49 protein-coding genes, 12 tRNA genes and 1 pseudogene (1 of these 62 cut by a window edge) are annotated in these 56,674 nt (G+C 63.9%); 9 read left to right on the plus strand and 53 right to left on the minus strand.

The annotated features are described in order from the left end of the window. Nucleotides 1–234: 234 nt before the first annotated feature. From ACFPK0_RS14450 to ACFPK0_RS14520, 15 genes are all read right to left on the minus strand, one after another. A complete protein-coding gene (locus ACFPK0_RS14450) occupies nt 235–585 on the minus strand; it encodes a MazG-like family protein (RefSeq protein WP_377341758.1) in 351 nt (116 codons plus the stop codon). Next, nucleotides 582–1,496 (minus strand): HNH endonuclease, encoded by a 915-nt coding sequence (locus ACFPK0_RS14455; protein WP_377341760.1) that lies wholly within the window; start codon nt 1,494–1,496, stop codon nt 582–584. The genes ACFPK0_RS14450 and ACFPK0_RS14455 overlap by 4 nt, the downstream gene beginning before the upstream one ends. Nucleotides 1,497–1,726: 230 nt before the next feature. Next, nucleotides 1,727–2,017 (minus strand): helix-turn-helix domain-containing protein, encoded by a 291-nt coding sequence (locus ACFPK0_RS14460; RefSeq protein ID WP_200945316.1) that lies wholly within the window; start codon nt 2,015–2,017, stop codon nt 1,727–1,729. A gap of 2 nt (nt 2,018–2,019) precedes the next feature. After that, nucleotides 2,020–2,277 carry a type II toxin-antitoxin system RelE/ParE family toxin gene (locus ACFPK0_RS14465; protein WP_377341762.1) on the minus strand — a complete coding sequence of 86 codons (258 nt, stop codon included), beginning with the start codon at nt 2,275–2,277 and terminating at the stop codon, nt 2,020–2,022. Nucleotides 2,278–2,425: 148 nt separating this feature from the next. Beyond that, entirely contained in the window at nt 2,426–3,628 is a 1,203-nt protein-coding gene (gene fabV / locus ACFPK0_RS14470) for an enoyl-ACP reductase FabV (RefSeq protein WP_377341764.1), read from the minus strand. 200 nt (nt 3,629–3,828) lie between these two features. Further along, nucleotides 3,829–4,572 carry a copper homeostasis protein CutC gene (locus ACFPK0_RS14475; protein WP_377341766.1) on the minus strand — a complete coding sequence of 248 codons (744 nt, stop codon included), beginning with the start codon at nt 4,570–4,572 and terminating at the stop codon, nt 3,829–3,831. Beyond that, the gene (locus ACFPK0_RS14480) at nt 4,569–5,606 is read right to left on the minus strand and encodes a glycosylasparaginase (RefSeq protein WP_377341767.1); all 1,038 of its coding nucleotides are present in this window, start codon (nt 5,604–5,606) and stop codon (nt 4,569–4,571) included. The genes ACFPK0_RS14475 and ACFPK0_RS14480 overlap by 4 nt, the downstream gene beginning before the upstream one ends. A gap of 159 nt (nt 5,607–5,765) precedes the next feature. After that, on the minus strand, nt 5,766–5,975 hold the full coding sequence (locus ACFPK0_RS14485; protein WP_056078616.1) for a cold-shock protein: 210 nt from the start codon (nt 5,973–5,975) through the stop codon (nt 5,766–5,768). 322 nt (nt 5,976–6,297) lie between these two features. Continuing rightward, nucleotides 6,298–7,059 (minus strand): S-methyl-5'-thioinosine phosphorylase, encoded by a 762-nt coding sequence (locus ACFPK0_RS14490; RefSeq protein WP_377341769.1) that lies wholly within the window; start codon nt 7,057–7,059, stop codon nt 6,298–6,300. A gap of 185 nt (nt 7,060–7,244) precedes the next feature. Continuing rightward, a complete protein-coding gene (locus ACFPK0_RS14495; RefSeq protein ID WP_377341772.1) occupies nt 7,245–7,799 on the minus strand; it encodes a hypoxanthine-guanine phosphoribosyltransferase in 555 nt (184 codons plus the stop codon). Nucleotides 7,800–7,849: 50 nt separating this feature from the next. Then, nucleotides 7,850–8,875: a beta-N-acetylhexosaminidase gene (gene nagZ, locus ACFPK0_RS14500; protein WP_056603186.1), complete on the minus strand. Its 1,026-nt coding sequence runs from the start codon at nt 8,873–8,875 to the stop codon at nt 7,850–7,852. Beyond that, nucleotides 8,869–9,390, minus strand: a complete 522-nt coding sequence (locus ACFPK0_RS14505; RefSeq protein ID WP_377341774.1) for a CYTH domain-containing protein — start codon at nt 9,388–9,390, stop codon at nt 8,869–8,871. Before ACFPK0_RS14505 ends, nagZ begins: the two co-directional genes overlap by 7 nt. Nucleotides 9,391–9,582: 192 nt before the next feature. Then, a complete protein-coding gene (rlmD, locus tag ACFPK0_RS14510) occupies nt 9,583–10,920 on the minus strand; it encodes a 23S rRNA (uracil(1939)-C(5))-methyltransferase RlmD (protein WP_377341776.1) in 1,338 nt (445 codons plus the stop codon). 66 nt (nt 10,921–10,986) lie between these two features. After that, nucleotides 10,987–11,589, minus strand: coding sequence for a YdbL family probable chaperone protein (locus ACFPK0_RS14515; RefSeq protein ID WP_377341778.1), 603 nt, complete (start codon nt 11,587–11,589; stop codon nt 10,987–10,989). 36 nt (nt 11,590–11,625) lie between these two features. Next, nucleotides 11,626–13,650, minus strand: coding sequence for an AsmA family protein (locus ACFPK0_RS14520; RefSeq protein WP_377341780.1), 2,025 nt, complete (start codon nt 13,648–13,650; stop codon nt 11,626–11,628). Nucleotides 13,651–13,695: 45 nt separating this feature from the next. Between ACFPK0_RS14520 and ACFPK0_RS14525 the strand changes: the two genes are divergently transcribed. Next, nucleotides 13,696–14,430: a response regulator gene (locus tag ACFPK0_RS14525; protein ID WP_377341782.1), complete on the plus strand. Its 735-nt coding sequence runs from the start codon at nt 13,696–13,698 to the stop codon at nt 14,428–14,430. 9 nt (nt 14,431–14,439) lie between these two features. Here ACFPK0_RS14525 and recO read toward each other — a convergent pair whose 3' ends face one another. The 11 genes from recO to ACFPK0_RS14580 all read right to left on the minus strand — a co-directional run bounded on the left by recO (nt 14,440) and on the right by ACFPK0_RS14580 (nt 26,536). Beyond that, the gene (gene recO / locus ACFPK0_RS14530) at nt 14,440–15,150 is read right to left on the minus strand and encodes a DNA repair protein RecO (protein WP_377341784.1); all 711 of its coding nucleotides are present in this window, start codon (nt 15,148–15,150) and stop codon (nt 14,440–14,442) included. An 89-nt stretch (nt 15,151–15,239) separates the two neighbouring features. After that, nucleotides 15,240–16,169 (minus strand): GTPase Era, encoded by a 930-nt coding sequence (gene era / locus ACFPK0_RS14535; RefSeq protein ID WP_377341786.1) that lies wholly within the window; start codon nt 16,167–16,169, stop codon nt 15,240–15,242. Nucleotides 16,170–16,290: 121 nt separating this feature from the next. Beyond that, nucleotides 16,291–16,950: a ribonuclease III gene (gene rnc / locus ACFPK0_RS14540; RefSeq protein ID WP_377341788.1), complete on the minus strand. Its 660-nt coding sequence runs from the start codon at nt 16,948–16,950 to the stop codon at nt 16,291–16,293. Nucleotides 16,951–16,966: 16 nt separating this feature from the next. Next, the gene (locus tag ACFPK0_RS14545; RefSeq protein ID WP_056078581.1) at nt 16,967–17,353 is read right to left on the minus strand and encodes a DUF4845 domain-containing protein; all 387 of its coding nucleotides are present in this window, start codon (nt 17,351–17,353) and stop codon (nt 16,967–16,969) included. A gap of 128 nt (nt 17,354–17,481) precedes the next feature. Next, nucleotides 17,482–18,381: a signal peptidase I gene (gene lepB / locus ACFPK0_RS14550; RefSeq protein ID WP_056078578.1), complete on the minus strand. Its 900-nt coding sequence runs from the start codon at nt 18,379–18,381 to the stop codon at nt 17,482–17,484. Between the two features lie 101 nt (nt 18,382–18,482). Beyond that, nucleotides 18,483–20,276: a translation elongation factor 4 gene (gene lepA / locus ACFPK0_RS14555; protein ID WP_056080845.1), complete on the minus strand. Its 1,794-nt coding sequence runs from the start codon at nt 20,274–20,276 to the stop codon at nt 18,483–18,485. Nucleotides 20,277–20,459: 183 nt separating this feature from the next. Further along, nucleotides 20,460–21,917, minus strand: coding sequence for a Do family serine endopeptidase (locus ACFPK0_RS14560; protein ID WP_377341791.1), 1,458 nt, complete (start codon nt 21,915–21,917; stop codon nt 20,460–20,462). 141 nt (nt 21,918–22,058) lie between these two features. Further along, entirely contained in the window at nt 22,059–22,727 is a 669-nt protein-coding gene (locus tag ACFPK0_RS14565; RefSeq protein ID WP_377341793.1) for a sigma-E factor negative regulatory protein, read from the minus strand. Next, complete coding sequence (gene rpoE / locus ACFPK0_RS14570) at nt 22,724–23,317, minus strand: RNA polymerase sigma factor RpoE (protein WP_200945315.1); 594 nt, start codon at nt 23,315–23,317, stop codon at nt 22,724–22,726. The genes ACFPK0_RS14565 and rpoE overlap by 4 nt, the downstream gene beginning before the upstream one ends. A gap of 167 nt (nt 23,318–23,484) precedes the next feature. Continuing rightward, a complete protein-coding gene (locus ACFPK0_RS14575; RefSeq protein WP_056078569.1) occupies nt 23,485–26,043 on the minus strand; it encodes a bifunctional diguanylate cyclase/phosphodiesterase in 2,559 nt (852 codons plus the stop codon). 10 nt (nt 26,044–26,053) lie between these two features. Next, the gene (locus ACFPK0_RS14580; RefSeq protein WP_235577482.1) at nt 26,054–26,536 is read right to left on the minus strand and encodes a mutator mutT family protein; all 483 of its coding nucleotides are present in this window, start codon (nt 26,534–26,536) and stop codon (nt 26,054–26,056) included. A gap of 291 nt (nt 26,537–26,827) precedes the next feature. On the opposite strand from ACFPK0_RS14580, the gene ACFPK0_RS14585 reads away from it, so the two are divergent. Continuing rightward, entirely contained in the window at nt 26,828–28,906 is a 2,079-nt protein-coding gene (locus tag ACFPK0_RS14585; protein ID WP_377341796.1) for a 3-hydroxyacyl-CoA dehydrogenase NAD-binding domain-containing protein, read from the plus strand. 41 nt (nt 28,907–28,947) lie between these two features. Here the strand turns inward: ACFPK0_RS14585 and ACFPK0_RS14590 are convergent, their stop codons facing one another. The 5 genes from ACFPK0_RS14590 to ACFPK0_RS14610 all read right to left on the minus strand — a co-directional run bounded on the left by ACFPK0_RS14590 (nt 28,948) and on the right by ACFPK0_RS14610 (nt 33,916). Further along, nucleotides 28,948–29,511, minus strand: a complete 564-nt coding sequence (locus tag ACFPK0_RS14590) for a DUF2058 domain-containing protein (protein ID WP_377341798.1) — start codon at nt 29,509–29,511, stop codon at nt 28,948–28,950. A 21-nt stretch (nt 29,512–29,532) separates the two neighbouring features. Beyond that, the gene (locus tag ACFPK0_RS14595) at nt 29,533–29,751 is read right to left on the minus strand and encodes a SlyX family protein (RefSeq protein ID WP_056078561.1); all 219 of its coding nucleotides are present in this window, start codon (nt 29,749–29,751) and stop codon (nt 29,533–29,535) included. Beyond that, entirely contained in the window at nt 29,748–31,091 is a 1,344-nt protein-coding gene (locus tag ACFPK0_RS14600; RefSeq protein ID WP_377341800.1) for a UDP-glucose dehydrogenase family protein, read from the minus strand. The genes ACFPK0_RS14595 and ACFPK0_RS14600 overlap by 4 nt, the downstream gene beginning before the upstream one ends. A 136-nt stretch (nt 31,092–31,227) precedes the next feature. After that, nucleotides 31,228–31,980 carry an FKBP-type peptidyl-prolyl cis-trans isomerase N-terminal domain-containing protein gene (locus ACFPK0_RS14605; protein WP_377341802.1) on the minus strand — a complete coding sequence of 251 codons (753 nt, stop codon included), beginning with the start codon at nt 31,978–31,980 and terminating at the stop codon, nt 31,228–31,230. A gap of 181 nt (nt 31,981–32,161) precedes the next feature. Continuing rightward, complete coding sequence (locus ACFPK0_RS14610; protein WP_377341804.1) at nt 32,162–33,916, minus strand: cation:proton antiporter; 1,755 nt, start codon at nt 33,914–33,916, stop codon at nt 32,162–32,164. Between the two features lie 177 nt (nt 33,917–34,093). On the opposite strand from ACFPK0_RS14610, the gene ACFPK0_RS14615 reads away from it, so the two are divergent. From ACFPK0_RS14615 to ACFPK0_RS14625, 3 genes are all read left to right on the plus strand, one after another. Next, nucleotides 34,094–34,169, plus strand: a tRNA-Ala gene (locus tag ACFPK0_RS14615). Between the two features lie 9 nt (nt 34,170–34,178). Then, a tRNA-Glu gene (locus ACFPK0_RS14620) sits at nt 34,179–34,254 on the plus strand. Between the two features lie 45 nt (nt 34,255–34,299). Further along, a tRNA-Asp gene (locus ACFPK0_RS14625) sits at nt 34,300–34,376 on the plus strand. A gap of 71 nt (nt 34,377–34,447) precedes the next feature. Here ACFPK0_RS14625 and ACFPK0_RS14630 read toward each other — a convergent pair. Both ACFPK0_RS14630 and ppsR read right to left on the minus strand, forming a co-directional pair. Beyond that, entirely contained in the window at nt 34,448–34,924 is a 477-nt protein-coding gene (locus ACFPK0_RS14630) for a DUF1249 domain-containing protein (RefSeq protein WP_056078550.1), read from the minus strand. A gap of 37 nt (nt 34,925–34,961) precedes the next feature. Next, nucleotides 34,962–35,777, minus strand: a complete 816-nt coding sequence (ppsR, locus tag ACFPK0_RS14635) for a posphoenolpyruvate synthetase regulatory kinase/phosphorylase PpsR (RefSeq protein ID WP_056078546.1) — start codon at nt 35,775–35,777, stop codon at nt 34,962–34,964. A 226-nt stretch (nt 35,778–36,003) separates the two neighbouring features. Here ppsR and ppsA point away from each other — a divergent pair, with 226 nt between their 5' ends. Then, complete coding sequence (gene ppsA / locus ACFPK0_RS14640) at nt 36,004–38,376, plus strand: phosphoenolpyruvate synthase (RefSeq protein ID WP_377341807.1); 2,373 nt, start codon at nt 36,004–36,006, stop codon at nt 38,374–38,376. Nucleotides 38,377–38,888: 512 nt separating this feature from the next. On the opposite strand, the gene ACFPK0_RS14645 is transcribed toward ppsA, so the two are convergent. Continuing rightward, nucleotides 38,889–38,979: transfer RNA gene (locus ACFPK0_RS14645), tRNA-Ser, on the minus strand. Between the two features lie 111 nt (nt 38,980–39,090). Between ACFPK0_RS14645 and ACFPK0_RS14650 the strand changes: the two genes are divergently transcribed. Continuing rightward, the gene (locus tag ACFPK0_RS14650) at nt 39,091–39,792 is read left to right on the plus strand and encodes a PP2C family protein-serine/threonine phosphatase (protein ID WP_056603145.1); all 702 of its coding nucleotides are present in this window, start codon (nt 39,091–39,093) and stop codon (nt 39,790–39,792) included. A 4-nt stretch (nt 39,793–39,796) separates the two neighbouring features. Here ACFPK0_RS14650 and dnaQ read toward each other — a convergent pair whose 3' ends face one another. From dnaQ to ACFPK0_RS14665, 3 genes are read right to left on the minus strand one after another with little or no spacing between them, the layout of a single operon-like run. Next, entirely contained in the window at nt 39,797–40,528 is a 732-nt protein-coding gene (gene dnaQ, locus ACFPK0_RS14655; RefSeq protein WP_377341809.1) for a DNA polymerase III subunit epsilon, read from the minus strand. Beyond that, complete coding sequence (rnhA, locus tag ACFPK0_RS14660) at nt 40,525–40,968, minus strand: ribonuclease HI (RefSeq protein WP_056605065.1); 444 nt, start codon at nt 40,966–40,968, stop codon at nt 40,525–40,527. The genes dnaQ and rnhA overlap by 4 nt, the downstream gene beginning before the upstream one ends. 22 nt (nt 40,969–40,990) lie before the next feature. Next, entirely contained in the window at nt 40,991–41,677 is a 687-nt protein-coding gene (locus ACFPK0_RS14665) for a class I SAM-dependent methyltransferase (protein WP_377341813.1), read from the minus strand. A gap of 202 nt (nt 41,678–41,879) precedes the next feature. Between ACFPK0_RS14665 and gloB the strand changes: the two genes are divergently transcribed. Beyond that, entirely contained in the window at nt 41,880–42,644 is a 765-nt protein-coding gene (gene gloB, locus ACFPK0_RS14670; protein WP_377341815.1) for a hydroxyacylglutathione hydrolase, read from the plus strand. A 194-nt stretch (nt 42,645–42,838) separates the two neighbouring features. After that, nucleotides 42,839–43,837 (plus strand): transglycosylase SLT domain-containing protein, encoded by a 999-nt coding sequence (locus ACFPK0_RS14675; protein ID WP_377341980.1) that lies wholly within the window; start codon nt 42,839–42,841, stop codon nt 43,835–43,837. A 163-nt stretch (nt 43,838–44,000) separates the two neighbouring features. On the opposite strand, the gene ACFPK0_RS14680 is transcribed toward ACFPK0_RS14675, so the two are convergent. The 16 genes and pseudogenes from ACFPK0_RS14680 to rlmE all read right to left on the minus strand — a co-directional run. After that, on the minus strand, nt 44,001–45,938 hold the full coding sequence (locus ACFPK0_RS14680) for a SurA N-terminal domain-containing protein (RefSeq protein WP_377341817.1): 1,938 nt from the start codon (nt 45,936–45,938) through the stop codon (nt 44,001–44,003). Nucleotides 45,939–46,078: 140 nt separating this feature from the next. Continuing rightward, nucleotides 46,079–46,155, minus strand: a tRNA-Asp gene (locus ACFPK0_RS14685). Between the two features lie 7 nt (nt 46,156–46,162). Continuing rightward, nucleotides 46,163–46,237: transfer RNA gene (locus ACFPK0_RS14690), tRNA-Val, on the minus strand. 19 nt (nt 46,238–46,256) lie between these two features. After that, on the minus strand, nt 46,257–46,529 hold the full coding sequence (locus tag ACFPK0_RS14695) for an HU family DNA-binding protein (protein WP_007082749.1): 273 nt from the start codon (nt 46,527–46,529) through the stop codon (nt 46,257–46,259). A 300-nt stretch (nt 46,530–46,829) separates the two neighbouring features. After that, entirely contained in the window at nt 46,830–49,313 is a 2,484-nt protein-coding gene (gene lon, locus ACFPK0_RS14700; RefSeq protein ID WP_056603134.1) for an endopeptidase La, read from the minus strand. A gap of 167 nt (nt 49,314–49,480) precedes the next feature. Then, nucleotides 49,481–50,773 carry an ATP-dependent Clp protease ATP-binding subunit ClpX gene (gene clpX, locus ACFPK0_RS14705; protein WP_007082751.1) on the minus strand — a complete coding sequence of 431 codons (1,293 nt, stop codon included), beginning with the start codon at nt 50,771–50,773 and terminating at the stop codon, nt 49,481–49,483. Nucleotides 50,774–50,882: 109 nt separating this feature from the next. Further along, nucleotides 50,883–51,512: an ATP-dependent Clp endopeptidase proteolytic subunit ClpP gene (gene clpP, locus ACFPK0_RS14710; RefSeq protein WP_056078525.1), complete on the minus strand. Its 630-nt coding sequence runs from the start codon at nt 51,510–51,512 to the stop codon at nt 50,883–50,885. A gap of 82 nt (nt 51,513–51,594) precedes the next feature. Then, nucleotides 51,595–52,887 (minus strand): trigger factor, encoded by a 1,293-nt coding sequence (gene tig, locus ACFPK0_RS14715; RefSeq protein WP_056078521.1) that lies wholly within the window; start codon nt 52,885–52,887, stop codon nt 51,595–51,597. Between the two features lie 87 nt (nt 52,888–52,974). Then, nucleotides 52,975–53,059 (minus strand) — tRNA-Leu (locus ACFPK0_RS14720). 278 nt (nt 53,060–53,337) lie between these two features. Beyond that, nucleotides 53,338–53,413: transfer RNA gene (locus ACFPK0_RS14725), tRNA-Lys, on the minus strand. Between the two features lie 35 nt (nt 53,414–53,448). Then, nucleotides 53,449–53,525 (minus strand) — tRNA-His (locus tag ACFPK0_RS14730). A 15-nt stretch (nt 53,526–53,540) separates the two neighbouring features. Beyond that, nucleotides 53,541–53,617: transfer RNA gene (locus ACFPK0_RS14735), tRNA-Arg, on the minus strand. Nucleotides 53,618–53,641: 24 nt separating this feature from the next. Next, a tRNA-Pro gene (locus tag ACFPK0_RS14740) sits at nt 53,642–53,718 on the minus strand. A 178-nt stretch (nt 53,719–53,896) separates the two neighbouring features. After that, nucleotides 53,897–53,973: transfer RNA gene (locus ACFPK0_RS14745), tRNA-Arg, on the minus strand. 258 nt (nt 53,974–54,231) lie between these two features. After that, nucleotides 54,232–56,190 (minus strand): ATP-dependent zinc metalloprotease FtsH, encoded by a 1,959-nt coding sequence (ftsH, locus tag ACFPK0_RS14750; RefSeq protein WP_200946309.1) that lies wholly within the window; start codon nt 56,188–56,190, stop codon nt 54,232–54,234. Further along, nucleotides 56,187–56,674 (minus strand): annotated as a pseudogene (gene rlmE / locus ACFPK0_RS14755) (23S rRNA (uridine(2552)-2'-O)-methyltransferase RlmE); it runs 162 nt beyond the window's last position. The gene ftsH and the pseudogene rlmE overlap by 4 nt, the downstream one beginning before the upstream one ends.

Raw genomic sequence — 56,674 nt, forward strand, 5'->3', positions numbered from 1 at the left:
CGCGATCTTGGCACCGCATGAAACACAGCGGCTGGTGGTCAGCGACAAGACGGGCACCTACTCCTCGCGATCACCGGGGAAGAGCAAGTGCGGGCCTATTGACTACGGACGGCGAAATGGTGACCCCATGTATACGGTTCTCGCGTTCCGTTCCATACACACCGCTGGAATTCGCCCGTATCGGGGAAGAAGCGACCGCCAACTCGATCACGTCTAAAACTAGCTACATCAACCTCATTCATTGTATTTGCGGGATGATCCCTTGAAACGATCAATCGGGTATTTCGCGCCGTTTGTTGCCAACTTTCGTCGAACAACGTCATCGACGTCGATGGCCAAATCGTGCACCAGATAGGTCAAAAGAATGCAGAGGTCGGCAACCTCCTCCTCAATTTTGTCACGAGCTTCGATCGATCGCTTGGCCAGATCGGAGTCTGGTGTCCATTGGGTGATCTCTGCGAGTTCTGCAGCTTCCACCGCGAGCGCGGTCGAGAGTGTACGCAGAGTGTGGAACTGGCCCCAGTCACGAGCAGACCTGAAATCCAGCACGGACTGCCATAGTGACGGGTCTTTCAAGATGCTCATGGCATGAACCTGTTTTCATTGTGCCAACGCAAAGCTTCGCGATCAGGCCGGTCGACAAACCGCTCTGGTAAAAGAGCAAGCTCCTGCCCGTCTAGTCGGTAGTAAGCCTTGCCATTGAAATACTGGTCGCGAATTCTGGAACTGATGCGAATACGGTAGTCCGGCTGGACCGTCATCAAGCCAAGATCAAACAGCTTGTGAAAGTCCGAGCGCAACAATAGGCCGTTGGAGATCAGGTGCCGCCCCTGATCGGCATACGGTCGGATATGTGCGGCTTCCAACACGGGCAATGTGGATTCGCCCGTCAACGCGCAGCGCCGCGCATATGCATCGAGCACGAGCGTACGAAATGCTCCCTGACCGAGCCTTGCTCTCTGGAGGAATTCAGCACCATAACGCGGTGCATCATCTTCCACCCCTTGTGCAAGAGCAGCCAAGGGCAAGACTGATTGAATCCGTTGCCAAAGAGCAGCGCCTGGCTCTTCGGACGAGTCGTATTGCTTACCCACCATGATGGGCTTGGGAAACAAGCCTTCGACGGGAATCCAAGCCTCACGCGGCAGATAGAAAACGCTCGAGACAACCGTGCACCCTATTTGACGCTCCGCACTTGCTGCAGCATGCGCATTTGACGCGATTAGCTCGACGAAGTGGCGAAACGAAGATGCGCCATTCTCCTCACCAAAAAAATCCCACGCCTGGGAAAGCGGAAGCGTCGTGAAGTGCGAGAAGAATCCGCCGCCAACAATGTGGTTGTTCGGTCGCTTCAACTTGAAGAAAAACGGTGTACCTGCGGGCAGGTTGGTAAACGGCGCACGCGCTGAGGGCTGCCAGAAATTGACTTCATCAAACGCTCGATCGCTGACGAACTCGTACCATCGGTTATCAGTGACACCTAGCCAGAATTTCATACCACCTCCCGCAAAAACAACTCCCTTGTCGGGAGCCGTTGGAAGTATGCCCGCATTGATGCAGTCAGTTCATCTCAAATGGGGATGAACTGCTCGCTATCGAAAAAGGGAGCAGGTTCACTTGCGCACGAAAATTAGTAAAGCCGCCCTCTTTATCTTGTTAAAGGCAAACCTAACGATAGGGCGTTCAACGGTGATCGGGCCAAGTCTCCACCACGCCCTTCAAACCATCACCCAGCCAATGCCTGAAGCACATTCTTGGGATCCCTGCTGATAGCCCGCAGCAACGCCTTGGCTGGGCCGGTGGGCTCGCGCCGACCTTGCTCCCAATTACGCAGCGTGCCGACTTGCACGTCGATGAGCGTGGCGAACTTGGCCTGGGACAGGCCCGTGGCTTTGCGGATACCTGCCACTTCGATGGCATCGATATGGAATTCGCGCGAGGGCTCCCTCACGCCATGGACGATTTCGTCCATCTGGGTCACGCTTTCGAAGAGGCTGGCGAAATGTTTGGCGTCCACAATTACCTCCACTGCTCGATGATTTTCCTGAGCGCCAGTTTCTGCGCTGGCGTCAGGCTGACCTGTTCGTTCTTGGGATAGACGAACAACAGACCAATGCGCGAAGCGGACACAAAGTGGTAGTAGATCACCCGCGCACCACCGCTCTTGCCGCGTCCCTTCGCCGCCACCCTGACCTTGCGCAGGCCACCCGTACCCGGAATGACATCACCCGCCTGCGGGTTTTCGGCCAGCGCGCGCTGGAACACCCCCATAGTCATCGTCGCTGAGCAGCAACTTGATCTGACTTGTGAACAGGGGTGTTTCAACAAAGATCATAGGCAAACACTACGCCAGTGGCGCACATACGTCAACGGCGTACACATGGCCATTTCCGGGGAACAGGTGTTGGTGTACGCAGCAGCGGCCTCAGCCTTCCAAACAGTCAAACCGCCGATCCGCCTCAACCTCGGCGTCGTAATCCACGTCGTCGCGATCAAACCCGAACAACTTCAGGAACTCATGCTTGTACCCCGCGTAGTCGGTGATCTCGCGCAGGTTCTCGGTGGTGACGGTGGGCCAGAGGGTTGTGCAGGCGTCCTGCACCTCGTCGCGCAGTTCCCAGTCGTCCAGGCGCAGGCGGCCTTCGTCATCGGTCGGGGCGGGGGCGCCGTCGGCGCGATAGAGGCGGTCGTGGAACAGGCGGTTGGCTTGTTCGATCGGATTCTCGTGGATGCCCTGCTCCTTCATGATCTTGAAGGCGATGGACACGTATAGCGGGATCACGGGGATGGCGGCGCTGGCCTGGGTGACGACGGATTTCATCACGCCGACGTAGGCTTCCAGGCCGGGGTGGCGGCTGCGCAGTTGCTTGGCGGTGTTGTCGAGGTGCTGCTTCGCCTGGCCAAGCGTGCCGTGCCAGTACATCGGCCAGGTGATTTCGGTGCCGATGTAGCTGTAGGCGATGGTCTTGGCGTGGTCGGCGAGTACGCCGGCCTTGCTCAGCGCGTCGATCCACAGCGCCCAGTCTTCGCCGCCCATCACGGTGACAGTGTCCTTGATTTCCTGCTCGGTGGCTGGCTCGACGGTGGCTTCGATCACGGTGTCCTTGTTGGTGTCGACCGAGGTGTTGTGGAACGGCTCGCCGATCGTCTTCAGCGCCGAGCGCACGACTTCGCCGGTGTCGGGCATCTTGCGCACGGGCGAGGCCAGCGAGTAGACGACCAGGTCGATTGGGCCGCCCATCTCGTTCTTGATGATCTCGATGGCCTTGGCGCGGGTTTCGTGGGCGAAGGCGTCGCCGTTGATCGACTTGCTGTACAGGCCGGCAGCCTTGGCGGCCTTGTCGAACGCAGCGGAGTTGTACCAGCCGGCGGTACCGGTCTTGTCGTCGCTGCTGGGCTTTTCGAAAAACACGCCCAGCGTGGCGGCGCCGTAGCCGAACGCGGCAGTGATGCGCGAGGCCAGGCCGTAGCCGGTGGAGGCGCCGATCACCAGCACGCGCTTCGGTCCCTTGCTCGCATCGTGGCCCGCGGCCTTGGTGATCTCGATCTGCTCGAGCACGTTGCGCTCGCAACCGACCGGGTGAGCGGTGACACAGATGAATCCGCGGACTTTGGGCTTGATGATCACGCGATGGCTCCAGCAGTTATTTGGCAATGGGCCATAGTAACCAAGCGGGGCATCCATGCGCTGCGGTAGGGATCGCTTTGGGCTGGTGCTGCGACGCGGCTGCGGATAGTGGAGCCTTGTTGCGAGGCGCCCTTCGACTTCGCCGCGGGGCGGCTACGCTCAGGGGGAACGGGGTTGGAAGTGCGAGACTTCCGCGCTGGCTAACGCGGTGTTGCCGAAGGATCCAATGCCCGTAGGGCTTCCACCAACGCACGCACCTGCTCGACGTCGCTGCGCAGTTCGCCACCTTCCATGTCGCCCAGCGCTGGCCGCTTGTGGCGCATGCCGGAAGGCTGCTGTCGCTTGGCGGAGGCGTGGAATTCGCGGGTGCCGGTGGCTTGTGCCAGCGCGGCAATGTTTTGCGCGTTGATGCCGGCACCGGGCATCACCGCAATGCGCCCCGCGGCCTGGCGCACCAGGTCGCGGATCAACGCCGCGCCGTCCGGCGCGCTGGCGCAGGTGCCGGAGGTGAGGATGCGTTCGCAACCCAGCGCCAAGATATCTTCCAATGCCTGCGCGGGATCGCGGCCAAGGTCGAACGCGCGATGGAAGGTGATACCGAGTGTCCCGGCGGCGGCGACCAGTGCGCGGCAGCGTGCGCTGTCCACCCGCCCATCCGCATCGAGTACGCCCAGCACCACACCGTCGCAGCCCAGCGACACGCAGCTTTCGATATCGCGCTGCATCGTTTCGCACTCGAGATCGGTGTAGAGAAAATCACCGGCGCGCGGACGGATCAGCACGTACAGCGGGATGCGCAGGTGGTCGCGGGCCAGCGCGATATGCGCGTGGGATGGCGTGAGGCCACCCAGCTCCAACGCCGTGCAAAGCTCGACGCGGTTGGCCCCGCCCTGCTGTGCGGCAAGCGCGGAAGTGACCGAGTTGGCGGCGATTTCCAGGATCATGAATAGCTGGTGCTGTAGACGCTTTGCGCGGGAACCAGCCCATCCTGTTTCCGCGCGTCGCAGACGGCGTAGGCGAAGCCGTGCTGGATCGCGTACGCGCCGGCCTCGCCGTCGCGGTTCATCGCCAGGAAGCCGACCTGCAGCGTTCTGGAAGCTTCGCGGCGCTTGCGGACGATGCGCATCACCGCCTCCTTGCACGCCTCCTGCGGCGAGCGCCCCTGGCGCATCAGCTCCACCACCAGGAAGCTGCCGGCGTTGCGGATGACCTCCTCGCCCACGCCGGTGGAGGTGGCCGCGCCCACGTCGCCGTCCACGTACAGCCCGGCGCCGATGATCGGGCTGTCGCCCACGCGGCCGCGCAGTTTCCAGGCCATGCCGCTGGTGGTGCAGGCGCCGGCCATGCGGCCGTTGGCGTCGATCGCCAGCATGCCGATGGTGTCGTGGTTGTGCGCGCCGCCGGGAAGGCCGGTGCCGTAGTCGCGCACTTCGCTGTTGATCGAAGGCTGGTATTTCGCTGTCTTCAACCACTCGCGCCAGGCCTGCTCGGCTTCGCGCGTGAGCAGATCCTGTTTGCTGAAACCCTGCTCCAGCGCGAATTGCAATGCGCCCTCGCCCACCAGCAGTACATGCGGCGTGCGTTCCATCACCCGCCGCGCCACCGAGATGGGATGTTCGATGTGCTCGAGCGCGGCCACGGCGCCGCAACTGCCGTCGGCGTCCATGATGCTGGCGTCGAGGGTGACGTGGCCATCGCGATCGGGATAACCGCCCTTGCCCACGCTGTGGTTCTTCAGGTCCGACTCCGGCACCTGCACGCCGGCCTCGACCGCGTCCAGCGCATTGCCGCCCTTGCCCAGGATTCCCCAGGCCGCCTGGTTGGCGGCGATGCCGAAATCCCAGGTGGAAACAACCCGCGCCGCGGCGGCCTTCGTAGTACGGCGGGCGGGAGCCGCGCCGAGCCGACCGCCCCATGCCAGCATCGACGCCGACGCACCCAGCAGGGAGGTTTTGAGGAAGTTTCTGCGGTTGGGCATGGCGCGGTCCCGTTTGTAGGCGAGCCTGAAGAGCGCCCCCTCCCCGACCCTCCCCTGCGAGCAGGGGAGGGAGAAAAGCGGAGGCGGGCTCGCGCGGAAAGAAAAAACCCCGCACAGGATGCGGGGTTTCAATCTTGCTGCACAACCCTCGCCTGCCGATCAGGCGACGGCTGGCTCGACGGCTGATGCCTGGGCGCCCTTCGGGCCCTGGGTTACTTCGAACTGCACGCGCTGGCCTTCCTGCAGGCTGCGGAAGCCCTTGGAATTGATCGCTGAAAAATGGACGAATACGTCATCCCCACCGTCCTCGGGCGCGATGAAACCGAAACCCTTGGCGTCGTTGAACCACTTGACCGTACCGAAACTCATGCGTCGACCTCTGCAATTGGGGAGTGTGGGTGGTGGAAACTTTCGAGGCGAAAAAGTGGCAGTGTGAGGACAGATTTTCGCCGTCTCGCCGACCCATGGTGGTTCCATGGGTCAAGAACCGGCGGAAATATGGACCACGCTGCCGCTTTTGCAGCCCGGAAGATTTCTACCGCCCACGCTCCTGGGGCTGGATGCACCAGATCTGTGCGCTGAACCACCGTATCCTTCGGCTCCCCGCATTGGTGCGGGGAAAAGTATCAGCGGGTTCGAGGGCAAAGCGCAACCTGCCATTCGGCCGTCCGTATGGAGCGGACGGATATCGTCAATCTTCCAGCAGCGTTGAGAGCAGCCCGGGCACCTCGGCCGTGGCCGCCGCGAGATGGGCGAAGATTTCCTCGATGCTGATCTCGTCCTCGTCGCCGCAACCGGCGGCATGGTTGGCCACCAGCGCCAGGCAGGCGTAATCCAGCCCCAGCTCGCGCGCCAGCACGGCCTCTGGCATGCCCGTCATGCCGACCAGGTCGCAGCCGTCGCGCTTCATGCGGGCGATCTCGGCGCGGGTTTCCAGCCGCGGCCCCTGGGTGGCACCGTAGCAACCGCCGTCGATCACCGGCACGCCGCGCTTGCGCGCCGCCTGCAGCAGTGACTGGCGCAGGGATTCGGTGTACGGCTCGCTGAAATCGATGTGCCTGACTTCGGCGCCTTCGACATCGCAATAGCTGGTATCGCGGCCATGCGTGTAATCGATGAGCTGATCAGGTACCACGATCACCCGCGGCCCCATGTCGGCGCGGATGCCACCGACGGCGTTGACACCGATTACCCGCCGCGCGCCCAGGCTGTGCAAGGCCCACACGTTGGCGCGGTAGTTGACCCGGTGCGGTGGCAGGTTGTGTGACTCGCCGTGGCGCGCCAGGAATGCCACCCGCCGGCCCACGAAATCGCCAACCACCACGTCACCCGATGCGGCGCCGTACGGCGTCTTCACGGCATGGCGCGTGGCGTTTTCCAGCCCGGAAAACTGGTAGAGCCCGCTGCCGCCGATGACGGCCAGGTCGATGGGTGTGTGGTCGGAATGAGACATGGTGTTGTCCGTGTGGAGATGGTGGTTTTGCTCCCTCCCCTGCTCGCAGGGGAGGGCTGGGGAGGGGTAGCTTTTGATGTTCAAGTCAAACGCAAAAGCGCTACCCCTCACTGCCTCCCCTGCGACCGAAGGAAGTCCCCTTGAGGGTCAAGCAGGGGGATGAGTTGTCTACCGGTGGCGACGGGTCAATCGTCCTTCAGTGCGTAGATCGCCGGCAGGTTGCGGCCCTGTTCGTGGTAGTCCATGCCGTAGCCGAAGACGTAGCGGTCGGGCAGGACGACGCCGTTGAAATCCGACGCGATGCCGTCGACCAGGCGATCGTGATCCTTGGTGGACAGGCTGACGATCAGCACCTTCTTTGCGCCGCGCTGGTAGCAGTCGTCGCGCACGGCTTTCAGGGTGTGACCTTCGTCGAGGATGTCGTCGACCAGCAGCACGATGCGATCACGCAATGACACCTGCGGCTCGCGCAACCACATCAGCTCGCTGCCGGCGGTGTCGCCGCGGTAGCGGGTGGCGTGCACGTAATCGAACTCGAGATCGGTGCGGATCGCCAGCGCCAGCTGCCCGGCAAAAACCAGCGCGCCGTTCATCACGGTGAGGAACACCGGCCGCTCGCCATCCAGCGCCACGTCGATCTGCCGACCCATATCGGCGATCACGCTCTCCAGCGTGGCCCGCTCATAGAGCAGTTCGGCGTTGGCCAGCGCGACGGCAAGGGAAGGTACGGAAGGGCTCATAAGTGTCTCCATGGGAATCGGGGGTGGTCGGTGCAGCGCAGGTTTCGCTTCTACGATTCCCCATTCCCTGTTCCCGGCCCGGCATGCAAAGCGGTGATGCGCGCAACGAAGCGATCGCGCTGCGGGTTGTCGGTCAGCCCGTCCCAACCAGCGGCGATGGCGCCACGCAGGCTGGCCAGTGATGCACGGCCTGTCTCCCTGCCCTGCACCGCGGCGATGGCCTCGTCGACCACGTCGGGGAAACAGGCCAGCACCAGGTCGCAGCCCGCATCCAGATGGGCCTGCACGCGGCCGCCCACGGAACCGGCCGCTCCGGCGGCGGCCATGCTGATGTCGTCGCTGACGACAACGCCGGTAAAGCCCAGTTCACCGCGCAGGATGCGCTCGATCCAGACGCGCGAGTAGCCCGCCGGCTGCGTGTCCACCGCGGGATAGGTCACGTGCGCCATCATCACCGCCTCCACCCGCGCCTCGATGCATTCGGCGAAGGGCAGCAGATCGTCGCTGAGAATCCGTTCGAGCGGTCGCGGGTCGATTGCCGCGGCCTTGTGGGTATCGGTGGCCACCGAACCGTGGCCGGGGAAATGCTTGATGACCGCGGCCATGCCGGCCAGGTGCATACCGCGCACATAGGCCTGCGCCAGTTCGGCGGTGACCGCTGGCTCGGCATGGAACGCGCGCAGCCCGATCGCGGCATTGCCGCGGGCCAGATCCACCACCGGTGCAAAACTGAAATCGACGCCGCTGGCGCGCAGCTCGCTGGCCATGACCCAGGCGTGCTCCTCGGCCAGGCGCACCGCCTCGTGCGGATCGTGCGCGTAGCGCTCGCCGATCGCCGACAGCGGCGGAAGCCGGGTGAAGCCGTCGCGGAAGCGTTGTACCGGGCCGCCCTCCTGATCCACCGCGATCAGCATGTCGTCGCCGCCGGCCTCGCGAATCGCGTCGCACAAGGCGGACAGTTGATCGCGCGACTGGTAGTTGCGCGAAAACAGCAGCACGCCAGCCACGCCGGGTTCGCTCAGCCAGCGCTTCTCGTGTTCGGCCAGCTCCAGCGCGGCCACGCCGATCATCAGCATGCGGCATCCTCGGCGGCACGTTCCGCTGGCGACCATTGCCGGTACGGATGCGTGATCAGGTTGACGTTGTAGTAGCGCACCAAGGAGCTCACCTCGCGACCCAGCCACGGTGGCCGGGGAAATGGCGCATCGACCGCCGGCAGCTCCACCTCGGCGACCACCAGGCCGCGATTCTCGCCTTCGAATTCATCGACCTCGAACAGTACGCCATCGACCCGCACATGGTGGCGGGTTTTCTGCAGCACGCCGTCGCACAAGGTGGCCAGCAAGGATCGGGCATCGCCTGCCGGTATCGCGTATTCGAACTCGGCCCGCGCGATGCCTGGCGTGGCGGCCTTGATGTTGAGCCACGCCTGCTCGCCGGCCAGCCGCGCACGGACCGAGGCCCGCGCGCTGCCATCGCGCAGCGCCTGCGCGCCCACCAGATAGCCCTGCGCCATCGGCTCGCTGTGCTCGACAGCGGCGCGCCAGTCATCCGTGGCTACGAGGAATTTGCGTTCGATCTCGATCGGCATTGGAGTTGGCGTGAGTGGAGATGAAGGGAAAACACTTGGCGTGCTTCGGTTGAGGTAATGGGCAACGCATCAACCCCACCGTTCACGCTGAGCGTAGCGACCGCAGGTCGCGAAGTCGAAGCGTTCCCCAGCATCCTTCGACTTCGGGCCTGCGGGCCTACGCTCAGGGCGAGCGGCCGGGGGTGATCAGCCTCAACGTTCGAACAAGGCGATCGATTCCACGTGGGCCGTGTGCGGGAACATGTCCATCACGCCCGCCGATGCCAGCGTGAATCCATGCTGGTTGACCAGGATGCCGGCGTCACGTGCCAGCGAGGCCGGGTGGCAGGAGACATACACCACGCGTCGCGTCTTGCGATGCGGCAGGTAGGCCAGCAGTTGGTCGGCACCGGCGCGTGGCGGATCGAGCAGCACCTTGTCCCACGGCGTGCGCGCCCAGTCGCTGGCGCGCTGGTCTTCAAACAAATTGGCGACGTGGAAGGTGGCGTTGTCGATGCCGTTGCGCGCGGCGTTCTGCGCTGCCCGCTGCACCAGGCCGTGCTCGCCTTCCACGCCTACCACTTCGGCCACGCGACGGGCGATCGGCAGGGTGAAGTTGCCTAGGCCGCAGAACAGGTCCAGCACGCGGTCGGTCGGCTGCGGATCGAGCAGCGCCATCGCGTGCGCCACCATGCGCTGGTTCATGTTGGCGTTGACCTGCACGAAATCCAGCGGCTCGAACTCCAGCTCCACATCGGCGAAGCGCGCGTCGTCGCTGGCGATGCGGAACGCCAGCCGCGGCTGCGCCGGCCACAGCGGATGCACGCTGGAGTTGTTGCCGGGCTGCAGGTAGATGGCCAACCCATGCTGCTGTCCGAACGCGGTCAGCGCGGCCAGGTCGCCCTCGCCCAGCGGCTGCAGGTGGCGGAACACCAGCGCCATGGTGTCGTCGCCGCCGGCGAACTCGATCTGCGCGATGGCATCGACCGCGTCCAGCCCGTTGATCAGTTCGGCCAACAGGCCCACCTTGGGGCCAATCGCCGGATGCAGCACTTCGCACTGCTGGATGTCGGCCACGAAACGCGGATTCGCCTCCTCGCGAAAGCCCACCAGCACGCGCCCCTTCTTCAGAACGTGGCGTACCGACAGGCGGCCCTTGCGCCTATACGCCCACGGCTCACCGGTGAGCGGCGGCAACCATTGCTGCGGTGCGACCTTGCCGATGCGTTCGAAGTTTTCCGCCAGCACGCGCTGCTTGGCCGCGATCTGCGCTTCGGCGTCCAGGTGCTGCAGCGAGCAGCCGCTGCACTCGGCGAAATGCCGGCAGCGCGGCTCGACCCGATGCGGCGAGGGGGTGATCACTTCGACCACTTCCGCTTCGTCGAAATGGCGGTGGCGCTTGCGCAGGCGCACCATCACCTGCTCGCCCAGCAAGGCACCGCTGACGAACAACGCCTTGCCGTCCACGCGGGCGACGCCGCGGCCGTCGTGGCTCAGGTCGGTGATGGTGGCTTCGAAGGGAGTGGCAGGAACGGAGTTGGATCGGGACATGAAAACGCATCGGGCCGCAGCGGTGGGCCGCCGATTATCTCAGATCGGCGGCACCGACCGCGGCGGCTATTTCTGCTGCCAGGCGCCGGCGGCGTTCTGGTAGTACCAACCCGCATGTGCGTGCTTGACCCAGCCCTTGGCGAAGGTGGTGCGGATCTGGTCTTGCCATTCCGGATGGCCATTGGCCTGGGCAATCTCGCGGTACAACTCGTTGCGATCGCGGTTTTCGTCAGCCACCGTGGCATTCGCCTGCGCACGCTGGCTCAGCGGCACCTTGGCGGTATCGCGTAGTGCGACCAGGCCGTCGTTGGTAAAGCCCACGGCGCCGCTGTCGAGCAGGCCGCCCAGCGCACCCTGCACGCGTGCGCGCATGCGGCCACGGATGGCCTCGGTGGTGGCGTTCTGGATCTGCAGGTTGGGCGCATCGGCGGCGTAAGCCGCGGGAATCAGCAAGTCCAGCAGCATCGCCGACGGCTGCGGGCCGTTGCCGGGGGGCGGGGTTTCCTTCTTCGGTTCGGCAGGTGCCTTTCCGGTGCCGTCGAGCACGTTGCCGATGAACTGGTCCGCCGCTTTCTGCGCCGCCGCTTCGGGGAAATACACGTTGATGGTGACGCAACCGACCAGCGCCACGGTCACGGTGGTCAGGATCAGATATACGAGCTTGCGCATGCGGCAACTCCGGCTGGGGTGTGGGGGGGGAAAGCATCAGCGGATTTCCGGGGCATTGCCGGCGATGGCTTCCTTCAGGCGGCGGACCAGGGTGGGCCAGTCGACCTCGGCCTGGTGGCCGATCACCTGCAATCGCGGCAAACCACTGCCTTCCACGATAGTGTATCCGCCCTGTTCGCGCTCAAGGCCGCTCATCCGGCAGACCGATCCCTGCAAGGTGCAATTGAGGCCGATGCGCTTGTAGCCGAAGGTCTTGAACAGCTTCAGCACCGCGCCCTGCAAGCCGGCGGCGATGCCACCGCCACCGACGGACGTGAGGTTGTTCACCGCGCGCTGGCTGATGCGGCCACCGTCACCGGCCAGCAACCGTGCCTTGAAGGCCACCGGCTGCCAGTTGACCAGGCGCAGGTCGTCGATCGATCCGTCGAGCTTGCCGGTGATGCTGCCGAAGTCGAAAACGCTGGTGATGGCGCCCAGGTCGAGCTGGCTCAGCTTGATGTCGGCGGCAAGCACCGGGCTGTTGCCGAACGGCTGCTGCAGCGAAAGATCGGTGATGTCGGCAAATCCGCCAAACAAATTCACCGACAGTCCACCGGCCAGCTCGACCCGGTCATCCACCCATTTCAGCGAGGGAATGGCGCCGCCCAAGGTGCCGGGGAATTTCGGCCAGCCCATGGTCTGGCTGAAGGCGGCCATATCGACCCCGGTCACGTTGAGCGCGGTCGACAGCCGTTGCCCGCTGGCCGCGGCCGGGCGCCAGCTGAATTCGCCCAGATGCAACTGGCCTTGCAGCAAGGCCATGTCGATGGGCTGCTGCAGCGCCAGCGCGCCGTTGCGGCTTTGCCAGCGCGATTGCGTGCCGCCCACCGGCAGTCGATAGAACTTGAAGCCCTTCCATTGCAGTGTCGTGGCGGGACGATCGCCCGATGCGACCCAGTCCAGTCCACCGCGCAGGTCGTTCACGCTGATGCGACCATCCGCCTCGGCCAGATCCAGCCCGTCGGTGGTGAAGGCGAAGGCGCGCAAGCCGTTCGCGCGCATGTCCACGCTGGCGTTCAACTGCCCGCTCAACTGCACATCGCGCAAACCCATCGTGGCCAGCCACGCACGGCCGTAGCGTTCGTAGGCGGCCGGAAACGCCGCATGCAGCCGGTCGAGCTTGAGTTGCTTCAATTCGCCCTTCGCGTCGAAAGCGAGCGCGCCCTCCAGTTGCAGGGCATCGGCGTCGTTCACGCGTAGATGCTCCAGCGCGAAGGCGCCTTGCTGGGCGGTGGCGTTCAACCCCAGTTGTACCGGATGATCCGGCAGGCTGGCGTAGATTGGCCCCAGCAGCAATTCGCCGCCGCGCAGGTTGGCGTCCAGGTCGATGCGCGAGGGCACTCTCGTCGTGTCCAACCCGAACCGGCCCGAGCCACCCAGGCCCTCGGCAGCCAGCGTGCCGGTGGGAGTGTCGAAGCCCACGCCGGCCAGACTGAACTGGCCGGAGGATTGCAGACCGCTATCACGCACATCCAGCGCCAGCTCGGCATCCAGCCGGCCGCCGGTAGGCCTCCCGGACCACACGGTACCCAACAAACCCTGCAGCCAGGTGGCGGGCAACTGGGTAAGCGTGATCTGCGCGTGAGTGGGTTGATCCAGCGGCAACGCGGCGCTGGCCTTTGCCTTGCCCTGTTCGATGTCGACCTGGATGGTGTTGGTGGTTTCGCTGGTGACCAGCCGCAGCGTGGCATCGCCCAGCGCGCCGCCCGGGGCGCCACGCAATTGCAGCTGGCCATCCAGAACCCAGCGCATGCGCGCGTCGCGCTGCAGGTCGCCATCCAGCGCCAGGCCAACCTTGCGCCAGCCCATGGCCGCCACATCCGCCTGCTTCGCGCTCAACTGCAGGTGGATGCCGCCATCGGCACGATCGCTGAGACGCACCGTTACCGTCGACAGCTTCACCCCCGGCACGCTGATGGAACGGGCCGCGAAGACCACATCCGCACGCGCGGGCGCAGCCCAGCCGCCGGCAAGAAACAGCAGGCAAAAAACCAGCAGAAGATGGCTTGATGAAAAACGCATGTCGGGCCATTCTGCCAAACTCAGCTGAACGATATGGATTTCGTCATGGCCGCCACCGTCACCGCCCCGTCTTCATTCCCGTTTCACGCCACCGGCGTGGATGTGCTGGTAGCGGACGACGACCCGGCCAGCCGTCGCTTTCTGGCGGACGGCATGGGCCGGCTGGATGCCCGCGTGGTCACCTGCGCCGACGGCATCGAGGCGCTGGCGCTGGCCCGCGACCGGGCTTTCGACCTGCTGTTGCTGGATTGCCGCATGCCGGGCGCGGGGGCGCTGCAGATTCTGTCGACGCTGCGATCGGATGCGCGGGCCCGCTCGCGGCACGCCATCGCGGTGGCAAGCAGTGCCGAGATGGCGCCCAGCGAACGCTCCGCGTTGCTGATGGCCGGTTTCGCCGAGGTACTCGTCAAGCCCTGCAAGCTGGTGGACCTGCAACGGTTGCTGGGATCGCTGGCGAACCACCCAGCCCCACCGCTTGACGATCAGGCCGGCCTGCTTGCCAGCGGCGACCCGGTCACCATGCAGGCGCTGCGCGGGTTGTTGCGGGGAGAACTGGAGCGGCTCAAGGACGAGCTCGCGAACATGGACGTCGACCGCATCGCGCTTGCCGAACGGCTGCATCGGTTGCGGTCGTCCTGCGGGTTTTGTGGCGCCGCCATGCTGTCGACCGAAACCGTGGCGTTGCAGGAAGCGCTCGCCCACGCGTCCATGGACATCGCGCCAAGCCTGCAGCGCTTCAACCGGGCACTGGACGCGACCCTGCTGGCGCTGGATGCCTGACCCCGGCCATCAGCGCCACGAGGTGGTGCCACCGAGCACTCGCCAGGCGCGCAACTCGCCGCCACCGAGATGAAAGCGGATCACCTCGCGCATCATGCCGCGCAACGCTTTCAGCCCTTCGTCGTCCGGCATGCGGTCGTGCGCCAGCGCCAGCAGGTCGCTGCCACGCAGGACATGCCTGCGACCCGGCAGGCTCGCCACCGCGCCCTGTTCGACCCGGTATTCGTAATGCGCCTGCGGCTCCAGCAGCTCACCCGTTTCCGCATCGTGCTCCAGCTGCAGGGCGTAACCCATCGCCTGCAGCAAGTCGCGCTCGAAGCGGCGCAGGCTCCAGGCCAGCGACTCATCCGTGGCCAGCCGCTGCAGCGCCAGGGCGTAGGCATCGAACAACGCGCTCGAAGGGTCCTGCCGCTCACTGAGGCGTACGACCAGTTCGTTGAGATAAAGCCCCGCCAGCCCGGCATTCCCGATTAGCCGCAGCGGCGTACCCGTGGTTTCCACCGACGTCAGCGTGGCCAACTCGCCGCGCAGCAGCAACCCCATCGCCAGCGGCTGGAACGGCTCCAGTTGCGCCCGGCGCAAACGCGTCTTCTCCCCCCGCACCCCACGCGCCACCACACCCAACCGCCCCTGATCGCGGGTCAGGCATTCCAGCAACAGCGACGTCTCCCGGTACGGGCGCGAATGCAGGACGTAGGCGGGTTGCAGTTCGAGGCGCATGGCTTTGGGTGGGAATAGGGAATGGAGAATAGGGAATCGTTAGAGCAAAGCTTTTCCCATTCCCTATTCTCCATTCCCGATTCCCGGCCTCAATCGGTATACCCGAACTTGCGCAGCATGTTGTCGTCGTCGACCCAGCCTTCGCGCACCTTCACCCACAGCTTCAGGAACACCTTGCGTTCGAACATGCGCTCCATGTGGCGGCGGGCGCTGCTGCCGATGGATTTGAGCTGGGCGCCGCCGTTGCCGATCACGATGGCTTTCTGGCCGTCGCGTTCGACCCAGATGATGGCGTGGATTTCGGCGATGCCGTCGGGGCGATCCTCGAACCGTTCGATCTCCACCGTGGTGGCGTACGGCAGCTCCTGATCCAGCCGCAGCATCAACTGCTCGCGCACCATTTCGGCCGCCAGGAAGCGTTCGCTGCGGTCGGTGACCTCATCCTCGCCGTACACCGGCGGCTGGATCGGCAGGCGTTTCAGGATGGCCTGCTCCAGCTCCTTCAGGCCCTGCTCCTTCAGCGCGCTGACGTAATGGATCTCGTCGTAAGTGTGCTTGGCCACCAGCTCGGCCACGAACGGCAGCATCACCGTCTTGTCCTTGTTGAGGTCGACTTTGTTGATCACCAGCAGCCGCGGCGTGGTTTGCTCGACCAGCGCGGCGTACAGCGCTTCGTCCTCGTCGGTCCAGCGGCCGGCTTCGATCAGTTGCACCACCAGGTCGACATCGCTGATCGCCGAGCGCGCGGCGCGGTTCAAGCTGCGGTTCATGGCGCGCTTGGCACCGCGATGCAGGCCCGGCGTGTCCACGTACATGATCTGGCCCGCCTCGGTGGTGTTGATGCCGAGGATGCGGTGGCGGGTGGTCTGCGGCCGCGGGCTGATGATGGATAGCCGAAAGCCGATCAACGCGTTGAGCAAGGTGGACTTGCCCACGTTCGGCCGGCCGGCCAGGGCCACCGTGCCGCAGCGATAATTCTCGTGCGGCAGGTCGGCGGCGGGATCCAGTTCGTGGTTCATGACAGAGTGCTCGGCAAGTTGGACGGCAAGTGTAATGCCTTGTCGCCAAAGGAAATGGCAGCCGCCGCCACGCGATGGTGCGGCGGTGGAGCGGATTCCGGGGGGATGGTGAAAACGCGGATCAGGCTTTGCGCTGCCCATCCAGCAATTGCGCCAGCACGATCTCGGCGGCGTCCTGCTCGGCGCCGCGACGGCTGGGGCCGGTGGTTTCGGCAACCAATGCCATCGGCTCGCTGACGCTGCAGCGGATATCGAAGGTTTTGGCGTGGTCTTCGCCGTGGCTGGCGACGAGCTCGTAATTCGGCAGCGGCCAACCGCCGGCCTGCAGCCATTCCTGCAGGCGTGTCTTGGCGTCCTTGGATGACCGGCGCAAGGCCGCGATGCGTTCACCGAAGAGACCACGCACGGTTTCACGGCATGCGTCGAAACCGCCGTCCATGTACACGGCAGCCACCATCGCCTCGAACGCATCGGCAAGGATCGACTCGCGGCGGAAGCCGCCCGTCTTCAACTCGCCGGTGCCCAGCTTCAACTCGTCGCCCAACGACAATTCACGCGCCACCACGGCCAACGCCTGGCCGCTGACCAGTTGCGCACGCAACCGCGACAGCTCGCCTTCGCTGGCCTTGGGGTGCGCCTCGAACAGCATTTCGGCGACGATCGCACCCAGCAAGGCGTCGCCCAGAAACTCCAGCCGCTCGTTGTTGGGCTTGCCCATGCTGCGATGGGTCAACGCCAACTCGGCCAGCGAACGATCGCGAAAACGGTAATTGAATTCCAAGGGATGCGCTGGCCGGTTACTGGTTCGGATTGCCCTGCAGCGGCACGCTCTTGTCGAAGTGCAGCAGGAAATCGATGTTGTACATGAATGGCACGACCTTCTCGTAGGCCACCCGCAACTGGGTCGGGCCGCCGTCGCGGTCGCGCACCAGGGTGATGTCGGACGGCTGGATGGTGGCGTCGTCGACGTACTGGAAGTTCATCTTGAACATCAGTTCGCGGCGAAGGTCGTCCAGCGATTTGCCATCGACGCCAGAGGTGGAGATCTGCGTCATCGCCTTCTCCACGCCCATGTACTCGCTGTACGACGGTGCCAGCCGCATCGCCATGTAACCCAGAAAGCCCACCACGGCCAGAATCACCAGGAACCCGATCAGGGTGATGCCCGATTGCCTCGATTTCATAGTCCCCTCGCTATGCCGCCTGCGCGGCTTGCCTGCCCGATATGCCAGTCCGAAACCCCAATGCTCGCCGGGATCGGCGATGCCGGCGAATTCTCGCACCAATGGCACGTCCGAATCCGGGGCACCGATCAATGAATGACCGTGCCGATACGGGAAAAGTCCACGCCACCGGTACCCCAGCCCTTCCAGCTCATCCAGATCAGGAACGCCTTGCCGGCCAGGTTCTTCTCCGGCATGCAGCCCCACCAGCGGCTGTCCTCGCTGTTGTTGCGATTGTCACCCATCACCACGTAGCAACCTTCCGGCACCTTCGAGGGCACCTTGGCGTTGGGGATCGGGTTGGGAATGTTGTAGGCCGGCATGCGCGCGATCATGTGGTTGACCTTGCCCAGGTGCTCCTTCCAGACGGTGGCGCCCATGTCCAGCATCAGGCGGTCCTCCGCGCGCTGCGGGTTGCCCGTGTACGGGCCGATCTCCTCGGCCTGCACCGGCTTGCCGTTGATCAGCAGATCGGCGCCATGCACTTCGATGGAGTCGCCCGGCAGGCCCACCACGCGCTTGATCCAGTTCTGGCTGGGCACCTTCGCGTGGGGATCGCTGCAGCCCGGATCGCCGCTGCGGATCAGCTTGCCGGTGCCGTCGTCACACAGGAAACCGGGGAAGCGGAACACCACCACATCACCACGTTGCGGCTCGCCCAGGTCCACGACCTTGTTGTTGAACGCAGGCAGGCGCAGGCCGTAGGCAAACTTGTTGACCAGGATGAAATCGCCCACATCCAGCGTGGGCATCATCGAGCCGGACGGAATCCGGAACGGCTCGGCCACGAACGTGCGCAGCAGCAACACCACCAGCACCACCGGGAACAGCGAGCGCGCCCAGTCCACCGGTACCGGGTCGCTGTATTCCGTACCCGCGGCATCGAGCCGCGCCTTGCGCTGCTTGTACAAAAACAGCCGATCAAGCCCCCACACCACGCCAAACAGGACGGTGAGGCCGAGCAGGATCGCCGAGAAATCAAATTCCATGTGGGGCTCCTTGGGGAGCCGGGAATCGGGAATCGGGAATCGGGAATCGGAGCGGCAAGCTCTTGCGATTCCCGATTCCCGATTCTCCATTCCCGACCAAACTATTTATCCACTTTCAGCACGGCAAGGAAAGCTTCCTGCGGAATGTCCACCCGCCCGACCTGCTTCATGCGCTTTTTGCCTTCTTTCTGCTTTTCCAGCAATTTCTTCTTGCGGCTGACGTCGCCACCGTAGCATTTGGCCAGCACGTTCTTGCGAAGCGCCTTGACGGTGGAGCGCGCAATGATCTGCGCGCCGACGGCCGCCTGGATCGCCACGTCGAACTGCTGGCGGGGGATCAGGTCCTTCATCCGCTCGACCAGCTCGCGGCCTTTGCGGTCGGCATGGCTGCGATGCAGGATCAGGCTCAGCGCATCGACACGATCGCCGTTGATCAGCACATCGGTGCGCACGAAGGGACCGGCCTCGAAACGCTCGAACTGATAGTCCATCGAGGCGTAGCCGCGCGAGACGGACTTCAGCCGGTCGAAGAAATCCATCACCACTTCGGCCAGCGGCAACTCGTAGCTGATCTGCACCTGGGTGGCCAGGTACTGGATCGAGCGCTGCACGCCGCGCTTTTCCTCGCACAGGGTGATCACGTTGCCGATGTAGTCGGGCGGGGTGAGGATGTTGGCCACGATGATCGGCTCGCGGATTTCCTGGATCAGGCTGGTGTTGGTGGGCAGCTTGGCCGGGTTGTCCAGCAGCATCGTGGTGCCGTCGCTTTTCAGCACTTCGTAGACCACGGTGGGCGCGGTGGTGATCAGGTCCAGGTCGTATTCGCGCTCCAGCCGCTCCTGCACGATTTCCATGTGCAGCATGCCGAGGAAGCCGCAGCGGAAACCGAAGCCCATCGCCTCGGACGACTCGGGCTCGAAGAACATCGCCGCGTCGTTCAGGCGCAATTTGTCCAGCGCCTCGCGCAGCGCGGGGTAGTCATCCGACGACACGGGAAACAGGCCGGCGAACACGCGCGGCTGCATGTGCTGGAAACCGGGCAATGCCTTGTCAGCGGGCTTGCCGGCATGGGTCAGGGTGTCGCCCACCGGCGCGCCGTGCACGTCCTTGATCGAGGCGTTGATCCAGCCCACCTCACCGGCACCCAGCTTGGCCAGCTTCTTGCGCTTGGGCGTGAACACACCGACCTCGCCCACTTCGTGGCTACGCCCCGTGGACATCACCAGCAGCTTGTCGCCGGGCTTGATCTCGCCCTGCATCACGCGCACCAGCGACACCACGCCCAGGTAGTTGTCGAACCAGGAGTCGATGATCAGCGCCTGCAGCCGATCGGTGTCGCGCGGCTTGGGTGGCGGGATGCGGGCGATGATCGCCTCCAGCACCTCAACCACATTGAGCCCCGTCTTGGCGCTGACCGCCACCGCGTCCGTGGCGTCGATGCCGATGACAGCCTCGATCTCGCCCTTCACCTTTTCCACGTCGGCCGTGGGCAGGTCGATCTTGTTCAGCACCGGAATCACTTCCAGCCCCTGCTCCACCGCGGTGTAGCAGTTGGCCACCGACTGCGCCTCGACGCCCTGCGCCGCATCGACCACCAGCAGCGCGCCCTCGCACGCCGCCAGCGAGCGGCTGACTTCGTAGGAGAAATCGACGTGGCCCGGCGTGTCGATGAAATTCAACTGATAGGTTTTGCCATCCCGCGCGGTGTACGGCAGCGATACCGATTGTGCCTTGATGGTGATGCCGCGTTCGCGTTCGATCGGGTTGTTGTCCAGCACCTGGGCTTCCATCTCGCGGTCGGCCAGGCCGCCACAGAGATGGATGATGCGATCGGCCAGCGTCGACTTGCCGTGATCGATGTGGGCAATGATGGAGAAGTTGCGAATCAATTCCATGGAACGCTGCTGGCCTGCCGAACGAGGGGATTTGTCGCCATGCGGGGAGCGCAGGCGCGCGTCGCCGGTATGGCGGCGCGAACCCGGCATTATCGCATGGAACCGGCATCTGCCAGCGTGGAAAACGCGACGGGCGCCACCGGTCGGATGGCGCCCGCGCGTGAAAGCGGTGGAACGTGGCGCTTATTTCCCGTCGGGCACGGTCAACCCCACGAAGTTGCTCTGCTCGCCGCGACGCACCAGCAGCAAGGCCGTGCTGCCGGGCTTCACGTCCTTGGTGGCGTCATGGAATTCGCCAACCGTGCCGATCCGTTTCTGGTTGACCATCAGGATGACGTCACCCGCACGCAACCCGGCCTGCGCCGCCACCGGACCGGTAATCTCGCCGATCACCACGCCCTGCCCCGACTTCAGCCCCAATTGCTTGCGGGTGTCGTTGTCCAGCGGCTGTACGGTCAGGCCCAGTGCCGCCGAGCCACTGCTGGCGGACGACGGGCCGCCAGTGCTTGCACCTACCGCGTTCTTGTCGCGCTCGGCCTCGCTGATGGTGACCTTGAGCGTCTGCCTCTTGCCGTTGCGCAGGATCTCCATCGGAACCGTGGTGCCTGGCTTGGTCATGCCGACCAGCGGTGGCAGATCAGCAGCCTGCTGCAGCACGTGGCCGTTGTACGTCAGGATGATGTCGCCAGGCTGCACGCCGGCCTTCTCCGCGCCACTGTCGGGCGTCACCGCCGCCACCGCCGCGCCAACGCCGTTGTCCAGCTTTAACGCCTTGACCATGTCGTCGTCGACCCGCTGCACCATCACGCCCAGCATGCCGCGCGACACGTAGCCCTTGCTCTTGATCTGCTGCACGGCGTTCATCGCCACGTCGATCGGGATCGAGAACGACACACCCAGGTAGTCACCGGTGTTGGAATAGATCTGCGAGTTCACACCCACTACGGCGCCGGCGAGATCGAACAGCGGGCCGCCGGAATTGCCGCGGTTGATCGGCACGTCGGTCTGGATGAACGAGGTGTACGGCTGGTCGCGCTGGCCCAGGTTGCGGCCCACTGCGCTGACGATGCCTTGCGTCACGGTGTAGTCGAAGCCGAACGGCGAGCCGATCGCCAGCACCCACTGGCCGGGCTTCAAGCTGCGCGAATCACCGATGTTCACCGTCGGCAACTTGCCGCCCGCGTCGACCTTCAGCAGCGCGATGTCATACGTCGGATCGGTGCCGACGACCTTGGCGGTCAGCGTGCGCCGGTCCTGCAATCGCACATTGACCTTGTCCGCGCCTTCAACCACATGGTTGTTGGTGAGGATGTAGCCATCGCCGGAAATGATGAAGCCCGAGCCCAGCGAGGTATGCCGTTGCTCCTGCGGCGACGGCATCATCGGCATGCCGAAGAAGCGCCGGAACAATTCGGCCTGCGGATCATCTGCCTGGCCCGGGCCCGGCACCACGCCACGGCGGCGATCATTCGCGCCAGTGTATTTCGCCTCGACATGCACCACGGCGGGTGCATTCCTTTCAACGATCCCGGTGAAATCAGGCAGGCCCGCAGCAGCGGCCGGTTGCGCCTGCACCGCGAAGAACGCGGGAAAGCCGGTCAGCGCGAGGCACGCGACAACGCGCAAGATGGATCGATTCATGATTCCTCCTTGGGAGTGGGCAAACAGCTGGATACGCGACCGGTCGGGGCATGACCGGTCGCCAGCAACCGCGTCGGCCGGATCACGAACCGGCGACGCGTGAAAACAGGAAGTCCGCGGAGAGCAACACGCGGGCACCGGTCAGCGCGGGAATGCGCGACTGTTCGCGGTATCGCGCTGTTGCTGCGGATCGAGCAACAGCAGATAGCTGCCGTCGTGGTTGTCGAGCGTGCGGTAGCGATGCATCGGCGTCCCGTCGCGGGCATATGGCACCAGATTGCCGTCGCCGGGCACACCCAGCGTGGCCGACGCGCGCTGGCTGTACAACTCGGCCGAGTTGCCGCTCAACCACGGTGGAACCGTGGCCGGCACCGCCGAGGACGGCAGCGCGGCATGCTCGGACGATGTGGTCACGCCCGCCGAATCGACCGCGGCGGTTTCGACGCGACCCGTTTCACCCGCCGGTTGCACCAGCAGCAATGCGGCCACCGCCACACTGGCGGCTATGGCGCCGCCGGCCGACCAATGCAGCCAATGGCGGCGTGCGCCTGCCGCCGGTACCACCGAAACCGCGGCCGATTCTCGCTCGACGGCCCGCATGACACGCGCGGCAAAGCCGGCCGACGCCAGCGGCGGCATTTGCCGCCGGACGCCATCGCCGGCCAGGTGATACCGCGACCACGCCTGCGACAACGCGGCGTCATGGTCGAGGCGACGCAGCAGAAAGCGCAGCTCCTCCGCCGACAATTCGCCATCAATGGCGGCCGAGAGTTGCTCGCGGTGTTCCGGGTTCATGCCTGCCTGATTCATGTCTGGTCCTCGCGGTCCGACAACAGTGGCCGCAGTTTTTCATCGATCGCTTCACGTGCCCGAAATATGCGTGACCGCACCGTACCGATCGGACAGCCCATCGCCTCGGCGATTTCCTCGTAGCTGAGGCCATCCACTTCACGCAGTGTTATGGCGGTACGCAGCTCTTCGGGCAACGCTTGGACAGTGGAGAACACCGATTGTTCAATTTCCTGGCGCATCATTTCGCGCTCGGGCGTGGCGTTGTCGTGCATGCGCTGGGAGCCGGCCATGAACACCGCGTCATCGGCATCGATGTCGTCAGTGGGCGGTCGCCGGCCGGCGGCCACCAAGTGGTTCTTGGCGGTGTTCACCGCGATCTTGTACAGCCAGGTGTAGAACGCGCTGTCGCCGCGAAACGAGCCGATGGCGCGCCAGGCGCGGATGAACGCTTCCTGGGCGATGTCCTCGCATTCGGCATGGCTGCGCACGTAACGCGATACCAGCCCGATCAGCTTGTGCTGGTATTTGCGCACCAGCAGATCGAAGGCGGCCTTGTCCCCTTTCTGGACGCGCTCAACCAGCGCCTTGTCCAGTTCGTTTTCGCCCATGCGGGCCGTATCCATCATCAATGCCGTCATCCGCTGCGAAACTGTAGGAGCCGAACGCGCAGCTCAGACCGACGCCCGCCGCACAAGTTCAGCTTGCGCGCCGCACAGTGTAATGTCGCGCGCCGGATTGATTGTGGAAAAAACGTTGGCCCCCGCCATCCGTCCGTTCAGGCGGGCTCGGTGGCTCGCGTGCTCAGCAGCCGCTGCCGCTCGGCCAGCAGGTTGCCGAAGCTGACCGGCGTGGCCGGCCGGCAGAAAAGGTAGCCTTGCAACTCGTCGCAACCGTGGGCACGCAGGAATTCCAGGTGCTGCTCGATCTCCACGCCCTCGGCCACCACGGCACGCTTCAGCCGGTGCGCCATTTCGATGGTGGCGCGCACGATCGCCTCGTCATCCGGGTCGACGCCGATGTTGCGCACGAAGCTCTGGTCGATCTTGATCCGGTCGGCGGGCAGGCGTCGCAGGTAGTCGAGCGAAGCGGCTCCTGTACCGAAGTCGTCGATGGCGATGTGGCAGCCCAGCTCATGCAGGCCGTGCAGGTTTTCCACCAGGTTCGGCGCTTCCTTGATGCTGATGCTCTCGGTGACCTCCATCTCCAGCAGGTCGGGATCGAGCCCGGTATCCATCAGCACTTTCGCCACCGTGTCGAGCAGGCGCGGCTCCATCAACTGCACCGCCGAGAGGTTGACGCCAAGGCGCAGGCGCAAGCCGTAGCGCTCCTCCCACTCCCGTGCCTGGCGGCAGGCGGTGCGCATCACCCACTCGCCGATCGACACGATCAGGCCCGTTTCCTCGGCCAGTGGAATGAACACCGCGGGGCTGATGGTGCCAAGCTCCGGGTGCTCCCAGCGCAGCAGCGCCTCCATGCCGACGATGTCCTCGGTCTCGGTGTTCACCTGCGGCTGGTAGACCACGCGCAGCTCGCCGTTGCCCTCGGCGTGGCGCAGGCGCGTCTTCAGCGCCATGCCGTGCTCCTGCGCGTATTCCGGGCTGACTTCGTAGATCTGGAAGTTGTTGCGGCCCAGGTGCTTGGCTGCGTACATCGCCTCGTCCGCGTGCTTGAGCAGGGTCTCGGCGTCGCTGGCGTCGTCCGGGAAAAAGCTCACGCCCATCGAAACGGTAATCTGCAGCTCGGTGCCGTCGTCGAGGTACAGCGGCGTCTCCATCACCTGCACGATCTTCTCCGCCACGCGCAGCACGTCATCGTTCTTCACGATGTGGCGCAGCACCACGGTGAACTCGTCGCCGGCATAGCGCGCCACCGTATCGGACGCGCGCACGCTGCCGCACAGGCGCCGCGATACCGAGCGAAGCACGGCATCGCCGGCGGCATGGCCGTGACTGTCGTTGACGGCCTTGAAGCGGTCCAGATCCACGAACAGCACGGCGAAGCATTCGCCGTTGCGAACCGCCTCGCGGATGATGGTTTCCAGTCGGTCGTTGAACAGCAAGCGGTTCGGCAGACCGGTGAGCGCGTCGAGCAGACCTTCGCTGCGGCCCTGCTCGCGAGTCAGTCCGAGCTCCAGCATTTGCGCGAACCGCGCCGCGGCACAATGCAGTACGGGTTCGACGATGCCCGCCGCGCCAAAGCCACGACGACTGCCGGCCAGCATGGCACCCAGCACGGTATGCCGCTCGTCGTACAGCGGCATGCCGGCGAAGTCGGTCAGGCCCAGCACCTGCAGCAGTGGATCGTTGGCCACCTGGCTGCGCGCATCGTGCCTGTAGTTCACCGTGCCGCCGGCCAATACCTGGGCCAGCGAAGGCTGCGCCGCAGGCGGCGGCCAGCTTGGTTCGGGGCCGTTCCACAACTGTAGTTGCTGCACCGGTATGCCGGCGCTCCCGGAAGGCAACGACCAGACCGCGAGGTAATCGAGGCCGAGTTCATCGAACAGCAAACGCGCCGCCGCCGTTTGCGCATCGACGCCATTGGTCGAGGCAAACATGCGCGACAGCAACGACAGCGCCGCCTCGGCGCGCAGATCCGCGCGATCGCTGCGGAAAATCAACGCCACCGCATCGTGCCCGTCGTGGCTTACCAGCCGCGCGTTTGCCTGCCCGGTATCGCTGCCTTCGGCCGAACGGCGCTGGCAGGGATACCAGCGTCGATTGGCCTCGGTGATCACCTGCTCGATCGTCACGCCCTCGAAGGAAAGCACCTGCGACAGCGGGCGTGCCTTCCAATGATCAGCCGGCAGGCGGCTATGCCGGATCACGGCGGAACTGACTTCGAGCAGCGGGCAGGTGGCAGACAACTCGGCGATCAGCCATTCGCTGTCGTCTTCCTGGAACGCATAACGGTCGCCAGCCGGTGCCGGCAGCGGCACCTGCGGCAACGCCGGCAAGGGCGCGCCAGCAAGGGCGCTGGCCCGGCGCCAGCGCGGCAACAGTTCCGCGGTAACGCGCGAGGCGTGCAACCAGTCCACGGTGCCAGCCGGCCAATGATCGGGATGGAGCGGTGCCTCGTCGGTCGTTATCACCATCAAGGGCACGTCGAGGGTCGCCGGCAGTTGGCGCAGCTGCCCGCAAGAGGCGCGGCCCTGCACGCCATCACCCTTGATGACGACCACCATCAACTGCAAGGGCGGGCGCCCCTCCAGCAGGATGGCCGCATGGGTGATGTCGCGTGCACTGTAGATCTGCGCGTAGCCCGCCTGGTCGAGCGCGTCGAACACCAGCCGGCGCAGCTCGCGCTGCTCGGCCACGATCAGGACACCGGCCATCATGCGCAAGCCCTCATATGAGCCAGCGACCATCGCGAAGACGCAGCCGACGCGGTGAGCTGTCGTCGCTGCGCAGGTGCACCGCCAGCGTACCCAGGTGCTCGGCCAGCGCGGGTGGCGCGTTCACCAGCACCACGCGACGCAGGTGGCCCTGCGGCATGCGTGCCAGTTGACGCAGCAAGGTGTCGTCCATCGCCGAGAGCGGCAACTCCAGGCCAACCAGCACGTACACGCCGAAATGCAGGCTTTGCTGCATGAAACGCAGCGCATTGCCCAGGCGCTGGCAATCGGGAACGCGCACGTGCGCATCACGCATACTGCCCAGGCCGGTGTCCGGCTGCCACAGGTAGACCGCCTGCCCGGTGTGGCGGGCGATCGAGCGGAACTGTTCGAGCAAGCCCGGGCAATCCTCGCTCTGCAGCAGCACCAGGCCGCTGGACGCGCCGAGGATCTGTTCGAACACCTCGGTGCCAGCCTGCGACGATGCAGTATCCATCGGCAAGATCATTGTGCCCACAGCATGCGTCTCGTCATTGATATCCCCGCCGGTGCGGCAACCAGGTCCTCCGCAAGTCTAGCCCGGTGCGCGCGCCATCGCCCAGCCACCGCACGCACTTTTTTGGATCCGTGCCGACGACAGCCGCCGCCAAAAAATTAACGTTTGACCGATCCCGCGTTCGCCCTCGCCCCTTCGTCCGGCGATGCCCGAATCGACGGGGGATGAGTCTCGCATTCACGGCGATGGAACGGTAAGGTTCGACATTCCCAAACCACGTCTGCAGATCCCATGTTCGAAGGATTACGCTTCAATCATTGGAAAGCCAACGAGGACGACAGCGGCATCGTCACCCTCGCCCTCGACCGCGCCGGCAGCAGCGTCAACGCCATTTCGGGTGCCGTGCTGGACGAGCTGGGGCAGATCGTCGAACGGCTGGCGATCGAGAACCCGGCCGGGGTGATCATTCATTCCGCCAAGCCCGCCGGCTTCGCCGTCGGTGCGGACATTACCGAGTTCAAGGATTACGCCCGGCGCGGCACGGTGCTGGAGAACATCGAGAACGGCCAGCGGATCTATGAAGCGCTGGCGCGCCTGCCCTGCCCCACGGTGGCGGCCGTGCACGGCGCCTGCATGGGCGGCGGCACCGAACTGATTCTGGCCTGCCGCCAGCGCATCGCCGTCGACGACGAAAAAACCCGCATCGCGCTGCCCGAAGTGCAACTCGGCATCCATCCCGGCTGGGGCGGCACCGCGCGCTTGCCGCGGCTGATCGGCGCGACCGACGCCTTGCCGCTGATGCTGACAGGCAAACCCTTGTCCGCCCGACGCGCCCTGAACCTGGGCGTGGTCGATCGCCTGGCCAGTGCCGACGAATTGCTGGCCGAGGCGCGTCACATGGTGCGTCGCCCCTCCGCTCGCCCGCTGGCACGACGCGCCAAGGCCTGGGCCAGCAACCTATGGCCCGTGCGCCAGATCCTGGCGCCGATGGTGCTGAAGCAGACGGCCGCGAAAGTGCGCAAGGAGCACTACCCCGCGCCGTTCGCCTTGATCGATGTATGGAAGCGTGGTGGGCCAGATATCCGCCAACGGCTGAAGCTGGAGGCACGTTCCGTCGCCAAGCTGGCCGAAACGCCGACGGCGCAAAACCTCATCCGCATCTTTTTCCTCAGCGAACGCCTCAAGAACCAGGGCGCCGGCGTCGAGCACGGCATTGAGCACGTGCACGTGGTGGGCGCGGGCGTGATGGGTGGCGACATCGCCGCGTGGGCGGCGTTGAAGGGCTTCCAGGTGACGCTGCAGGATCGCGAGATGAAATACGTGCAGCCTGCGCTGGACCGCGCCCGTGCGTTGTACGAGAAAAAGCTCAAGACGCCGGAGAAAATCGCCGCGGCCGCGCAGCGCCTGCGCGCCGACGTGGAAGGCAGCGGCGTCGCGCAAGCCGATCTGGCGATCGAGGCCATCTACGAGAACGCCGACGCCAAACGTGCGTTGTACGCCACGATGGAGCCGCAGTTCCAAAGCGATGAAATACTTGCCAGCAACACGTCCAGCATTCCGTTGAATGAGCTGCGTGAAGGGCTGACCGCGCCGCAGCGTTTCCTGGGCCTGCATTTCTTCAACCCGGTCGCGCAGATGCCACTGGTGGAAGTGGTGCGTCACGACCGGCTCGATCCGGCGATCGAGAAGCGCGCGCTGGCGTTCTGCAAGGCGATCGGCAAATTGCCGGTGGCGGTAAAGGGCACGCCGGGCTTCCTGGTCAACCGCATCCTGATGCCGTACCTGCTCGAATCCATGCGCATGTATGCCGAGGGCGTACCCGGCCCGGTGCTGGATCGCGAGGCGAAGAAATTCGGCATGCCAATGGGCCCGATCGAACTGGCCGACACTGTAGGGCTCGATGTCTGCGCCTCGGTCGGCAAGGAGTTGGCGCCGTTCCTCGGGCTGGAACTTCCGCCCGGGCTGGATGACCGGCTCGGCGCCGGCAAGCGCGGAAAGAAGGATGGCCAGGGCCTGTATGTCTGGCAGGACGGCAAGCCGCAAAAACCCGAAGTCGACCCGGATTACGCCACCCCGCCGGACCTGCAGGAGCGCATGATCCTGCCGATGGTGAACGAGGCGATCGCCTGCCTCGACGAGGGTGTGGTCGACGACGCCGACCTGCTCGACGCGGGCGTGATCTTCGGCACCGGCTTCGCGCCGTTCCGCGGCGGCCCGATCCAGTATGCGCGCAGCGAAGGCGTGGACAAGCTCAAGCAGAAGCTGGAGCAATTGGCGCAACGCCACGGCGAACGTTTCATGCCCAAGAAAGGCTGGGACAACCCGGCCCTGGCGGTCAGTGCCAGCGCGGCACTCATGCCCGACGCATAGACTGGATTACCGGCGCGGCGCGCCGGTTGTTCCAGGCCGCTTCACCACATCAGATCGTCGGGCACGCCATCGTCGCCGACACCTGCCGCAGCGGGATCGACCAGCAGCGCCAGTTGCCTCGCGTCTACCGCCTTGACCTGCTCGGCGATGTCGCGGCTTACCAGCACGTAGCGACCACCCTGCTGCACCACGCCCAGCTCGCCCGCATTGAGCGCCGTCAGCTGTGCCGCATCGACGTAGATGCGGCGGATCTTGCCGCCATATTCGAAATTGCGTGGTTGGTCGGCATCCGCCTTGTTGAGCGCGTTCCCCGCCAGCAACTGCTGGACCTTCTGCTTCTGCTCGCGCCGCAGACGCGCCTGTTCTGCTGCCTCCTGCTCGGCACGTTTGCGCTCGCTGGCTTCGGTCTGCGCCCGCATCGCATACGCACGCGCCAGATTGATGCCGTCGGCATCGGTATCGGCGGCAGGTGAGCGGTGGCGTGGCGGCTTCGACGGCCTGCCTTTCTGCGACGGCCTGGCGGATGGGGCAGCGGGGCGTTTTTCTTCGCGTACTTGTTTGACGATGCCGCTTTTCAGCAACTGGTCGCGCAGGGAATCGGCCATGGTCGGAAATCTCGGTCGGTATCAATAATGCGGCGGTGGCGGCTCGCTGTGCGGGTCCGGCGCCTGGCCCAGCCGTACCGACATCAACTCGCCGCGCAGCTCGCGCACCGCACGTTCCAGCGCCGCAATGCGCTGCGACTGATCGGCATCAGCCACCGCAAGCGCCTCGACGGTGTCGTCGATGAAGGTCAGCCGCACTTCCAGCTCGGCCAGCCGCTGCTCCAGCCCGTCGTTGCTCACTTCGCCACCTGCAGGCTGCGCCCGCGACCCATGCCGTAATACGCCAGCCCCGCCGCCTCCACCGCCGCCGGTTCATAGAGGTTGCGCCCGTCAAAAATGGCCGGGGTTTTCAACAGGCCGCGGATGCGCGAAAAATCGGGACTGCGGAACGCCTTCCATTCGGTGACGATGGCCAGTACGTCGGCGCCTTGCAGCGCATCGTAGGCGTGCTCGCACAGGACCAGGTCGTCCCTCTCGCCGTACTGGCGAGCCGTTTCAGCCCGTGCTTCCGGATCAAACGCACGCACCTTGGCACCGACCTGCCACAACGCTTCCATCAGTCGCCGGCTCGGCGCTTCGCGCATGTCGTCCGTATTGGGTTTGAATGCCAAACCCCACAGCGCGATCGTCTTGCCCGCCAACTGGCCATCGAAGTGGCGCGAGATCAACTCGAATAGCTTGGCCTTCTGATCGTGGTTGACCGCCTCGACCGCCGCCAGCAGGCGTGCGTCGTAGCCATAGCTGCGCGCGGTCCGCTCCAGCGCCTGCACGTCCTTGGGGAAACACGAGCCACCGTAACCGGCGCCCGGGTAAATGAAATGGTGACCGATGCGCGGATCGGAGCCGATGCCCTGACGCACGAGTTCCACGTCGGCACCGACCCGCTCGGCAATATTGGCGATCTCATTCATGAAACTGATCTTGGTCGCCAGCATCGCGTTGGCGGCGTACTTGGTCAGCTCGGCCGAACGCTCGTCCATCACCACCATCCGGTCGTGACTGCGGTTGAACGGCGCGTACAAGCTGCGCAACACCGTCACTGCACGCTCGCTTGAAGCGCCGACGATGATGCGGTCGGGTTTCAGGCAATCCTCCACCGCAGCCCCTTCCTTCAGGAACTCGGGGTTGGAAACCACGTCGAAAGGCACCTCGACGCCACGCGATTCCAATACCTGCGAAATGGTGGCGCGCACCCGGTCGGCGGTACCCACGGGAACGGTGGATTTGTTCACCACCACCGCGTACCGGTCGAGATGCGCCCCGATGGTGCGGGCGACGCTCAGCACATATTGAAGGTCGGCGCTGCCGTCCTCGTCCGGCGGCGTCCCCACCGCAATGAAAATGACCTCGCCATGGGCCACGGCGGACACCGCGTCGGTGGTAAAGCCAAGCCGCCCCTCAGCGCCATTGGACCGCACGATGGGCTCCAGGCCCGGCTCGTAGATGGGAACTTCACCGCGCTGAAGGCGCTCGATTTTCGATGCGTCGATATCGACGCATATCACCTGGTTGCCCATTTCCGCGAGGCAGGCGCCCGTTACCAGGCCTACATAGCCGGTGCCAAAAATCGTGACTTTCATCGCAAAGTTAATTCCTTGAAACCGAGCCGACTATTCTAGCCGGCTGCCGACGGCAACGTGACCCTTGTTGCCTCTCGAAAAAAGCAAAGGGCGCGAATCGCTTCGCGCCCTTGCCATGCCGCCATCGCGGAGGCGATCAGCCGCCCGAGGCACCCGAACCGGCCGGCGTCGGGCCGGTCTTGACCAGCGTCACGTCGAAGATCAACGTGGCATTCGGCGGCATCGGCGGACGCGGCTCCGAGCCATAGGCCAGGGTCGAGGGGATGTACAACTTGTAGTGGCCACCCGCCTGCATCAACTGCAGGCCCTCGCGGAAACCGGGGATCACGCCAGCCAGCGGAATCTTGGCGGCGCCCGGCGGGTTGTGCTTGGACGAGGCATCGAACACCTGGCCGTCGATGAAGCTGCCGGTGTAGTTGATCTCGACCGTATCGTTCGGGCCCGGGCGCGGGCCGCTACCCTGGGTGATCACTTCGTACTGCAGGCCGGAAGCCGTGGTCTTCACACCCGGCTTGGACTTGTTCTTGGCCAGGAACGCGGCGCCTTCAGCCTTGTTCTTGGCACCGAGCTTGTCCATTTCGACCTTGTACTTGGCCTGGATCTTGGCCATGAACGCGTCGTGAACCTGCTTGGCCTCGGTGTCGGTCATGGTCGGCTTCTGGCCGAGCATGGCAGCCTTGACGGCGTTGGCAACGGCGGTCGGATCCAGCTCGTCGCGCATGATCGGCGGCACCTGCTCGCCCATCTGGTAGCCAATCACGTAGCTGGCTTTGGCCTTGTCGACCGTGCCGGCGGCGCCGGCGGCAGCCTGAGCGAACACGCTCGACGTCATGCCCAACGCAACGACCAGCGCAGTGGCGGTCAGCGTGGGACGCAGAAATTGCTTCATTCGAAACTCCCTCGTCATGGAATATGCCGGCGTCACCATCCGGGCCTCCCCGATGGAGGCAGGCCACGCATTGTGCGGTTCCTGTCCGGTCTTGGCAACGATGCAAACGTCCGACCTTCGGCAACGGTAAAGGTTCATTCGGCATGACACCGATTTCACATGCCGCCGACCGCCACCACGGTCAGGGTGTGTGTTCCGGCTTGTCGAGCGTGTCCTTCAGCGCCGCCTGCAGGCGCGCGTGCATTTGCACCAGGTTGCGCCACATCACCACCGCCAGCACCACACCCAGCAGAGCCAGGGACAGCGCCACTCCACGCGGCGGCAGGATGGTCGAACCCAACGCACTGACCAGCACCCCCAGCGCCAGCAAAGTCACCAGCGGAATGATCCGCGCCAGCACGTTGCGCATCGGCTGAGTATAGGCTCCAGTAAAGCGCTCGCTGATGCCGATTTCCGCCAGCAGCATGCCCAGCGCCTCGGCCTTGCGGTACACCGCGATCAGCATCGGCAGCGACAGGAACAATGCCGTCGCCCAAATCAGTGTGTGGCGCAATTCGCGCCCGATTCCGACCATCGAGAACCACGTCCAGTTATGCGCATTGACGTAGGCACCCAGCATGAAAAGCGTGACCACCAGCAGCACGTTGATGCCGATATGCCACAACAACCGGCGAAAGATCGCCGCCAGCGCCGCGTTCTCATTGACCGGCTTCAGGTTGGCCAGCCAGCCGCTGTAACTGGTGGCGAGCAACCGCGCCGAGCGTGGCGTTATCCGGGTCAGTCCGTTGGCGAGTTTGTCGGCCGAACGGTTCAGATAGGGCGAGACCGCCATGCACACCACCGACACCGCCACGGCGATCGGATAGATGAAGTCGCTGATCACGCCCAGCGACAAACCCAACGTGGCGATCACAAAGGAGAACTCGCCGATCTGCGCCATCCCCAGGCCGGCGCGCAGCGAGGTACGCGCATCGTGACCGACGGCGAAAATGCCCACGCTGCAGGCCAGCGTCTTGCCCAGGATCACCGCGCCGGCGATCAACAGCGCGGGCACGACGTAATGCAGCAACATCGCCGGGTCGATCTTCAGACCGATGGCCACGAAGAACAGCGCCGCGAACATGTCGCGCAACGGCTCGACCAGATGCATCACGCGGGCGACGCTGCGCGATTCCGCCACGATGGCACCCGCCAGAAACGCGCCCAGGGCCACGCTGAAACCCATCCACGCCGCCAGCAGGCTGGCACCGAAACAGATGCCCAGCACGCTGACCAGCAAGGTTTCGTCACGACCGAAACCGGCCACGTAATCCACCAGCCGCGGCAGCAACAGCAGCCCCAGGATCATGCCCACGATCACGAACAGGCCAAGGTGGCCAATCAGCGTAAACGCCGCTTCCGCCTGCACCGAGCCACCGATGGCTACGGCCGTCAGCAGGGTCAGCATGATGATCGCCAGCATGTCCTCTGCCACCAGCAAGCCCACCACCAACTGCGCAAACGGGTGGTGCCGCTGCCCACCCTCGGAAAGCATGCGGGTGGCCACCATCGTCGATGACAACGAGATGATTGCGCCCAGGAACAGCGAGTCCATGCCCTTCCAGCCAAACAACTCACCGATGCCGAAGCCGATCCACAGCATCAACCCGACCTCGGCCACCGCGACCACCAGCACGCCCACGCCCACCTGGCGCAACTTGCGCACGCTGAACTCCAGCCCCAGGGTGAACATCAGCAACACGACACCGAGGTTGGAAATGTCTTCGATCGCTCGCGGGTCCGCCACCAGCACACCCGGGGTATGCGGGCCGATCAGCACGCCGGCGAGGATGTAGCCCAGCAATACAGGCTGCCGCAGACGCTGGAACAGGATCGTGGTGGCACCGGCCACGATCATCACCATGGCCAGGTCGCGGATGAAACCGATTTCGTGCATGCCTTCTCTTCAACGCCGCGGGATTTCCCAGCTTAAACGAACACCCGCTCACTATTCGTTCGCGAAAGCACAAGCCGGAGGGCCGAGTTGCCGAATGCAGTTCGCGTGCTTCACCGATGTGAAAAAAATGCTTGACGGATATGACACTCGGACCTATTCTTCCGGGCTTCCAGCGGCGGGGCCATAGCTCAGCTGGGAGAGCGCCTGCATGGCATGCAGGAGGTCGGCGGTTCGATCCCGCCTGGCTCCACCAACTTGAATTGTCCCCATCGTCTAGAGGCCTAGGACACCACCCTTTCACGGTGGCGACCGGGGTTCGAATCCCCGTGGGGACGCCAAGTTGGCTCGCAACGCTGGAACGTACACGCTGTAAAACAAAATGTGGAGCGGTAGTTCAGTTGGTTAGAATGCTGGCCTGTCACGCCGGAGGTCGCGGGTTCGAGTCCCGTCCGCTCCGCCACTACACAACGGAAAACCCGCCTTGCGCGGGTTTTTTGTTGCGCGCGATTCGTGTGTGCGACCGTTTCGCACTCAGCCGATCGTATCCGCCGGATCGCGCTCCAGCGTACCGGTCGAATGCCCCTGCTCCGCCAGGTATTCCAGCCAGCGCGACAGGAAGCCGTTCATGCGCAGGCGATGCTGGAACACCGTATGCGCCGGCGCGAACGGACCCAGCACCTGCCACAGGTGTCGCCCGGGATGGCAATGCATCGCTTCGGCCACGTGCGCGTCGGTATACATGCGCAGCTGCGCCGATGGCGAACGCTGGCCGGTATGGGCGTCAACGAAATCGTAGGTGAGCTCAAGCTCCAGCGTATACGGATGGCACTCCTGCACATGGAGATGCACGTTCAATCCGTCATCCACGTTGGACAGGTAGCGGCCGGGCTCAAGTTGCTGCGGCGCGAACAGCCGCGTCAGCCGATGGTAATTTTCCGCATAAAGCCCCATCAGGAAGCCAAAGCGCCCCGGCAACAAGTTGGTTCGGCTGTCCAGTACGGCACTCATCGTTGTCACGAAACTCCTGCGTTCAAAACCCTTGCGTTCAAAACATGGTCCGCTCGATACCGAAGCGGGAAAAGATCTTGCTGGCGATTTCCTCGATCGACACGTGCGTGGTGTTGAGGCTGGGGATACCGGCCTGGCGCATCAGCCGGGCCGCCTGGTCCAGCTCCCAGCGGCATTGCTTCAAAGTCGCATATTTGCTGCCCGGACTGCGCTGCTCGCGGATCTGCGCCAACCGCGCCGGCTCGATCGTGAGGCCGAACAGCCGCGACTTGTAAGGACGCAGCAGCGCCGGCAATTCCAGCCGGTCCAGATCCTCCTCGGTCAACGGATAGTTGGCGGCACTGACACCATAGTGCAAGGCCATGTAGAGGCAGGTGGGCGTCTTGCCGGAACGCGACACGCCAATCAGGACCAGATCCGCATCGGCATAGTTCACGTCGATGCCGTCATCGTGCGACAGCGCATAGTTGGTCGCGTTGATGCGCGCCTCGTATTTGCCGTAGTCCACCATGCCGTGCGCGCGGTTGACCGCGCCGGAGCGCTTGGCGCCCAGCTCGTCCTCCAGCGGCCCGATGAACGGCGCAAACACATCCATCATCAACGCCCCGCTGGCCGCGACGATGTCGCACAAGGCCGGCTCGGCCATCGTGTTGATCACGATCGGTCGCTGCCCGCTCTGCGCGTAATGGGTCTTGATCCGCACGGCGGCGGCCTCGGCCTTTTGCGCGTCATCCACGAACGACAGGCGATGCTTGTCGAACGTGACGCCCTCGAATTGGGTCAGGATGCTGTTGCCGATCGTCTCCGCGGTAATACCAGTGGAGTCGGATATGAAGAAAACCGTGCGTTGCATGCCTGCTCCCGGTTGGTCATGACCGTTATTACGACGCCAAAAGTTTCGAGTAAATCATTGTACTTACTGCATCAAGGCTGACTGGTATGCAGTTGGAGTGGGGATCAACGGCAATGGTCTTCTTGTGCTGTACACGACCGGCAGCGGACAATACCACTCCTTTGCCGACCGTTCTGGTCAGTTTGCACCCTTCCCGTTGTCACACGAAAGCCTTCAGGAGATCCCCTTGAACGATCTGGTGCTTTGGCTCGATGCGCTGCGCATGACCGACCTTGGCAAGGTAGGCGGCAAGAATGCCTCACTTGGCGAAATGATCGGCAACCTGTCCCGATTGGGCGTGTCGGTGCCGGGCGGTTTCGCCACCACCGCCGAGGCCTTCCAGCAGTATCTGGAGAAAAGCGGCCTGGCGAAACGAATTCAGGATCGACTGACCTCGCTGGATGTCGATGACGTCGACGCGCTGGTGGTTGCCGGCAAGGAAATCCGCCAATGGATCGTGGACACCGCCCTGCCCGCCGAACTCGAGCAGGCAATCCGCGACGCGTACGCCACGCTGTGCAAGGACGCCAGCGCCAGCGACATCGCCGTGGCGGTACGTTCATCGGCCACCGCAGAGGATCTTCCGGACGCCTCGTTCGCCGGCCAGCAGGAAACCTTCCTCAACGTGGCCGGCATCAACGACGTACTGCACACGGTGAAGGAAGTCTTCGCCTCGCTGTACAACGATCGCGCCATCGCCTATCGCGTGCACCAGGGTTTCAAGCACGAGGAGGTGTTCCTCTCCGCTGGCGTGCAGTTGATGGTGCGTTCGGACGTGGGTGCGTCCGGGGTGTTGTTTACGCTGGACACTGAGTCGGGCTTCCGCGACGTGGTGTTTGTCACCGGCAGTTATGGCCTTGGCGAAATGGTCGTGCAGGGCGCGGTGAATCCGGACGAGTTCTACGTCTTCAAGCCGACGTTGAACGCCGGCAAGCCGGCCATCCTGCGCCGCAACCTCGGCGCCAAGCAATTGCGCATGGTCTATTCCGATGCGGCCGACGAACGTGTGCGCACGGAAGACACGCCTGCCGAACTGCGCAACCGGTTCTGCATCAGCGACGAGGACGTGCAGGAGCTGGCGCGGCAGGCGCTGATCATCGAGAAACACTATGACCGCCCGATGGACATCGAATGGGCGAAGGACGGCCACACCGGCAAGATCTACATCGTGCAGGCGCGGCCGGAAACCGTGAAATCACGCTCCCACGCCACCCAGCTCGAGCGCTTCCACCTGAGCGCAAAAGGCAAGGTCCTGGCCGAGGGCCGATCGATCGGCCAGAAGATCGGCGCCGGCAAGGCCCGCGTTGTGCGTTCGCTGTCCGACATGAACAAGGTGCAGCCCGGTGACGTGCTGATTGCCGACATGACCGATCCCGACTGGGAGCCGGTGATGAAGCGCGCGTCGGCCATCGTCACCAATCGCGGCGGCCGCACCTGCCATGCGGCGATCATCGCCCGCGAGCTGGGCGTGCCGGCCGTTGTCGGCACCGGCAACGCGCTGGAGCTGATCCCCGATGGCGCCGACGTCACCGTGTCCTGCGCCGAGGGCGACACCGGCACGATCTACGAGGGCATCCTGAAGTTCGAGCGCATCACGGCGGATCTGGGCGACATGCCCGAGGCGCCGCTGAAGATCATGATGAACGTGGCCAACCCCGAGCGCGCCTTCGATTTCGGCATGCTGCCCAACGCCGGCATCGGCCTGGCCCGCCTGGAAATGATCATCGCCAGTCACATCGGCGTGCATCCGAAGGCGCTGTTGGAATATGCCAAGCAGGACGCCGAGACGAAAGCCAAGATCGACGAGCGCATCGCCGGTTATGCCGGTCCGGTCGAATTCTATGTCGACCGCTTGGCCGAAGGCATCGCCACCATCGCCGCCTCGGTCCATCCCAAGCCAGTGATCGTGCGGTTGTCCGATTTCAAGTCGAACGAATATGCGGGGCTGATCGGCGGCACGCGCTATGAGCCGCACGAAGAGAACCCGATGATCGGCTTCCGCGGCGCCAGCCGCTACGTCGACCCCAGCTTCGCCGACGCTTTCGCGCTGGAGTGCAAGGCGGTGAAGCGCGTGCGTGAAACGATGGGGTTGGACAATGTGTGGGTGATGATCCCGTTCGTGCGCACGTTGGGTGAGGGCCGCAAGGTGATCGAGGTGCTGAAGCGCAATGGACTGGTCCAGTGCGAGCACGGCCTGAAGGTCATCATGATGTGCGAAGTGCCCTCCAACGCGCTGCTCGCCGATGAATTCCTCGACATCTTCGATGGCTTCTCGATCGGCTCCAACGACCTTACCCAGCTCACCCTTGGCCTCGACCGCGATTCCAGCATCGTCGCCAGCCTGTTCGACGAACGCGACCCGGCGGTAAAGAAACTGCTGGCGATGGCGATCAAGACTGCCCGCGCCAAGGGCAAGTACATCGGCATCTGCGGCCAGGGACCCAGCGATCACCCGGATCTCGCCGAGTGGCTGATGGAACAGGGGATCGAGTCGCTGTCGCTAAACCCGGATACGGTGGTGGATACCTGGTTGCGGCTGGCGAAGAAGAAGGCGGGTTGAGTCTAGCCTTAGGCCTAGAAATCCGTTCGTCCTGAGCGTAGCGCAGCGGAGTCGAAGGACGTGCGTGGCTGGCGGAGAGGGAGGGATTGTTTGGCCCATCCATGGGCCAAACCCCTCCGCACTTCGCGCTGCGGGGCCAGCCTTCGGCTGTCCAAATTCGCTCCAGACAAATTCGTCGACTGCCTAGGCAGGACGCCAGAGCGAACATCGGCGCAGCCGATGGCCCGAAGGGTGAGGCCCAGGATGGGCCGAATAACCGGGAGGGTTCGTCCACACCTCCCTCTCCGCCAGAAACGCAAAAGGCCCCGGGGAGTGCGCAGCGCGATTTGCATGACGTCCGCGGGGATTGTTCGACCCATCCATGGGTCGAACCCTTCCGCGCTGTGCGCTCCAGGGCCAGCCTGCGGCTGTCCAAATTCGCTCCCGGCGAATTTGTCGAACCGGGAGGGTTCGTCCACACCTCCCTCTCCGCCAGAAACGCAAAAGGCCCCGAACGGGGCCTTTTGCGTTTCTGGCGGAGAGGGAGGGATTCGAACCCTCGGTAGGCTATTCACCTACGCCTGATTTCGAGTCAGGTACATTCGACCACTCTGCCACCTCTCCAGTGGGGCGCATGGTGGCTCATGCGAGCCGGGAATCATACGCGAGCCCATCTGCCGTGACAACACACCGCGCTTGCGGCATGCTGCGACGGCTCGCCCCCATTGAACGGCCATGATCGAATTCGGACACGCTACCCACGTCGGCCTGCGCCGCACGCGCAACGAGGACACGTATTACGCCGACGCCTCGTCGGGCCTGTTTCTGGTAGCCGATGGCATGGGTGGGCACCAGCACGGTGAGGTGGCTTCGGCGCTGGTGCGCGATGCCGTGGTCGACCTGGTCACGCGCGGGCATGGGCTCATCGAAGCCGTGCAAGGTGCCGGCGAACGATTGCTGGCGCTTACGCGTGGCAATGGCGATCGACTCCCCATGGGCACCACCATTGCCGCGTTGCGGATCATCGGCGACAGCTACGAAGTTGCCTGGGTGGGCGACAGCCGCATCTATCTATGGCAACAGGGTTTGCGCCAGATCAGCCATGACCACTCGCTGGTACAGGCGCTGGTGGAAGCGGGCCAACTGGATCCTGCGCAGGCCTCGCAACATCCGCAGCGCAATGTGTTGACCCAGGCGCTGGGTGTGACGGCGGCGGATCAGCTGCACATCGGCATGAATCGCGGCACCGCCCTTCCCGGCATGGGCTTTCTGCTGTGCAGCGACGGGCTCACCGAGGATGTCACCGACGCGGCCATCGGCCGGCTGGTGGCGCGCACGGACCTGGCCGCGCAGGAATGCGTCGATCAACTGCTGCTTGGCGCGCTGGACGGCGGTGGCAGCGACAACATCACCGCGATCCTCGCGCGCATCAGTTGATGCCTTACTCGACGGTTTCGGCCTGCGGCGACGCAAGCCGGCGCCACAGGCTGCCGTCGGCTGCACTCTTGTCCAGTGCGGCAAGCCGGTTCTGGTGCGCTTCCACTTCCTCCGCTGAGGCACGGAGCACGCGCGGTCGCTCCTGCAGTGACAATGGCACAGCCACCGTTGTGCTGCGCGTATCGGCTTCGTCCTCGAAACCCAGATCGAACGCGACCTGACCCGAGGTCATGGCCAGATAGACGTCGGCCAGCAACTGCGCGTCGATCAGGCCACCGTGCAGATCGCGACGCGAGTTGTCCACGCCCAGCCGTTTGCACAAGGCATCGAGGTTGTTGCGTTGGCCGGGAAAGAGCTCCCGCGCCATCTTCAGTGTATCGAGCACGGCGCAGCGGTCGCCTACCCGCCCGGCCTGCTCGCCCAGGCGCGCCAGTTCCGCATCGAGAAAGCCGATATCGAAACTGGCGTTGTGGATGACCAGTTCGGCGCCATCGATAAACGCCAGGAATTCCTCGGCCACGTCCTCGAAGTGCGGCTTGTCCAGCAAGAACGCGTCTTCGATGCCGGTGACCATGCGCGCACCTTCATCAATGGCGCGGTCAGGGTTGAGGTAAGTCTGGTAATAACGGCCGGTGAGCCGGCGCTCGACCATCTCCACGCAGGCAATTTCCACCAGCCGGTGGCCCTGGCGCACTTCCAGGCCGGTGGTTTCGGTATCGAGAACGACCTGCCTCATGCGCTTACCCGCAGCAACTCGGCCTGCTCGCGCGCCGCCTGATCCACCCGTTCATTCTCGACGTGGCCGTTATGCCCACGTACCCACTTCCAGCGCACCTGGTGCGATGCCGCGGCCGCCGACAGGCGCTGCCACAGATCCTGGTTCTTCACCGGCTTCTTGTCCGCAGTGCGCCAGCCATTGGCCACCCACTTCGGCATCCACTGTTCGATGCCCTGCATCACGTAGCGCGAATCGGTGGTGAGCACGACCTGACAGGGGCGCTTCAGTGCCTCCAGCGCGCCGATCGCCGCCATCAGCTCCATGCGGTTGTTGGTGGTGGCCGGATCGCCGCCGGCAATCATGCGTTCGCTGCCTTTCGCCCTCAACAGTGCCGCCCAGCCACCGGGGCCTGGATTGCCCAGGCAGGCGCCGTCCGTAAATGCTTCCACTTCGCTCATCATGGCTCGCTATGAATTGAAATCACGAAACCGCACTGCGTCGCGTGCCGGGTGAAAGCCTTCCACTGGCAACGTGCAGTCGGGTTGGAGCGGGGAGTATGCGCAATGGCGTCGCCCTGCGACACCTTTTCCGCGCCATCATCACGTAGCCACCGCCGCAGGGGTTGAACGATGCCGCATGTCCGGACGCGTCACTGGGCCACGGCCCACCCACCCGCCGCGTCCATTCGATTTCCAGCCCGTGGCGTTCAAGCCGCCTGCCGAGTTGGCCCGGAAACCGCAGTATCCGCGTGCCACCGGATCGCCAATAGAACCAGGGCGCCCAGCCGCTCACGGGGTGCACCCCGGTCACCACCAGCACGCCGCCCGGTGCCAGTACGCGCATGGCTTCGCCCAGCAGGATCGAGGGTTCAGCCACGACCTCAAGGGCATGGCGCAGCAACACCACATCGAAGGCTTCATCCAGAAAGGGCAACGGTGCGTCGATCGCGGCGCACACATCGCCGCGATAACCGCCCGCGGCGATCCACATCCGGGTCCAGCCGCCGATCATCGGCAATGAGGGAACCGCGACATCGCCGGAAGCACCCAGCGACAACGCGCACGCGCCGGCACTGCGCTGGATATCCGGCAACATCGCGCGCGTCTGCTCATCGGCCAGCTGCCGCAAAGGCGCGCTGCTGTAGATCCGGTAATCGCGATGAAGCATGCGTACGTCCTGACTCATCTATCCGGGAAGTGTAGCTGCTGCCAACCATGCCGGCGGCGGAGGCCGTGGGCGCAACTGAACGGTAGAAACCATTTAACACAAGGCTAACGAGATGCCGGCGCCGCCCCCTTATAGTCGGGCGTTTCCCGCCTCGGAAGGCTGCACGTCGGTTTCCGGATCACCCAACGCTGTGGAGTTCATCGTGCACCTGATCCCCCTACCGGCGCTTTCCGACAACTACATTTGGCTTCTGCACGACGACACAGGCGACGCCATCGTGGTGGATCCGGGCGAGGCACAGGTGGTCGAAGACGCGCTGGTCGCGAACGGTCTGCAGTTGCGCGCGATCCTGCTGACGCATCATCACCTGGACCACATCGGCGGTGCCGCGGCGTTGGCATCGCAACATGACGTGCCCGTCTACGCCCCCGACGACGGGCGCATCACCGCGACCACGCATCCCGTCGCGGACGGCCAGCGCATTGAGCTCGCGGCGCCCCGTGTTGAATTCGACACCATCGCCATTCCCGGCCACACCTTGAGCCACGTCGCCTACGTCGGCGCGGGCATCGTGTTCTGTGGCGACACCTTGTTCAGTCTCGGATGCGGCCGCCTGTTCGAGGGCACGCCCGCACAAATGCTGGCATCCCTGGACCACTTGTCGACGCTGCCGGAAGACACCCTGGTTTGTTGCGGCCACGAATACACCCAGGCCAACGGACGTTTCGCGCATGCGGTTGAACCGGCCAATGCCGCCCTCACGGCCCGATGCCAGGAAGTGGACCAGTTACGGGCGCAGGGGTTACCCACCGTGCCGGTCTCGCTTGCCAGCGAGCTGGCCACAAATCCCTTCCTGCGGGTGGATAGCGACGACGTATCGAGTTGGTGCGAACATCATGACGGCCGCGGCGACCGCGTTGCCCGCTTCGCCGCGTTGCGCCACGCCAAGAACACGTTCGCCGCATGAGTCGGCGGCTACTACCGCTCACGCTCACGCTGACGCTGGTGCTGACAGCCTGCGCCACCGGCCCTTCGCAGAAGACCCGTCACCCGGTGGTAACCACGCCGGTTGCCACCGATCGCAGCCGCCTGCTCCCGCCATCGGAAACCACGCCACAAGCGCCGATCGATGTATGGCAACAACTGCGCAGCCGTTTCGAGATGGCCGATTGCGCGGCCGATCCGACGATCACCGCCTGGGCCCGTACCTACACGCGCCATCCGAAGCAGTTCGAAAGCCAATTGAGCGCGGTACTGCCACGCCTGATCTATGTGCAACAGGTCGCCGACCAGTACAACGTCGCCGGGGAGTTCGTGCTGCTGCCGTGGGTGGAGAGTCATTTCCAGCCCGTGCCGGGGCGGCACCGGAATCGGGCTGCCGGCATGTGGCAGATCATGCCGGCCACGGCGGGCGCCATGGGCCTGCGCGTGGACGACAACTACGACGGACGCCTGGACGTACCCGCGGCAACGCACGCGGTCATGAAAGAATTGCAGCGATACCACCGGCGATTCGACGATTGGCGGCTCGCCGACTATGCGTTCAACGCGGGCGAATTCGCGGTGCGCAAGCTGGTGAAGAAACACGGCGCACCCACCGAACTGCCAGCCATACCCGAGCTGCCGGTTCGTCGCGGGACTCGTGAACACCTCTCCAAACTGCTGGCCATTGCCTGCGTCGTGCGTGAACCGGCGCGATTCGGCGTGACCCTGCCGGCGCTGCCACCCGAACGGCAGCTGGTCAAGGTGCCGGTCGATCAATCCTTGTCGATCACGGACGCGGCCAGCCACGCGGGGATGTCGGTCGATCGCTTCAAGCACCTCAATGCGGCATTCCGCAGCGACAGCATCGATGCCCAGGCGGCGTCCTACCTGGTGTTGCCTGCGAAGCACGTACGACAGTTTCGCACCGCACTGGTCAACGAGGCCTCCACCGCAGACGCGGATCGTGAACCAGCCGCATCGCTTTCGCCGGGTAGCGCAGGCACCAGCCAGCCATCGGCCGCGTCACCGCGCCACCACACCGTCCGTCCCGGCGACAGCCTCTGGGGCATTGCCCGCCACTATTCGGTCAGCGTCGACCAACTGCAGAGCTGGAACCACCTGCGCGGACATTCGATCAAGCCCGGCCTGGTGCTGAAAGTGGGCAGCGCCCACTGAGTGGACGATCCGTAGCGTGGCTGGCCGAACGCGCAAGCCACCTCGACGGCGACCGGTACGCTCGCCAATAAACGACACCACGAAAAAGGCGGCCCATGGCCGCCTTTTCTTTTTCAACTTTGTCCACTGCCCGCCTGGCCTCGCGGCAAGGCTGCGGATCAGATTACAGGCGTTCCTTGTTGATCTTGATCTCGGTCCGCGACCGCAAAATCTCGATCAGTTCGCTCGTCGCTTCGGCACCGTAGGCCTGCGCCATCTGCTGCCGCAGCGATTCACGCTGGTCGGCTGTCACGTCGGACAGATCGCCGGGCTGCACCTTGTCCACCGCGAGCAAAGCGTAGACGCCCTTGTCCATATCGACCGAGGCGTACTGCGGCTTGCCATCGACCGGATGCGGCAAGAGGAACGCGCGGTCACGGACCGATGGCGGCAGATCCGCCTGGACGCGCAGCGCATTCTTGACGGTGGTCACATCGAGCTTCGAGGAAGCGGCTACGTCGTCCATCGAATCGCCCTTCTGCAAGCGGGCCAGCAACGCCTGCGCCTGCGTCTTCGCTTCAGCGGCGACACGTTCATCGATGATGCGATCGTGTACGTCGTCGCGCACATCGGCCAACGCCCGCGGCGTCGCCGGCAAATGTTTGTCGACGTGGATCACCACCGAGTGGTCGCCACCCAGATCGATCAAACCCGAATTATTGCCCTGGGCCAGCACGTCATCCGAGAACGCAGCGGCGACAACCTTGGGGTTGGCTGCGATGCCTTCACCACCCGTGCGGGAAAACAGGGGCGTTTCCTTGATCGGCAGCTTCAGGGCCTCGGAAGCAGGCTCCAGCGAGGACGGGTTCTGATACGTGTTGTCGGAAAGCTTGCCCGCCACTTCGTTGTACAACCGATCCTTGTCCGCCGCCGTCGCCTCCTTCACCAGCGTGTCGCGCACTTCCTCGAAAGGCTTGGCGTCTCCGCTGCGAACATCACGCAGCCAGATGATGTGGTAACCCTCTGGCGACAACACGGGCTTGGATATCTGGCCCTTGGTCATGGCGAGCATGGCCGACTCGAACGCCGGATTGGTCACACCCCGCTCCAACCAGCCCAGGTCGCCGCCCTGGCGCTTGGAGCCCAGGTCCTGCGAGTCCTTGCGGGCCAGCTCGGCAAAATCCTCGGGAGTCGCGTGGGCGGCAATATCGTTGGCCTTGGCCAGGGCGGCCTTTTGCTGCTCAGGCGTGGCGTTGGCGGGCACGTCGATGAGGATGTGCGAAACCAGGCGTTGCTCCGGCTGCACGAAGCGCTGCTTCTCATCGGCGTAGCGCTTGCGCAGTTCCTCGTCGCTGGGCGCCGATGCCGACGCGAGATCCGCACCGTTCACTTCGATGTATTTCACCGAAACACGCTCGGGGTCCGTGTAGTCGGCCAGATGCGCCTTGTAGTAGGCATCGATCTGCTCGTCAGTCACCTTGGTGTCGGAAATCGTCGGACGCGGCAACAGGAAATAGCGGACATCGCGACGCTGCATGCGCAGCGCCAGGAAACGTTCGGCGTCGGCCGCGGGAATGATGGTGCTGGCATCGATGGCGCGTGGGAGCAACTGGACGGCCAGATCGGAGCGAACCTCGGCCTCGAACATTTCGGGCGTCTTGCGCTGGCTGGCCAGCACCGCGCTGTAGGACGTCGGGTCGAAATGACCATCGACCTGGAACGCAGGGATCGATGCGATGTAATCACGCACGGCCTGGTCGGACACCCGCAGCCCGAAATCATCGTTGGCCTTGAGCAGCAACTGCTGATCGATCATCGAATTCAGCACGCGCAGTTTCATTTCCGGCTTTTCGAAAATGCTGGTATCGAACTGGTCGCCCTGCTCCGCGTTGGCGCGCTGCCGCAACTGGTTCAGCCGATCCTGCATGTCGTTCTGGCTGATCTCATGTTTGCCGACCTTTGCCACCGACATGTCGCTGCTGGACGTCAGGTAGCCTTCCATGCCGAAAAACGACATGGCGAAAACGGAAATGCCCAGAAGGATGATGGCTGGCCATCCATGCATTTTGTTACGCATTGCCTGCAGCATTGGAATCTTCCCGCAACGTGGTTGTAGGCGCATGAAGCGCGATGCGAACACCAGGCTACCCCCGCATGCGATGCCACAAGAACATCGATCACACGCCGCCTGATGATCAGCCTCGCCTTGACGAAGCCTTGTGCCAAAAAACAAGGGCGCCACACGGGCGCCCTTGTGAACTGTGGCGGAGCGGACGGGACTCGAACCCGCGACCTCCGGCGTGACAGGCCAGCATTCTAACCAGCTGAACTACCGCTCCGCATTTCTGGTGGGTGCTGTAGGGATCGAACCTACGACCACCGCCTTGTAAGGGCGACGCTCTACCGCTGAGCTAAGCACCCGGAACCAAGCGTCAGCCGCTTAGTTTAGGGCATCCTTCAGGGTCTTGCCAGCCTTGAACGCCGGCACTTTGGACGCCTGGATCTGGATCATTTCGTTGGTCCGCGGGTTGCGACCCGTACGGGCAGCACGCGCGCGCACGGTGAAAGTACCGAATCCGACGACAGAAACGTCTTCGCCGCTCTTGAGCGTCTTCTGCACGGTCTCGAAGAACGCTTCGAGCGCGCGGGTTGCATCGGCCTTGGTCAGTTCGGCCTTTTCGGCGATGGCGTTGATCAGATCGGTTTTATTCATTGAGAAGCTCCTAGTTTTCGACCGGCGCGGTTCGTTTTCGACGAAACAACGCCAGCGTGGATGATTGGCTCGCGCCAGGTGCCGTGTCGCAACCGGAATCGCCGCGGTGGGCATGAAATCTGCGGTTCCGCCTTTATACCAGTGCGTTGCCGAACTTCGCAACACAAGTCACGGCAAGCGTTTTCGCGGAAATACAGCGCACGAAATGATGCGTAAAGCAAACGGCGAACGATGCCGATTCAGCATGGCCCGCCGTCTTGTCAGGTGAACAGGAGCCGGCCATGGAGACCGGCCAACAACTCAATGCGTGCGCGAATGGACCTCGGCGCCGTCCTCCGCTGGCGCGCCTTCCTTGGACGCATGAGCTTCCTCGGAATCGACCGCCTGGCTGGGCTGCAACGGACGCTCCAGCGCGATGTCGAGCACTTCGTCAATCCAGCGCACCGGATGGATCTCCAGCGACGTGGTGATGTTGGCCGGCATGTCGACAAGATCCTTCTTGTTGTCTTCGGGAATGATCACCGTGGTGATGCCGCCACGAAGCGCCGCCAGCAATTTTTCCTTCAGCCCGCCGATCGGCAGCACGCGTCCACGCAAGGTGATTTCGCCGGTCATGGCCACCTCCGAACGCACCGGTATCTTGGTGAGGGCGGATACCAGCGCGGTGCACATCGCCACGCCGGCACTCGGGCCATCCTTGGGCGTGGCGCCCTCCGGCACGTGGATGTGCACGTCGAGCTTCTGGTGGAACTCGGGATCGATGCCGAGCTGATCAACGCGCGCGCGCACCACCGACAGCGCCGCCTGGATCGACTCTTTCATGACGTCACCGAGTTGCCCGGTATTCACCAACCGCCCCTTGCCGGGAACAATCGATGCCTCGATGCTGAGCAGCTCGCCGCCGACCTGTGTCCAGGCCAGCCCGGTGACCAGGCCGATCTCGTTCTGGATTTCCTTGCGGCCGAAATCGAAACGGCGAACGCCGAGGTAATGGTCCAGATTCGCCGACGTCACTTCGACACCGGCAACGGCCTTCTTCTGGGGCTTCGCGCTTTTTGTTTTCGCCTTCCTGGCCTTGGTTACTTCACCCAGGGTCAGCTCCTTGACAACCTTGCGGCAGATCTTGGAGATCTCACGCTCAAGGTTGCGCACACCGGACTCGCGCGTGTAGTAGCGCACGATGTCCCGCAGCGCCTCCTCGTCCACCTGCAGTTCCTCGGGCTTGAGGCCGTTCGCCTTCAACTGCTTGGCAAGCAGATACCGCTGCGCGATCCCCAGCTTTTCATCCTCGGTATAACCGGGAATGCGAATGACCTCCATGCGATCGAGCAAGGGGCCGGGGATGTTCAGCGAGTTGGCGGTGGCGATCCACATCACCTCGGACAGGTCGAAATCGACTTCCAGGTAGTGGTCGTTGAAGGCGTGGTTCTGTTCCGGGTCGAGCACTTCGAGCAACGCGGACGACGGGTCGCCACGGAAGTCCATCGACATCTTGTCGATCTCGTCCAGCATGAACAGCGGATTGCGGGTGCCGACCTTGGTCAGGTTCTGCACGATGCGGCCCGGCATGGAGCCGATGTAGGTGCGCCGATGACCACGGATCTCGGCCTCGTCACGCACGCCACCCAGGCTCATTCGCACGAATTTGCGGTTGGTGGCCTTCGCGATCGACTGGCCCAGGGAGGTCTTGCCCACACCCGGCGGACCGACAAGGCACAGGATCGGGCCCTTCATCGTGGCCACGCGCTGCTGCACCGCCAGGTATTCGAGGATGCGGTCCTTGACCTTTTCCAGCCCGAAATGATCGGCGTCCAGCACTTCCTGCGCCACGCGCAAGTCCTTGTGCACCTTGCTGCGCTTCTTCCACGGCACGCCGACCAGCCAATCGAGGTAGTTGCGCACCACCGTCGCTTCCGCCGACATCGGCGACATCTGCTTCAGCTTGCCAAACTCTTGCCGCGCCTTGGTCAGCACGGCCTTGGGCATGCCGGCATTTTCGATCTTCTTCTGCAGCTCCTCGACTTCGTTGGTGCCCTCTTCGTTGTCACCCAGCTCCTTCTGGATGGCTTTCATCTGTTCGTTGAGGTAGTACTCGCGCTGGCTCTTTTCCATCTGGGTCTTGACCCGACCGCGGATGCGCTTCTCCACCTGCTGCAGATCCATCTCGCTGTCGACCAGGCCGATCAGCAGCTCCAGCCGCTGCGCCACGTCGGCAGTTTCAAGCACCTTCTGCTTGTCAGCCATGCGCACGGAAAGATGCGCGGCAATGGAGTCGGCGACGCGCGACGGCTCCTCGATGCCGGACAGGCTGGCCAGCACTTCGGGCGGAAGCTTGCGGCTCTGCTTGACGAGCTGCTCGAACAACGAGATCAACGTGCGCGACACCACGTCGAGCTCGCGCTCCTTGGCGTTGTACACGGGCTCAATCGTGCGTGAACGCGCCACCAGCATGCCGTCGGCTTCCCGACAGTCTTCGATAGTGACCCGTGACTGGCCTTCGACCAGCACCTTGACCGTGCCATCAGGCAGCTTGAGCAGCTGCAGCACGCCAGCCAGCGTACCGACCGTGTGCAGGTCGGCGGCTTCCGGATCATCGATATCCGGGCTCTTTTGCGCTACCAGCAGAATCTGACGTTCGCCTTCCATCGCGCGTTCGAGCGCGCGCATCGATTTGTCGCGGCCGACAAACAATGGAATGACCATGTGCGGATACACCACCACGTCGCGCAACGGCAGCACGGGCAGCGCATCCAGCAATTCGGTTTTACGGACGGTCTTGGCCATCGAAAAATAGTTCCTGGTGAATCGACATACTGGCCCCGACACTGCGCCGGGGCCCATGACACGTCAAGTGGAGGCATCCGGCGCGATGCACAAGGTTTCCATGCCACCGTACCCAAAAAAATGGCCCCGGTAACTCACCGGGGCCGCTTTTTTTCACGGGGTATCGATCAGGCTGCGTCGTTACCGTCGCTGGCCACGCGCTGCTGCAGATTGCCACGATAAATCAGGTAGGGCTCGGCCTGGCCGTTGATCACCGCATCATCCACCACGACCTTGCTCACGTGCTCCAGCGAGGGCAGCTCGTACATGGTTTCCAGCAACACCTGTTCGAGGATGGTGCGCAAGCCACGGGCGCCGGTCTTGCGCTTGAGCGCCTTCTTGGCGATCGCCTGCAACGCCTCGGGGCGGAACTCCAGCTCCACCTCCTCCATCTCGAACAGCTTCTTGAACTGCTTGGTGACGGCGTTCTTCGGTTCGGTGAGGATCTTCACCAAAGCCGCCTCGTCCAGCTCATCGAGCGTGGCGACCACCGGAAGGCGTCCGACGAACTCGGGAATCAGGCCGAACCGCACCAGGTCCTCGGGCTCGACATCCGCAAGCACCTTGCCGAGGTTTTCAGTGCGCTCCTTGCTGCGCACCTCCGCCGAGAAGCCGATACCGGTGGTCTCCGAGCGCTGCTGGATGACTTTTTCCAGCCCGGCAAAGGCACCGCCGCAAATGAACAGGATGTTCTTGGTGTCGACCTGCAGGAATTCCTGCTGCGGATGCTTGCGCCCGCCCTGCGGCGGTACCGAGGCCAGCGTGCCCTCGATCAGCTTCAGCAAGGCCTGCTGCACACCCTCACCCGAGACGTCACGGGTGATCGACGGGTTTTCGCTCTTGCGCGAGATCTTGTCGATCTCATCGATGTAGACGATGCCCGACTGCGCCTTTTCCACGTCGTAGTCGCACTTCTGCAACAACTTCTGGATGATGTTCTCGACATCCTCGCCCACATAGCCCGCTTCGGTCAGCGTGGTGGCGTCGGCGATGGTGAACGGCACATTGAGCAGCCGCGCCAGCGTTTCAGCCAGCAGCGTCTTGCCCGAGCCGGTGGGGCCGATCAACAGGATGTTGGATTTGCCCAGCTCGATGTCGTCGCTTTTCTGGCGCGACTCGATCCGCTTGTAGTGGTTGTACACCGCCACCGCCAGCGCCTTCTTGGCGCGTGACTGGCCCACCACGTACTGGTCCAGCGATTCACGGATCTCGCGCGGCTTGGGCAGCTGGGTGCGGCCCGAAGCGGCCTTTTCCTCGAGCTCCTCGCGGATGATGTCGTTGCACAGCTCGACGCATTCGTCACAGATGAATACGGATGGACCCGCGATCAGCTTGCGCACTTCATGCTGGCTCTTGCCGCAGAACGAGCAATAGAGAATCTTGCCGCTGTCGCTGGAACGCCCCTGCCGGTCGTCACTCATACTTTCGATCCCGCTGGTCAATCTGAATGCGTCGCGAGAATACCACAGGGCTCCGCGTCTGCCTGCAGACGCGGAGCCCTACCCGTGACAGTAAGGTTGGTGCTGGGAATCAGGCCGATTTCACCGTTTCGCCGGCGCGCTTTTCCAGCACTTCATCGATCAGGCCGTAAGCCTTGGCTTCGTTCGCGTCCATGAAGCGGTCGCGCTCCATGTCCAGCTCGATTTTCGCCAGCGGCTGACCGGTATGTTCCGCGTACAACTTGTTCAGGCGTTCGCGTACATACAGGATTTCCCGCGCCTGGATCTCGATGTCGGTCGCCTGGCCCTGCGCACCGCCGGAAGGCTGATGGATCATGACGCGGGAGTTGGGAAGCGCATAACGCTTGCCCTTGGCGCCGGCCATCAACAGGAAGGAGCCCATGCTGCAGGCCTGGCCGATGCACATCGTGCTGACGCTCGGCTTGATGAACTGCATGGTGTCGTAGATCGCCAGGCCGGCGGTGACAGCACCACCGGGACTGTTGATGTAGAACTGGATGTCCTTGTCGGGGTTCTCGGACTCCAGGAACAGCATCTGTGCAACCAGCAGGTTGGCCACCTGGTCATTGACCTCGCCAACCAGGAAGATCACGCGCTCTTTCAACAGGCGTGAATAGATGTCGTAGGAGCGCTCGCCACGGGCCGTCTGCTCGACGACCATCGGTACCAAATTGAGGTTCTGGATCTGATCCATGGCCATTAGCAGCTCTCCGGGTGATGTGCCTGACAGTATGGCATCCGGCCCGATACATCAGGGCCGGACTGGAACGGTACCGGTGGAATCAGGCACCTGCCGGGCGCATTACCTCGTCGAAACTCAGATCCAGGCTGGTGGTCTTGGCGTGTTCAGCCACCCACTCGGCCACCTGGTCTTCCATCACGCGATTCTGCAACCCGGACATCAATTGGGGGTCGCCGTTGTAGAGTTCAATGACCTTTTCCGGCTCCTCGTAGGTCGAGGCAATCGCCGCCAGTTGCTCGGCGACGCGGGTACGGTCAATCTTGAGCTCCTGCTTGCGGGCGATCTCGCTCATCAGCAAGCCTGCGATCACGCGCTTGCGCGCCATCGGCATGGCCGACTCGATCAGCTGCGGTGACGGCTGCTCGCCACGCGGCACGCTGTTGGCCGCCAGGTTCTGCGCCTCCGACCGCACCAGCATCGGCGGCACGTCGAGATTGCTGTGCGCTTCGGCGACTTTCTCCGCCACCTCGGACTTCAACCGGCCCATCAACGCGGCATTCAGTTCCCGCTCGAGGTTGGCGCGCACTTCCTTGCGGAACGTCTCCAGGTTGCCGTCGGCAATGCCGAACAGCTTGGCAAACTCACCGTCGACCTCGGGCAGGTTCTGCGCCTGCACCTTGATGATCTTGAAACTGACCTTGGCGGTCTTTCCAGCCAGCATCGGGTTGCGGAAATCAGCGGGAAACGCGACATCCGCCTCGAATTCGTCGTTGGCACTGCGGCCAAGCAAGGAGTCGTCCAGCGCCTTGAACAAAGTGCCCGAACCCAGCACGCTGCCCGCCCGCTCCAGACCATCCGCCGGGAAGCGGTAATCGTCTACCGTGGCGGCATATTCGAACATCACAAAATCGCCCTCGATCGAGGCACGGGTAACGTCCTCGAAGCTGCGGCGCTGCTGGCGCAGGGTTTCCAGCATCTTGTCGATATCGGCATCGGTGACGCTGGCCACGGTGCGCGTGATCTCCAGCGCGGCCACATCGACCACCGGGAACTCGGGCATGATTTCGAACGTGGCGGTGTACGCAATCTCGCCGTTTTCCGGCACGCCAGTGGTGTCGATCGCCGGGTTCGCGATCGGCTGCAGTTTTTCCTGCGTCACCGCCTCGCGCAACGTGCTGCCGATCAGGTCGGACAGCACCTCACCACGAACCTGGCTGCCGAAGCGCTGCTTGATCACCGCGACCGGCACCTTGCCCGGACGGAAGCCCTTCAAACGCACGGTGCGGCCCATTTCCGCGATACGTGCGCTCACCTGCGAATCGAAACGCTCCGCGGGAAACTTCACCGTGAGCTTGCGCTCGAGGGTGCCGATGTTCTCAACCGAAACCTGCATGACGTCTCCTGGTACTACCTGATGTATGGGCCTGCCACAGGCACCATGGCGGCTGTGCCACCGCAAATGAAAAAAACCAGCTTGGCATGGTGCGAAAGGGGGGACTCGAACCCCCACGGGGTTAACCGCCAGAACCTAAATCTGGTGCGTCTACCAATTCCGCCACTCTCGCCTTGCCGCAACTGGCGCAACAAAAACTTTGCCCCGGCGCACCGGTCAACGTCGACCCGGATACCGCCACCACCCCTTGTCCACCGATGGCATTCAGGCGCTGGATAACGGGCCATTTTACGGTTGCCGCACCATGCAGCACAAGCGCGCCAGACCGCTTGCAGGTCGCGCCTTCGCGCCCGACGACAGCTGCGCCCGCGTCGGTCGAATTCCCTGCCATGGGCTGGACCGCATATAAAAAAACAGGCACCTACGTCGCCGTGAGGTGCCTGTTCTGATTGGTGGGCCGTGAAGGATTCGAACCTTCGACCAATTGATTAAGAGTCAACTGCTCTACCAACTGAGCTAACGGCCCATGAACTGACGTGACGCCGGAACCGGGTTTGAAACTGGGGTGGATGATGGGATTCGAACCCACGACAACCGGAATCACAATCCGGGACTCTAACCAGCTGAGCTACATCCACCATAAATCTTGCAACTGGCGCGCCAGACAGGACTCGAACCTGCAACCGTCGGCTTAGAAGGCCGATGCTCTATCCGGTTGAGCTACAGGCGCAGTCCCTATGGCAGAACGTATCGCTGGTCGGGGCAGAGGGATTCGAACCCCCGACTTTTGCGTCCCAAACGCAACGCTCTACCAGACTGAGCTATACCCCGCTTTCGAATCCCCGGCTGATCAAACACCGAAGCCTTGAATTGTTACGGGTGACGCCTCGCCCAGTCAATCCGTGTCGAAGCACACCATGACATCTGGAGCCCCTTTCAACAATCGGCAAAAGCACTTCCGTTCGTGAAAGGCACCGAGGTGCGAGCACCTCATCCAACAGTATAAAAATGGTGCGCCCGGAGAGATTCGAACTCCCGACCACCTAGTTCGTAGCCAGGTACTCTATCCAACTGAGCTACGGGCGCACTGAAAAAATTTTCATCTCACCGCTGCCGTGTTTGGGACACCGAGGCGGTGAAGCGAGAAGCGGAATTATTCAGATTCCGTCGTCTTGCGTCAACCTTTTTCGTGAATTTTTTTATTGCGCGTCATTCGACGTCGCTGAAATGGAGGCACGTCACGGCCTAAACGTGCCGAAGTTGCACAACCACGATCGTGGCGCGTGAATACCCGAGCGGGTCAGCGGGCACGCCAGCATAAGCACGCCCGTTTGGCCGTCCATTTCAATCGTCGATACCGGCCCTGTTCTGCGTCGCGGGATCGCCCACGTTGCCCACGGGTTGGCCGGCATCCCCTCTTGGCGGAGGCGGTGGCGGCGTGCTGCCGGTCGAGTTGTTCCTGCTCCAGTCCGCGGGCGGGCCGGGAATGCGCCCGGCCATGATGTCGTCGATCTGGTGGGCATCGATGGTTTCGTACTGCAGCAACGCATCGGCCATGGCGTGCAGCTTGTCCAGGTTCGCCGTGAGCAGCTCCCTGGTCCGCGCGAACGCACGGTCGAGAATGCTGCGCACGACCTCGTCGATCTTGCTGGCGGTCTCGTTGGAGATGCTCTTGTGCTGGGTCACCGAACGACCGAGGAACACCTCGTCCTCGTCCTCGCCATAGGTGATCGGCCCAAGCTCGTCCGAAAGACCCCACTTGGTCGCCATGTTGCGCGCCATCTTGGTCGCGCGCTCGATGTCGTTGGAGGCACCCGTGGTGACCTTGTCCGCGCCGAAGATCAACTCCTCCGCCACGCGGCCACCGTAGAGGGAGCACAGCTGCGATTCGATCGCCACCCGGTTGATGCTGTACTTGTCCCCTTCGGGCAGGTACATGGTGACGCCCAGCGCGCGCCCGCGCGGGATGATCGTGACCTTGTAGACCGGATCGTGCTCGGGCACCAGGCGACCCACGATGGCGTGCCCGGCCTCGTGATAGGCGGTGAGCTTCTTTTCGTCCTCGCTCATCGCCATCGAGCGCCGCTCGCTGCCCATCAGGATCTTGTCGCGCGCCTTGTCCAGATGGCTCATGCGAACCTCGCGGGCGTTCTCGCGCGCCGCAAACAGGGCCGCCTCATTGACGAGGTTGGCGAGGTCGGCGCCGGAGAAGCCCGGCGTGCCACGCGCAATGGTCATGGCGTCGACGTCATTGGCGATCGGCACCTTGCGCATGTGCACCTTGAGGATCTGCTCGCGGCCGCGCACGTCGGGCAGGCCGACCACCACCTGGCGGTCGAAGCGGCCCGGACGCAGCAGCGCCGGATCGAGCACGTCGGGGCGGTTGGTGGCGGCAATCACGATGACACCCTCGGTGCCCTCGAAACCGTCCATCTCCACCAACAATTGGTTCAGCGTCTGCTCGCGCTCGTCGTGACCGCCACCCAGGCCGGCGCCGCGATGGCGGCCGACGGCGTCGATCTCGTCGATGAAGATGATGCACGGGGCGTGTTTCTTGGCCTGCTCGAACATGTCGCGCACGCGGCTGGCGCCGACGCCGACGAACATCTCGACGAAATCGGAGCCGGAGATCGCGAAGAACGGTACCTTGGCCTCGCCCGCGATGGCCTTCGCCAGCAGGGTCTTGCCGGTGCCGGGCGGACCGACCATCAGCACGCCGCGCGGAATCTTGCCGCCCAGCTTCTGGAACCGACCCGGATCACGCAGGAACTCGACCAGCTCGCCAACCTCCTCCTTCGCCTCGTCACAACCGGCGACGTCGCTGAAGTTGACCTTGATCTGGTCCTCGCCCTGCAATTTGGCACGTGAACGACCGAAACTCATGGCGCCGCGGCCACCACCGCCGGACTGCATCTGGCGCATGAACCAGATGAACACGCCCACGATCAGCAGCACCGGCAGCCAGCTCACCAGCAAGCCGATCAGCGAGAAACCCTCAGCCGGGTCCTGGCGCACTTCCACGCCCTTGTCCTGCATCTGCTTGACCACCTCGTTGGTGGAAAAGCCCAGCATCGGCGCAACGGTGCGGAACGGGCTGCCGTCCTTCAGCTTGCCGCTGATGGTGGCGGGTTGATCGGCGCTGATCGTGGCGCTGGCCACGTTGCCGTTGTCGACGCTCTGCACGAAGCCGCTGTACGGCATTTCGGACGAGGCCGCGCCGTGCGGGCTGAAGCTCTGGAACACGGTGAACAACACCACCGCGATGATTACCCAGAGCAACACGTTTTTCGCTGTTTCATTCATGCACGGTTCTCGCCGGTGACGCTGCGGAAGGCTTGCGACCCACCGCCAGCGCGTAGACCTCGCGCGACCGGGCGCGCGAGGCTTTAGGTTTACGCATCGTTACGCGGGTGAATTCCGCGCGCAAGTTGCGCAGGTAAACGTCAAAGCCGGCTCCCTGGAACAACTTGATCAGGAACGAGCCGCCTGGCTTGAGCCATTGCTTGCTGAAATCGAGCGCTAGCTCAGCCAGAACCATGGCACGAATCTGGTCGGCCAGCGCCACACCACTCATATTGGGGGCCAGATCGCACAGTACAAGATCCAGCTTCTGCCCTTCCAGGCGCGATTCAAGCTCGCGCAGGACGGATTCCTCGCGGAAATCGCCCTGCAGGAAATCGACGCCGGCGATGCTCTGCATGGGCAGGATATCCAGCGCCAGCACCTTGCCGGTATCGCCCAGCCGGTTGCGCACCAGTTGTGACCAGCTGCCTGGCGCGGCGCCAAG

The organism is Rhodanobacter ginsenosidimutans, from assembly GCF_042655685.1.
GTDB classification, from domain to species: domain Bacteria; phylum Pseudomonadota; class Gammaproteobacteria; order Xanthomonadales; family Rhodanobacteraceae; genus Rhodanobacter; species Rhodanobacter ginsenosidimutans.

Bases quoted from the DNA above. Each gene is read 5' to 3' on its own strand.
- ACFPK0_RS14490 (WP_377341769.1), bottom strand. From the start codon at position 7,059: ATGTCTCATTCCGACCACACACCCATCGACCTGGCCGTCATCGGCGGC.
- ACFPK0_RS14580 (WP_235577482.1), bottom strand. From the start codon at position 26,536: ATGGATACTGCATCGTCGCAGGCTGGCACCGAGGTGTTCGAACAGATC.
- ACFPK0_RS14565 (WP_377341793.1), bottom strand. From the start codon at position 22,727: ATGAATCAGGCAGGCATGAACCCGGAACACCGCGAGCAACTCTCGGCC.
- recO (WP_377341784.1), bottom strand. From the start codon at position 15,150: ATGCGCCTCGAACTGCAACCCGCCTACGTCCTGCATTCGCGCCCGTAC.
- ACFPK0_RS14465 (WP_377341762.1), bottom strand. From the start codon at position 2,277: ATGACTATGGGGGTGTTCCAGCGCGCGCTGGCCGAAAACCCGCAGGCG.
- ACFPK0_RS14520 (WP_377341780.1), bottom strand. From the start codon at position 13,650: ATGCGTTTTTCATCAAGCCATCTTCTGCTGGTTTTTTGCCTGCTGTTT.
- lepB (WP_056078578.1), bottom strand. From the start codon at position 18,381: ATGGAATTTGATTTCTCGGCGATCCTGCTCGGCCTCACCGTCCTGTTT.
- ACFPK0_RS14575 (WP_056078569.1), bottom strand. From the start codon at position 26,043: ATGATGGCCGGTGTCCTGATCGTGGCCGAGCAGCGCGAGCTGCGCCGG.
- nagZ (WP_056603186.1), bottom strand. From the start codon at position 8,875: ATGCTGATGATCGGCGTGGCCGCGCTGGAGCTGGCCGAACACGAGAAG.
- rlmD (WP_377341776.1), bottom strand. From the start codon at position 10,920: ATGTCCCGATCCAACTCCGTTCCTGCCACTCCCTTCGAAGCCACCATC.
- clpX (WP_007082751.1), bottom strand. From the start codon at position 50,773: ATGAGTGACGACCGGCAGGGGCGTTCCAGCGACAGCGGCAAGATTCTC.
- ACFPK0_RS14630 (WP_056078550.1), bottom strand. From the start codon at position 34,924: ATGAGTGCCGTACTGGACAGCCGAACCAACTTGTTGCCGGGGCGCTTT.
- ACFPK0_RS14590 (WP_377341798.1), bottom strand. From the start codon at position 29,511: ATGGCCGATTCCCTGCGCGACCAGTTGCTGAAAAGCGGCATCGTCAAA.
- ACFPK0_RS14610 (WP_377341804.1), bottom strand. From the start codon at position 33,916: ATGCACGAAATCGGTTTCATCCGCGACCTGGCCATGGTGATGATCGTG.
- ACFPK0_RS14680 (WP_377341817.1), bottom strand. From the start codon at position 45,938: ATGCGCCTACAACCACGTTGCGGGAAGATTCCAATGCTGCAGGCAATG.
- ACFPK0_RS14665 (WP_377341813.1), bottom strand. From the start codon at position 41,677: ATGCTTCATCGCGATTACCGGATCTACAGCAGCGCGCCTTTGCGGCAG.
- ACFPK0_RS14545 (WP_056078581.1), bottom strand. From the start codon at position 17,353: ATGAAATCGAGGCAATCGGGCATCACCCTGATCGGGTTCCTGGTGATT.
- tig (WP_056078521.1), bottom strand. From the start codon at position 52,887: ATGCAGGTTTCGGTTGAGAACATCGGCACCCTCGAGCGCAAGCTCACG.
- lepA (WP_056080845.1), bottom strand. From the start codon at position 20,276: ATGGAATTGATTCGCAACTTCTCCATCATTGCCCACATCGATCACGGC.
- ppsR (WP_056078546.1), bottom strand. From the start codon at position 35,777: ATGCAACGCACGGTTTTCTTCATATCCGACTCCACTGGTATTACCGCG.
- ACFPK0_RS14485 (WP_056078616.1), bottom strand. From the start codon at position 5,975: ATGAGTTTCGGTACGGTCAAGTGGTTCAACGACGCCAAGGGTTTCGGT.
- ACFPK0_RS14560 (WP_377341791.1), bottom strand. From the start codon at position 21,917: ATGAATCGATCCATCTTGCGCGTTGTCGCGTGCCTCGCGCTGACCGGC.
- clpP (WP_056078525.1), bottom strand. From the start codon at position 51,512: ATGGCCATGGATCAGATCCAGAACCTCAATTTGGTACCGATGGTCGTC.
- rpoE (WP_200945315.1), bottom strand. From the start codon at position 23,317: ATGGGCGAAAACGAACTGGACAAGGCGCTGGTTGAGCGCGTCCAGAAA.
- ACFPK0_RS14450 (WP_377341758.1), bottom strand. From the start codon at position 585: ATGAGCATCTTGAAAGACCCGTCACTATGGCAGTCCGTGCTGGATTTC.
- ACFPK0_RS14600 (WP_377341800.1), bottom strand. From the start codon at position 31,091: ATGAAAGTCACGATTTTTGGCACCGGCTATGTAGGCCTGGTAACGGGC.
- era (WP_377341786.1), bottom strand. From the start codon at position 16,169: ATGAACCACGAACTGGATCCCGCCGCCGACCTGCCGCACGAGAATTAT.
- ACFPK0_RS14650 (WP_056603145.1), top strand. From the start codon at position 39,091: ATGATCGAATTCGGACACGCTACCCACGTCGGCCTGCGCCGCACGCGC.
- lon (WP_056603134.1), bottom strand. From the start codon at position 49,313: ATGGCCAAGACCGTCCGTAAAACCGAATTGCTGGATGCGCTGCCCGTG.
- ACFPK0_RS14495 (WP_377341772.1), bottom strand. From the start codon at position 7,799: ATGAGCCCTTCCGTACCTTCCCTTGCCGTCGCGCTGGCCAACGCCGAA.
- ftsH (WP_200946309.1), bottom strand. From the start codon at position 56,190: ATGAATGAAACAGCGAAAAACGTGTTGCTCTGGGTAATCATCGCGGTG.
- ACFPK0_RS14695 (WP_007082749.1), bottom strand. From the start codon at position 46,529: ATGAATAAAACCGATCTGATCAACGCCATCGCCGAAAAGGCCGAACTG.
- ACFPK0_RS14455 (WP_377341760.1), bottom strand. From the start codon at position 1,496: ATGAAATTCTGGCTAGGTGTCACTGATAACCGATGGTACGAGTTCGTC.
- ACFPK0_RS14525 (WP_377341782.1), top strand. From the start codon at position 13,696: ATGGCCGCCACCGTCACCGCCCCGTCTTCATTCCCGTTTCACGCCACC.
- ACFPK0_RS14605 (WP_377341802.1), bottom strand. From the start codon at position 31,980: ATGAAGCAATTTCTGCGTCCCACGCTGACCGCCACTGCGCTGGTCGTT.
- ACFPK0_RS14585 (WP_377341796.1), top strand. From the start codon at position 26,828: ATGTTCGAAGGATTACGCTTCAATCATTGGAAAGCCAACGAGGACGAC.
- rnhA (WP_056605065.1), bottom strand. From the start codon at position 40,968: ATGAGCGAAGTGGAAGCATTTACGGACGGCGCCTGCCTGGGCAATCCA.
- ACFPK0_RS14675 (WP_377341980.1), top strand. From the start codon at position 42,839: ATGGCCGATTGCGCGGCCGATCCGACGATCACCGCCTGGGCCCGTACC.
- ACFPK0_RS14515 (WP_377341778.1), bottom strand. From the start codon at position 11,589: ATGCGCAAGCTCGTATATCTGATCCTGACCACCGTGACCGTGGCGCTG.
- ACFPK0_RS14480 (WP_377341767.1), bottom strand. From the start codon at position 5,606: ATGCCCAACCGCAGAAACTTCCTCAAAACCTCCCTGCTGGGTGCGTCG.
- ACFPK0_RS14505 (WP_377341774.1), bottom strand. From the start codon at position 9,390: ATGCCGATCGAGATCGAACGCAAATTCCTCGTAGCCACGGATGACTGG.
- ACFPK0_RS14475 (WP_377341766.1), bottom strand. From the start codon at position 4,572: ATGATCCTGGAAATCGCCGCCAACTCGGTCACTTCCGCGCTTGCCGCA.
- dnaQ (WP_377341809.1), bottom strand. From the start codon at position 40,528: ATGAGGCAGGTCGTTCTCGATACCGAAACCACCGGCCTGGAAGTGCGC.